At 68.8% G+C, this 56397-nt stretch carries 53 protein-coding genes (1 of these 53 running past the window's edge); 31 read left to right on the top strand and 22 right to left on the bottom strand.

Features of this window, described 5'->3' with window-relative positions:
- Window positions 1-101 precede the first annotated feature (101 nt).
- Window positions 102-830 (top strand): NYN domain-containing protein, encoded by a 729-nt coding sequence (locus AC3EO7_RS11335; protein WP_431968356.1) that lies wholly within the window; start codon window positions 102-104, stop codon window positions 828-830.
- A complete protein-coding gene (locus AC3EO7_RS11340) occupies window positions 830-3769 on the top strand; it encodes an MMPL family transporter (protein ID WP_435591148.1) in 2940 nt (979 codons plus the stop codon). The genes AC3EO7_RS11335 and AC3EO7_RS11340 overlap by 1 nt, the downstream gene beginning before the upstream one ends.
- Window positions 3770-3962: 193 nt before the next feature.
- Here AC3EO7_RS11340 and AC3EO7_RS11345 read toward each other — a convergent pair whose 3' ends face one another.
- Both AC3EO7_RS11345 and AC3EO7_RS11350 read right to left on the bottom strand, forming a co-directional pair.
- Window positions 3963-5651: a DUF2339 domain-containing protein gene (locus AC3EO7_RS11345; RefSeq protein ID WP_435591149.1), complete on the bottom strand. Its 1689-nt coding sequence runs from the start codon at window positions 5649-5651 to the stop codon at window positions 3963-3965.
- A 930-nt stretch (window positions 5652-6581) separates the two neighbouring features.
- Window positions 6582-7058: a hypothetical protein gene (locus tag AC3EO7_RS11350; protein ID WP_435591150.1), complete on the bottom strand. Its 477-nt coding sequence runs from the start codon at window positions 7056-7058 to the stop codon at window positions 6582-6584.
- 310 nt (window positions 7059-7368) lie between these two features.
- On the opposite strand from AC3EO7_RS11350, the gene AC3EO7_RS11355 reads away from it, so the two are divergent.
- On the top strand, window positions 7369-8559 hold the full coding sequence (locus AC3EO7_RS11355; protein ID WP_431968364.1) for a helix-turn-helix domain-containing protein: 1191 nt from the start codon (window positions 7369-7371) through the stop codon (window positions 8557-8559).
- Window positions 8560-8584: 25 nt separating this feature from the next.
- Here AC3EO7_RS11355 and AC3EO7_RS11360 read toward each other — a convergent pair whose 3' ends face one another.
- The 4 genes from AC3EO7_RS11360 to AC3EO7_RS11375 all read right to left on the bottom strand — a co-directional run bounded on the left by AC3EO7_RS11360 (window position 8585) and on the right by AC3EO7_RS11375 (window position 12500).
- A complete protein-coding gene (locus AC3EO7_RS11360) occupies window positions 8585-9271 on the bottom strand; it encodes a DUF1707 SHOCT-like domain-containing protein (protein WP_431968366.1) in 687 nt (228 codons plus the stop codon).
- Window positions 9272-9365: 94 nt separating this feature from the next.
- Window positions 9366-9998 (bottom strand): response regulator, encoded by a 633-nt coding sequence (locus tag AC3EO7_RS11365; protein WP_435591214.1) that lies wholly within the window; start codon window positions 9996-9998, stop codon window positions 9366-9368.
- Window positions 9999-10081: 83 nt separating this feature from the next.
- Window positions 10082-11257 (bottom strand): MacS family sensor histidine kinase, encoded by a 1176-nt coding sequence (macS, locus tag AC3EO7_RS11370; RefSeq protein WP_435591151.1) that lies wholly within the window; start codon window positions 11255-11257, stop codon window positions 10082-10084.
- Entirely contained in the window at window positions 11235-12500 is a 1266-nt protein-coding gene (locus AC3EO7_RS11375) for an AI-2E family transporter (RefSeq protein ID WP_435591152.1), read from the bottom strand. Before AC3EO7_RS11375 ends, macS begins: the two co-directional genes overlap by 23 nt.
- Before the next feature lie 113 nt (window positions 12501-12613).
- Between AC3EO7_RS11375 and AC3EO7_RS11380 the strand changes: the two genes are divergently transcribed.
- From AC3EO7_RS11380 to AC3EO7_RS11390, 3 genes are all read left to right on the top strand, one after another.
- Entirely contained in the window at window positions 12614-14134 is a 1521-nt protein-coding gene (locus AC3EO7_RS11380; protein ID WP_435591215.1) for an adenylate/guanylate cyclase domain-containing protein, read from the top strand.
- Window positions 14135-14138: 4 nt separating this feature from the next.
- A complete protein-coding gene (locus tag AC3EO7_RS11385) occupies window positions 14139-15233 on the top strand; it encodes a lysylphosphatidylglycerol synthase transmembrane domain-containing protein (RefSeq protein WP_431968372.1) in 1095 nt (364 codons plus the stop codon).
- 96 nt (window positions 15234-15329) lie between these two features.
- Window positions 15330-15689 carry a DUF3054 domain-containing protein gene (locus AC3EO7_RS11390; protein ID WP_431968374.1) on the top strand — a complete coding sequence of 120 codons (360 nt, stop codon included), beginning with the start codon at window positions 15330-15332 and terminating at the stop codon, window positions 15687-15689.
- Between the two features lie 73 nt (window positions 15690-15762).
- Here AC3EO7_RS11390 and AC3EO7_RS11395 read toward each other — a convergent pair whose 3' ends face one another.
- Window positions 15763-17376 carry an NTF2-like N-terminal transpeptidase domain-containing protein gene (locus AC3EO7_RS11395; protein WP_431968376.1) on the bottom strand — a complete coding sequence of 538 codons (1614 nt, stop codon included), beginning with the start codon at window positions 17374-17376 and terminating at the stop codon, window positions 15763-15765.
- A 475-nt stretch (window positions 17377-17851) separates the two neighbouring features.
- Between AC3EO7_RS11395 and AC3EO7_RS11400 the strand changes: the two genes are divergently transcribed.
- Together AC3EO7_RS11400 and aroQ are read left to right on the top strand one after the other, a co-directional pair.
- Complete coding sequence (locus tag AC3EO7_RS11400) at window positions 17852-18448, top strand: hypothetical protein (protein ID WP_435591153.1); 597 nt, start codon at window positions 17852-17854, stop codon at window positions 18446-18448.
- Window positions 18449-18526: 78 nt separating this feature from the next.
- On the top strand, window positions 18527-18964 hold the full coding sequence (gene aroQ / locus AC3EO7_RS11405) for a type II 3-dehydroquinate dehydratase (protein WP_431968380.1): 438 nt from the start codon (window positions 18527-18529) through the stop codon (window positions 18962-18964).
- 1 nt (window position 18965) lies between these two features.
- On the opposite strand, the gene AC3EO7_RS11410 is transcribed toward aroQ, so the two are convergent.
- Both AC3EO7_RS11410 and AC3EO7_RS11415 read right to left on the bottom strand, forming a co-directional pair.
- Window positions 18966-19412, bottom strand: coding sequence for a nitroreductase/quinone reductase family protein (locus AC3EO7_RS11410; RefSeq protein ID WP_431968382.1), 447 nt, complete (start codon window positions 19410-19412; stop codon window positions 18966-18968).
- 565 nt (window positions 19413-19977) lie between these two features.
- Window positions 19978-20178 carry a hypothetical protein gene (locus tag AC3EO7_RS11415; RefSeq protein WP_431968384.1) on the bottom strand — a complete coding sequence of 67 codons (201 nt, stop codon included), beginning with the start codon at window positions 20176-20178 and terminating at the stop codon, window positions 19978-19980.
- 436 nt (window positions 20179-20614) lie between these two features.
- Between AC3EO7_RS11415 and AC3EO7_RS11420 the strand changes: the two genes are divergently transcribed.
- The 3 genes from AC3EO7_RS11420 to AC3EO7_RS11430 are packed head-to-tail and all read left to right on the top strand — an operon-like array spanning window position 20615 to window position 22624.
- The gene (locus AC3EO7_RS11420) at window positions 20615-21544 is read left to right on the top strand and encodes an ABC transporter ATP-binding protein (RefSeq protein ID WP_431968386.1); all 930 of its coding nucleotides are present in this window, start codon (window positions 20615-20617) and stop codon (window positions 21542-21544) included.
- Window positions 21541-22392, top strand: coding sequence for an ABC transporter permease (locus tag AC3EO7_RS11425; protein WP_435591154.1), 852 nt, complete (start codon window positions 21541-21543; stop codon window positions 22390-22392). The genes AC3EO7_RS11420 and AC3EO7_RS11425 overlap by 4 nt, the downstream gene beginning before the upstream one ends.
- On the top strand, window positions 22382-22624 hold the full coding sequence (locus AC3EO7_RS11430; RefSeq protein WP_174555485.1) for a helix-turn-helix transcriptional regulator: 243 nt from the start codon (window positions 22382-22384) through the stop codon (window positions 22622-22624). Before AC3EO7_RS11425 ends, AC3EO7_RS11430 begins: the two co-directional genes overlap by 11 nt.
- A 47-nt stretch (window positions 22625-22671) precedes the next feature.
- On the opposite strand, the gene AC3EO7_RS11435 is transcribed toward AC3EO7_RS11430, so the two are convergent.
- Window positions 22672-23562, bottom strand: a complete 891-nt coding sequence (locus tag AC3EO7_RS11435; protein WP_431968390.1) for an NAD(P)-dependent oxidoreductase — start codon at window positions 23560-23562, stop codon at window positions 22672-22674.
- A 137-nt stretch (window positions 23563-23699) separates the two neighbouring features.
- Between AC3EO7_RS11435 and AC3EO7_RS11440 the strand changes: the two genes are divergently transcribed.
- Together AC3EO7_RS11440 and AC3EO7_RS11445 are read left to right on the top strand one after the other, a co-directional pair.
- On the top strand, window positions 23700-24053 hold the full coding sequence (locus AC3EO7_RS11440; protein ID WP_431968392.1) for a winged helix-turn-helix transcriptional regulator: 354 nt from the start codon (window positions 23700-23702) through the stop codon (window positions 24051-24053).
- A gap of 178 nt (window positions 24054-24231) precedes the next feature.
- Window positions 24232-25347: a glycerate kinase gene (locus AC3EO7_RS11445; protein WP_431968394.1), complete on the top strand. Its 1116-nt coding sequence runs from the start codon at window positions 24232-24234 to the stop codon at window positions 25345-25347.
- 193 nt (window positions 25348-25540) lie between these two features.
- Here AC3EO7_RS11445 and AC3EO7_RS11450 read toward each other — a convergent pair whose 3' ends face one another.
- On the bottom strand, window positions 25541-27127 hold the full coding sequence (locus AC3EO7_RS11450; protein ID WP_431968396.1) for an alpha/beta hydrolase: 1587 nt from the start codon (window positions 27125-27127) through the stop codon (window positions 25541-25543).
- A 160-nt stretch (window positions 27128-27287) separates the two neighbouring features.
- On the opposite strand from AC3EO7_RS11450, the gene AC3EO7_RS11455 reads away from it, so the two are divergent.
- Window positions 27288-27599, top strand: coding sequence for a GNAT family N-acetyltransferase (locus AC3EO7_RS11455; RefSeq protein WP_431968398.1), 312 nt, complete (start codon window positions 27288-27290; stop codon window positions 27597-27599).
- Window positions 27600-27601: 2 nt separating this feature from the next.
- Here the strand turns inward: AC3EO7_RS11455 and AC3EO7_RS11460 are convergent, their stop codons facing one another.
- The gene (locus AC3EO7_RS11460) at window positions 27602-28363 is read right to left on the bottom strand and encodes a lysophospholipid acyltransferase family protein (protein WP_435591155.1); all 762 of its coding nucleotides are present in this window, start codon (window positions 28361-28363) and stop codon (window positions 27602-27604) included.
- Between the two features lie 174 nt (window positions 28364-28537).
- On the opposite strand from AC3EO7_RS11460, the gene AC3EO7_RS11465 reads away from it, so the two are divergent.
- The 5 genes from AC3EO7_RS11465 (at window position 28538) to AC3EO7_RS11485 (ending at window position 31372) form a co-directional block, all read left to right on the top strand.
- Entirely contained in the window at window positions 28538-29182 is a 645-nt protein-coding gene (locus tag AC3EO7_RS11465) for a YqgE/AlgH family protein (protein ID WP_431968402.1), read from the top strand.
- A gap of 66 nt (window positions 29183-29248) precedes the next feature.
- A complete protein-coding gene (locus AC3EO7_RS11470) occupies window positions 29249-29833 on the top strand; it encodes a sigma-70 family RNA polymerase sigma factor (protein ID WP_431968404.1) in 585 nt (194 codons plus the stop codon).
- Window positions 29830-30540 (top strand): anti-sigma factor family protein, encoded by a 711-nt coding sequence (locus AC3EO7_RS11475; protein ID WP_431968406.1) that lies wholly within the window; start codon window positions 29830-29832, stop codon window positions 30538-30540. Before AC3EO7_RS11470 ends, AC3EO7_RS11475 begins: the two co-directional genes overlap by 4 nt.
- Before the next feature lie 264 nt (window positions 30541-30804).
- Complete coding sequence (locus tag AC3EO7_RS11480; RefSeq protein ID WP_435591156.1) at window positions 30805-31122, top strand: hypothetical protein; 318 nt, start codon at window positions 30805-30807, stop codon at window positions 31120-31122.
- A gap of 7 nt (window positions 31123-31129) precedes the next feature.
- Window positions 31130-31372, top strand: coding sequence for a hypothetical protein (locus AC3EO7_RS11485; RefSeq protein ID WP_431968410.1), 243 nt, complete (start codon window positions 31130-31132; stop codon window positions 31370-31372).
- Window positions 31373-31600: 228 nt separating this feature from the next.
- On the opposite strand, the gene AC3EO7_RS11490 is transcribed toward AC3EO7_RS11485, so the two are convergent.
- The 3 genes from AC3EO7_RS11490 to AC3EO7_RS11500 form a co-directional block, all read right to left on the bottom strand.
- Window positions 31601-32371 (bottom strand): ABC transporter permease, encoded by a 771-nt coding sequence (locus tag AC3EO7_RS11490; RefSeq protein WP_435591157.1) that lies wholly within the window; start codon window positions 32369-32371, stop codon window positions 31601-31603.
- 73 nt (window positions 32372-32444) lie between these two features.
- Complete coding sequence (locus AC3EO7_RS11495) at window positions 32445-33422, bottom strand: ATP-binding cassette domain-containing protein (RefSeq protein ID WP_435591158.1); 978 nt, start codon at window positions 33420-33422, stop codon at window positions 32445-32447.
- Window positions 33423-33588: 166 nt separating this feature from the next.
- Window positions 33589-34104 carry an EXLDI protein gene (locus AC3EO7_RS11500; RefSeq protein ID WP_435591159.1) on the bottom strand — a complete coding sequence of 172 codons (516 nt, stop codon included), beginning with the start codon at window positions 34102-34104 and terminating at the stop codon, window positions 33589-33591.
- 176 nt (window positions 34105-34280) lie between these two features.
- Between AC3EO7_RS11500 and AC3EO7_RS11505 the strand changes: the two genes are divergently transcribed.
- Genes AC3EO7_RS11505 through AC3EO7_RS11525 form a run of 5 tightly spaced genes read left to right on the top strand, consistent with a single transcriptional unit; the run spans window position 34281 to window position 39129 of the window.
- Window positions 34281-35960: a thiamine pyrophosphate-binding protein gene (locus AC3EO7_RS11505; protein WP_431968418.1), complete on the top strand. Its 1680-nt coding sequence runs from the start codon at window positions 34281-34283 to the stop codon at window positions 35958-35960.
- On the top strand, window positions 35957-36616 hold the full coding sequence (locus AC3EO7_RS11510; RefSeq protein ID WP_431968420.1) for an SRPBCC family protein: 660 nt from the start codon (window positions 35957-35959) through the stop codon (window positions 36614-36616). The genes AC3EO7_RS11505 and AC3EO7_RS11510 overlap by 4 nt, the downstream gene beginning before the upstream one ends.
- Window positions 36617-36654: 38 nt before the next feature.
- The gene (locus tag AC3EO7_RS11515; protein ID WP_431968553.1) at window positions 36655-37668 is read left to right on the top strand and encodes a 3-oxoacyl-ACP synthase III family protein; all 1014 of its coding nucleotides are present in this window, start codon (window positions 36655-36657) and stop codon (window positions 37666-37668) included.
- On the top strand, window positions 37665-38702 hold the full coding sequence (locus AC3EO7_RS11520; protein WP_435591160.1) for an aminotransferase class I/II-fold pyridoxal phosphate-dependent enzyme: 1038 nt from the start codon (window positions 37665-37667) through the stop codon (window positions 38700-38702). Before AC3EO7_RS11515 ends, AC3EO7_RS11520 begins: the two co-directional genes overlap by 4 nt.
- Before the next feature lie 40 nt (window positions 38703-38742).
- A complete protein-coding gene (locus tag AC3EO7_RS11525; RefSeq protein ID WP_435591161.1) occupies window positions 38743-39129 on the top strand; it encodes a cupin domain-containing protein in 387 nt (128 codons plus the stop codon).
- Between the two features lie 141 nt (window positions 39130-39270).
- Here the strand turns inward: AC3EO7_RS11525 and AC3EO7_RS11530 are convergent, their stop codons facing one another.
- The 3 genes from AC3EO7_RS11530 to AC3EO7_RS11540 all read right to left on the bottom strand — a co-directional run bounded on the left by AC3EO7_RS11530 (window position 39271) and on the right by AC3EO7_RS11540 (window position 41075).
- Window positions 39271-39588, bottom strand: a complete 318-nt coding sequence (locus tag AC3EO7_RS11530; RefSeq protein WP_435591162.1) for a hypothetical protein — start codon at window positions 39586-39588, stop codon at window positions 39271-39273.
- Window positions 39589-40335: 747 nt separating this feature from the next.
- A complete protein-coding gene (locus AC3EO7_RS11535; protein ID WP_435591163.1) occupies window positions 40336-40599 on the bottom strand; it encodes a hypothetical protein in 264 nt (87 codons plus the stop codon).
- A 68-nt stretch (window positions 40600-40667) separates the two neighbouring features.
- Window positions 40668-41075 carry an SdpI family protein gene (locus tag AC3EO7_RS11540; protein WP_435591164.1) on the bottom strand — a complete coding sequence of 136 codons (408 nt, stop codon included), beginning with the start codon at window positions 41073-41075 and terminating at the stop codon, window positions 40668-40670.
- A gap of 113 nt (window positions 41076-41188) precedes the next feature.
- Between AC3EO7_RS11540 and leuS the strand changes: the two genes are divergently transcribed.
- Window positions 41189-44035 carry a leucine--tRNA ligase gene (leuS, locus tag AC3EO7_RS11545; protein WP_435591165.1) on the top strand — a complete coding sequence of 949 codons (2847 nt, stop codon included), beginning with the start codon at window positions 41189-41191 and terminating at the stop codon, window positions 44033-44035.
- Between the two features lie 96 nt (window positions 44036-44131).
- Here leuS and AC3EO7_RS11550 read toward each other — a convergent pair whose 3' ends face one another.
- Window positions 44132-44833: an SDR family oxidoreductase gene (locus AC3EO7_RS11550; RefSeq protein WP_431968434.1), complete on the bottom strand. Its 702-nt coding sequence runs from the start codon at window positions 44831-44833 to the stop codon at window positions 44132-44134.
- Window positions 44834-45150: 317 nt separating this feature from the next.
- Here AC3EO7_RS11550 and ggh point away from each other — a divergent pair, with 317 nt between their 5' ends.
- Complete coding sequence (ggh, locus tag AC3EO7_RS11555; protein ID WP_435591166.1) at window positions 45151-46488, top strand: glucosylglycerate hydrolase; 1338 nt, start codon at window positions 45151-45153, stop codon at window positions 46486-46488.
- Between the two features lie 292 nt (window positions 46489-46780).
- Window positions 46781-47437, top strand: a complete 657-nt coding sequence (locus AC3EO7_RS11560) for a glycoside hydrolase family 25 protein (protein ID WP_435591216.1) — start codon at window positions 46781-46783, stop codon at window positions 47435-47437.
- 57 nt (window positions 47438-47494) lie between these two features.
- Here the strand turns inward: AC3EO7_RS11560 and AC3EO7_RS11565 are convergent, their stop codons facing one another.
- The 3 genes from AC3EO7_RS11565 to AC3EO7_RS11575 all read right to left on the bottom strand — a co-directional run bounded on the left by AC3EO7_RS11565 (window position 47495) and on the right by AC3EO7_RS11575 (window position 51127).
- Window positions 47495-49564: a PhoX family protein gene (locus tag AC3EO7_RS11565; RefSeq protein ID WP_435591167.1), complete on the bottom strand. Its 2070-nt coding sequence runs from the start codon at window positions 49562-49564 to the stop codon at window positions 47495-47497.
- Between the two features lie 86 nt (window positions 49565-49650).
- A complete protein-coding gene (locus AC3EO7_RS11570) occupies window positions 49651-50454 on the bottom strand; it encodes a hypothetical protein (protein WP_431968440.1) in 804 nt (267 codons plus the stop codon).
- Between the two features lie 133 nt (window positions 50455-50587).
- A complete protein-coding gene (locus AC3EO7_RS11575; RefSeq protein WP_435591168.1) occupies window positions 50588-51127 on the bottom strand; it encodes a lipoprotein LpqH in 540 nt (179 codons plus the stop codon).
- Window positions 51128-51279: 152 nt separating this feature from the next.
- Between AC3EO7_RS11575 and AC3EO7_RS11580 the strand changes: the two genes are divergently transcribed.
- From AC3EO7_RS11580 to AC3EO7_RS11595, 4 genes are all read left to right on the top strand, one after another.
- On the top strand, window positions 51280-52695 hold the full coding sequence (locus tag AC3EO7_RS11580) for a hypothetical protein (RefSeq protein WP_435591217.1): 1416 nt from the start codon (window positions 51280-51282) through the stop codon (window positions 52693-52695).
- On the top strand, window positions 52695-53684 hold the full coding sequence (locus AC3EO7_RS11585) for a hypothetical protein (RefSeq protein WP_435591169.1): 990 nt from the start codon (window positions 52695-52697) through the stop codon (window positions 53682-53684). The genes AC3EO7_RS11580 and AC3EO7_RS11585 overlap by 1 nt, the downstream gene beginning before the upstream one ends.
- Window positions 53684-55204, top strand: coding sequence for a tetratricopeptide repeat protein (locus AC3EO7_RS11590; RefSeq protein WP_435591170.1), 1521 nt, complete (start codon window positions 53684-53686; stop codon window positions 55202-55204). Before AC3EO7_RS11585 ends, AC3EO7_RS11590 begins: the two co-directional genes overlap by 1 nt.
- 256 nt (window positions 55205-55460) lie before the next feature.
- Window positions 55461-56397: the 5' portion of a CHAT domain-containing protein gene (locus AC3EO7_RS11595; RefSeq protein ID WP_435591171.1), read on the top strand. It continues 323 nt past the right edge of the window; only the first 937 of its 1260 coding nucleotides appear in the window; its start codon is at window positions 55461-55463; the stop codon falls past the right edge of the window.

The raw sequence follows: 56397 nt of genomic DNA on the forward strand, positions 1-56397 counted from the left end.
GCCGAGCGTCAGCGAGGCGCAGGGATGAGCGAACGCAGTGAGCGAATCATGTGCCAGCGTGCCTCGCGCATGCCGGAGCCGAGCGTCAGCGAGGCGCAGGCATGAGTGTCAGTGAGATGGCCCACGAGGTGGTGGACGTCACCACGGAGGGGCACGGCAGCGGGTCGGAAGGGCTGGGCGGCGCCGCGCCCGATGTGCGCCGGGTGCTGCTCGTCTGGGACGCGCCCAACCTCGATATGGGTCTCGGCGCCATCCTCGGCGGCCGCCCGACCGCCGCGTACCGTCCGCGGTTCGATGCGCTCGGCCGCTGGCTGCTCGCACGCACAGCCGAACTCTCGGTCGGTAGCGCGACCAGGGTCGAGCCGGAGGCCACCGTCTTCACCAACATCGCACCAGGCACCGCCGATGTGGTGCGCCCGTGGGTGGAGGCGCTGCGCAATGTCGGCTACGCCGTGTTCGCCAAGCCGAAGATCGACGACGACTCCGACGTCGACGCGGACATGCTCGCGCACATCGAATTGCGTAGCCGCGGCGCCGGACTCGCCGGAATCATGGTCGCCTCCGCCGACGGCCAAGCCTTTCGCGAACCATTGGAACGATTGGCCGCGCGCGGAGTTCCCGTTCAGGTGTTGGGCTTCCGCGAGCACGCGAGTTGGGCCGTAACATCCGATACGCTCGAATTCATCGACCTCGAGGACATCCCGGGCGTGTTCCGTGAACCGCTGCCCAGGGTCAGCCTCGACTCGCTGCCCGACGAGGGCGCCTGGCTGCAGCCGTTCCGGCCGCTGTCGGCGTTGCTCACCTCTCGCCCCGCCCAAGGAGTCGCTTAGTGTTCACACGCTGGGGCGATCTGGTCTACCGGCTGCGCTGGGCCGTCATCGGCATCGTCTGCGCGGCCCTCCTGGCATTGGGAGGCTACGGCCTCGGCCTGGAACACCACCTCAGCTCCAGCGGATGGGACGACCCGACCTCGGAATCGGCGGACGCCGCGCGGATCGCCGACGGTGCCTTCGGGCGCGATCACACCAGCGACGTGATCCTGCTCTACACCGCACCCCAGGGCAAGACGATCGACGACCCCCAGTTCCGGGACAAAGTCGTCGACAGCCTGAACCGCCTGCCGAAGGAACACCCGAACGAGATCGCCAAGGTCAACGGCGCCTACTGGCAGACCGAGACCGGCCCCGGCGTCCCGCTGACCTTCGGTTCGAAGGACAAGAAGTCCACCTTCGCCTCCATCGCCATCGTCGGCGACAACGACACCGAGATGGTGCGTAACTACCGGAAAGTGAAGGACGTCTTCTACATTCCGGACGTCGACGTGCAGGTGACCGGCCTGCAAGCGGTGTCGGGCACGCTCAACGACACCATGGCCGCCGACCAGAAGCGCATGGAGATGCTCGCCATCCCGGCGGTCGCCGTGTTGCTGTTCTTCATCTTCGGCGGTCTCGTCGCGGCGGGTCTGCCGCTGGTCGTCGGCGGTCTGACGGTGATCGGCGCCAACGGCATCATCATGTTCCTGACGAAGTTCACCGAGGTGAACTCGTTCGTCTCCGGCGTCGTCTCGATGATCGGCCTCGGTCTGGCCATCGACTACGGCCTGTTCATCGTCAGCCGTTTCCGCGAGGAGCTGGCCGAGGGGTACGACACTCGCGCGGCCGTCCGGCGCTCGGTGATGACGGCGGGCCGCACGGTCGTGTTCTCCGCGACCATGATCATCGCCAGCCTCGGCGGCATGCTGTTGTTCCCGCAGGGCTTCCTGAAATCCGTCGCCTACGGCACCATCGCGACGGTCTCGCTGGCCGCGCTCACCGCGATCACCATCCTGCCCGCGATGCTCGGCGTGCTCGGCAAGCGCGTGGACATGCTCGGCTTCAAGCGCTTCCGCAAGACCAAGACCGCGGAGGAGGTCGAGAACGGCTTCTGGGGCAAGACGACGCAGTGGGTGATGAAGCACCCGCTCAAGATCGCCGTGCCGATCTGCATCGGCCTGCTGCTGCTCATCATCCCGGTGAAGAACCTGGCCTTCGGCGGCATCAACGAGCGATACCTGCCGCCGGACAACAAGACCCGCGTCGCGCTGGAGAACTTCTACGAGGTCTTCCCGCTGCGGAAGACCGACCCGGTGCAGCTGGTGATGGTCTCCGACGACAGCGCCGCGGTCGGCAAGGTGTGGAAGGAAGCGAGCGAAGCGCCCGGCCTCACCGGCAAGTTCGAGGTGCCGAGCCGATCCACCACTGATCCCGACGTCTACCGGACGAGCGCGACGCTGGAGGATTCGGAGAACTACGACCCGACCATCGAGTACCTGCGCTCGATGGACGTGCCGGACAACGTCCAGCTCTATGTCGGCGGGCAGCCGACGATCCAGAAGGACAGCATCGACGCGCTGCTCGACCGCATGCCGTTGATGATCGCGCTGGTCATCTTCGTGACCACGCTGCTGATGTTCCTGACCTTCGGCTCGCTGGTGCTGCCGATCAAGGCCGCGCTCATGAGCGCGCTCGGCCTCGGCTCCACGCTGGGCATCCTGACCTGGATCTTCGTCGACGGTCACGGCGCGAGCCTGCTGAACTTCACGCCGCAGCCGATCATGTCGCCGGTGCTGGTGCTGATCATCGCGGTGATCTACGGCTTGTCCACCGACTACGAGGTCTTCCTGCTCTCGCGGATGGTCGAGGCGCGCACCCAGGGCGCGTCCACCACGGAGGCCGTGCGAGCGGGCACCGCGCACACCGGACGCATCATCACCGCCGCCGCGCTGATCCTGCTCGTGGTGGTCGGCGCGTTCGCTTTCTCCGACCTGGTGATGATGCAGTACATCGCCTACGGCCTGATCGCGGCGCTGTTCATCGACGCGACCATCCTGCGCATGCTGCTGGTGCCCGCCACCATGAAGCTGCTCGGCGACGACTGCTGGTGGGCGCCCGCCTGGATGAAGCGCATTCAGCAGAAGATCGGCCTCGGCGAACCCATCCTCGACGACGAGCGCCCCGGCGGCGGTGAGGTGGTCGACCTGGTCAAGACCACCCCCATCACCGACCCGGTGACGATGCAGATGCCCGCGGTGTCGGAGGGCAAGCAGCCGCGCACCCCACGTCGTCCGCGCACCATCGAGGAGATCGAGGCCGAAGCGCCCACGCAGAGCATCGATTCGGTTCCGCCGCCCGTGCCGCCGCGTCCGGCGACTCCGGGGGCGCACGCGGCGCCGCCCAGCCCGCCGCGCACGGTGGCTCCTGGACCGCACGACCCGACTGGGCCGCGCGCGACTTCGCTGTCGGGGCTGCCGGATCAGTACCCGGGCAGGTCGACGCAGCCGACTCCGGCGGAGCCGCCGCGGCCGCGTGCCGTGCCGTTCGCCGAACCGGCGCGGTCGCAGGAATCCGCGGGCTCGATGGACGATGCGACCCGGCCGCTCGAGTCGGGGGGGACCTCCCGACCGCGCGGCACCGCGCCCGACTCGGCCCCGCACGGGTCGAGCGCCTACGATCCGGCCGCAGGCGCAAGCCACCGCCCCTTGGCGCAGAGCCACCAACCCTCTTCCGCCGCACCGGGTTCCACACATCACCGCGCGCCCGCAGAGCACGCGGCCTCGGACGGCAGCGCCTCGGAGACGCCGGCAGACAACCGCACCAGCATCGAGAACTGGATGGCCGAACTCCGCTCCTCCCGCCGCCACATCGCGGATTCGGACGAAGGCAGGCACCACAGCGGCGACGGACGCTCGGTGAGCGTCAACGAACTCCTCCGCCGCCACGACGAGGACTGATTCCGCATCCATCGCGGGGCACCCATCGCGGGCAGGAAATCGACGGGAGAGAAATGGTGGCTCCGAGGCAGTCGGGGCCACCATTTCTCCATCGTCGAATCCATTCGACTACCGGCGGTAGAGAAATGGTGGTTGCGGCCGGTGTCGTGAGAATGGCCCCGCCCCTTGGCATTTCCCGGGCGGGGTGTTCAGGTCACTCGGCGGCCGGATCCGCACCCGAGCGGGCTTCGGTACCGCCCGGCGACGCGCCACCCGAGCCGCCTGCTTCGGCGAAAGCGCGCGCGTAGCGGGTTCCGGTGAGCAGCAGGAGGATTCCGACCACCAGGAAGGCGGCGACACGGATCAGGCCGTCCAGGGTGGCCAGGTCGAACAGGAAGAGCTTGGCCAGTGCGGCAGTGGTGACCAAAAGGCCGGAGCCGAGGGCGACCTTGGCGATGGCGGCGGAGCGTGCGAGGTTGCGCAGGCCGTAGAGCAGGGCCGCGGTGGCCGCCGCCATCCACACGATGGTGGCGATGCTGTGGCCGACGACGAAACCGTCCGCGGCGCCGGTGGCCGCGCCGACCGCGACGATCGCGGCGGTCACCAAGTACAGCGCCGCGCCGCTCGCGGCGATCCACAGGATCGATTCCTCCGCACCGCCCTTCGGCGTGCCCGCGAGTCTGCGGACGGTCCAGACCGCCACCGCGACGACGGCCAGGCCGATGACCGCCGCCAACGTGGTGGAGATGGACAGGTGCTGCTCGGCAAGGCGTGGCGACGCAAGCCTTTCCGGGGTCGCCGTGGCCGCGAACGCGAGGCCGCCGATCAGCGCGAAGGCGAGACCGAGGCCTGCGACGGCGCTGGAACGCAGCTGGCCGGCCACCCCGAGGAAGCCGAGCGCGACCAGCAGCGTCGCGATCGGAAGAGTCTGGGTGCTCGTCGCACCGACGCATGCTTCGAGCAGCGCGAAGGAACCCGCCACCGCAGCGGCGATGGCGGTGTGGCCCGGAATCTTAGTGAGCGCACGCATTTTCGGCGTCACTGCCGTCGCGGCGAGGGACAGGAGAACCACCGCGTGCGCGGCCGCGACGAGGGCGGCGATACGCCGATCGAACAGCGCCACCACCGCGAGCATCGGGGTCGTCGAGATCGCGAAGGCCAGCGTGGCGACGATGTCACCGGCACGCCTGCGCACCACCAGCACGGTGCCGGACGCACCGACCAGCGCGATCGCGATCGACGCGACCAGCAACCACAGCTCGCGCCCGTGATCGAGCGTCTCGATCAGCGCGATGGCGATGCTCACCAGGGTGGCCAGCACTGCGGGCACCGTGCGCACAATGTGCAGGAACGGCCAGTCCCGTCCGAATTGCACCGGGACGCAAGCCAATTGCAGCACGATCAGGAATCCGAGCAGCACCAACTCGGTGGTTACGAACGGTGCGAGCAGCGCGGCGCCGAGCACCACGAGCACCGCGAGCGGCTGCGACTTCCACCGCATCGCGAGTCCGACGCCACCCGCGGCGACGGCCAGCGCCACCGCCAGCCCGAGCACCGGGTGCAACCAGTGATACACGGCCGTCACTGCGACAACGTCGAGATAGACACCCGCGATACCGGTGGCCGCCAACGCGATTCCGCCGACCCGCCCGCCAGCCTTGCCGACGACCCGCACGCCAGCGCCGACCAGAACGGCCGAGAAAACCGCTCCGGACACAACTCTCGGGACCGGCCCGAAGAATCCGGCCTGCGCGGCGAGCACCAACAGCATCACCACACCGATCAATGTGACCGCCACCCCGGCCACCGCGAGCACCCGGCTGATCACCCCGTCCCGCTGCCACCACGGGACATGCGGCTCTCGCCGCGGCGGCGCGGGCGGCAGCATCCCGGGCGGCGCCATCCGCCTGCCCCTGTGCGGCAACGCGCCCGGTTGCGTGGGCCATCCCTGCGGCACACCCGGTGGCGGCACCGCACCCGGCGGAACCATCGCCCCCGATCCGGGACCCCAATACCGCTCCGCCGCAGCAGCGTAGGCGGACCCGTACACGGGCTGAGCCGCCGTCGGCGGCGGGTAGGGCGGAGGCGGAACCGGCGGAACAGCTGCCGCACTCGACCCGCCACCCACACCCGGCACCGCACCCGGCCAACCCGCCACACCCGAAGACGAGCCAGCACCAGCAGACGAGTCACTCTGAGCACCGGCCGCACTCGTGCCGCGCGCAGGATGCCCGACCGCAGCCGAAGACGTTCCCACACCAGCTGGTGAACCGCCCTCGGCACCAGAGGAGCCCCGGCGCCGGGCGAGGTCTTCGGGCGTACCCGACTCACTCTCCACGGCGACCGGAGTTCCCCCGCCAACAGCGGTGCTGCGCTCGAGGTCGGGGTTCCCGGCGACGGAACTGCTTTCGCTCGCGGCGGCGGAATCGGGGTCCGTCGAGGACGACCCGCGCCACCCTCCCGCGGGCACCGAAGCGGGGCTGCCCCGGAGCGCCGCCGGAATCCCCTCCGCTCCGCCGGGGGCAGCCCGGTCACCTGACGCACCCGCGGCCGAGTCGGCCGGGGCACGCTCGGCGGCGAGATCCGGCGCCACTTGTTCGCGAAGCAGCGCGAGATCCCGCCCGAGTGCACCCATCTGCGTCCCCAGCGCAGTGAACTCACCGGACAAGCGCGAGATCAGCGCCGGATCGATAGATGTAGTCATGACCCCATGCTCGGCCCCTCATCCGTGCCGAACATGAGTAGAAACCCCCGGCCGAGGACCGATATCTACCCGATTTCGCCCAGACCGACCCCCAACCGGCTACGGGTGGGGGCCGGTCGCGCCGGGCGGTCAGGAGGCGGGCGCGGCCCGCATGCCGGTCACCTGGTGGATGGCGCCGATGACCGCCGAACGCGGCGGCATGCGCAGCACGCCGGGTGCGGGTTCGGCCGCCCAATGCCAGCCGAGGCGGGAATCGGTGCTCGGCAGCAGCAGGTGGCGGCCGCCGGGAATCACGGTGACCTGATGTCCGGCCAGGCAGCGCCGGACGTGCACGTCGACCGGGGTGACGGGGCTGGGCGGGGTCACCAGGAACGTCCAGGTGCGGTCGCCGGGGTCGGCGACCACCGGGGCGGTCATCTGGCGGTCCAGGGTGGCGAGCACCTTCCTGCCGAGTTCCGGCGGCATGACGACGCCCCCGAGCAGACTGCCCGTGGTCACCACGGGACGCCCGGCGAGCAACTGGACCGGCAATCCGAACCGATGTCGGAGCAGGTGCGCCGCCTCGTTCGGGCTGTGACAGCGTTCGAACATTATGCTTCCCCTCACGCGATGACGTTGCTGTAGCAAGTGGTCGGCCGTCGGCGTAATAGTTCACGCAGGTCATGGCCCTGCAGGCGCAACTGTTCGGTTCGAGCGAGAAAAACTTGCGACGCGGTCGCGCGATCGGCGCGCCGGGCTCGCACAGTGGTGTTCGGCATCGTGGTCATTGCCGCCGCCCTTTGCATTCTCAAAGTTGCAGAAAGGCAACGGTATTCCAACCAGCGGCCAACGAGTCGTACGCAATGTCCCACTTCGGGTGAAGTCCATCCCGTAGCGTCGTACTCTGAAACCCAGATTTAACAAAGGACTTGGGTACATGGACGAATCGTCGATCGGGGTGCGGATCCGGCGCTTTCGCGGCAAAGCGCTCACACAGCGCCAGCTCGCCGACCAGGCCGGGGTGAGCGTGGATCTCGTGCGCAAGCTCGAGCAGGGTGGACGCCAAACCGCGTCCATCGCGAGCTTGCAGAAACTGGCGCGCGCGCTCGATGTCGACATCTCCGATCTGATCGGCAAGCGCCACGGGATACCGTCCGGCAACCCGGACGCGGGCATCGTCGCCATCCGGCGCGCGTTGACCCCCGTGGACGATTTGCTCGGCGAGGTGCCCGAGGAGGAGGCGGTGAGCCTCGACGACGGCCGCCGCGCGGTCGACTACGCCTGGGGCGCGTACTGGGCGGGCCGCTACGAGCTGCTCACCTCGATCCTGCCCGCCAGCCTCATCCAGCTGCGCGCGACCGTGCACTCCGCGCGCAACGGCGCGGTCGCACCCGCCAACGAACTGCTCGCCCGCATGTGCTGGGTCACCGGTTGCACTCTGGTGCATCTCGGGCACACCGATCCGGCATTCCTCGCCATCCGTCAGGCGCTGGCCGCCGCCGAGCGCGGCAACGATTCGCTGCTGCTGGCGACCATCCGCGGCTCGGTGGCCTGGCAGCTGCTGGTGCAGGGCCGGTACGACGAATCGCGCCGGGTCGCGCTGCGCGCCGCGACGGACCTGGAGCCGGAGGGCGAGGTGCCGCCCGCGCACCTGTCCGCCTACGGTTCCCTCGTGCTCCAAGGCGCGACCGCGGCGGGCCGAGCCCAGAACGTGCCAGAGGCGCTGTCGCTGATCGAGGCGGCAGGTGAGGTCGCGCTGCGCATCGGCGGCGACCGGCAGGACTACGAAACCTATTTCGGCCCATCCCAGGTCGTCATGCAGACGGTGGACGTCAACGTCTCCTCGGAGCGCTATCCCGAGGCGCTGGCCGCGGCGAAGGAGATGCCCGCGAACAGCGGCCTGCCGCAGGCCTCACGCGCCCGCCACCTCGCCGACACCGCGGTCGCGCTGACCCGCACCGGCCAGCACCAGCGCGCCCTGGACGCGCTGCTGAACGCCGAACGCGTCGGCGGCGTCGACTGGATCAAATACCAGTCCCTGCCCCGCCACATCGTGTCCGAACTCCTCGACCACGACCGCCGAGTCCCGCTGCGCGCCTTCGCCCGCCGCATCGGCGTCAACACCTGACCGGCCGAACGACCGAAGGCACGGGTCAGTGCCCGAGCAGTTTGCGCCAATGGGCGATGAACGGATGCTTGGCGGTGACCGAGCCGAGGCGGACGCGGCCGTGGACGACCAGGTGGAGCGGGCCGAGCGGAGGACCGGTGCGGACCTTGTTGTTGAGGCTCGCGCCGATGAGGTCGAGACCGTTCATGTCGACGGTGGCCTCGGCGGGCACCACCAGGGTGAGCGAACTGCAGTAGTCGTCGATGTTCAACTCGACCACCTGGGTGGACATGACCGCCTCGGTGAAATCGAGGGTGACGCCCGCGAACCAGTTGTTCAGGTGCAGCGAAGGCGCGACCTGCCACGGCCCGCGCCTGTTCACGCTCGACATGCGGCCGCGAATCACGTTTCCCGCCGGGGCGGGCGGCATCGGCGGCCGATTCGCGAACGAGGGCGTGGAGTTCACGAACGTCGTGGGCCGTGCGGCGGGCTGACCGATGAGGCGGACGCCGGGCAGATCGATGAGCACGGCGTTCAGTTCGCCGCGGGTCTTGGCGGCCAGGGCGGTGTCCATCCGCTCGGTGAACTCGCCGAGCGAGAGCATCCCGAGCCCGACGGCCCGCTGCAGCAGCTGACCGACGTGCTCGCGTTCGGCGTCGGAGACGCGCAGATCCCGATCGCCGACCGCACCATCGGAGCCGACACCATTGGATACCGATTCGGGGCCGCCCATGGCTTCGAGGCTACCGAGGGGCGACGGTCTCGGCATCAGGGCGATCCCGGATTCCGGCGCGCGTGCGGATCCTCCGCCGGTCGGATGTCCCGGCCTACTCGAGCCCCTGTTCGATCGCGTACCTGGTGAGTTCGACCCGGTTGGCCAGCTGCAACTTCCGCAGCGTCGCCTGCACGTGGTTCTCCACCGTCCGGTGACTCAACCCGAGCCGGGACGCGATCTGCTTGGCGGACAACCCTTTCGCCACCATCCGCAGCACCTCGGTCTCCCGTTCGGTGAGTGCGGGCCGGTGGGGTTCGTCGGGCTCGGCGGGCGCGGTCGCCATCCGGCGGTACTCGCCGAGCACCAGCCCGGCCAGCCCCGGCGTGAACACCGGCTGACCGGCGGCGGTCGCGCGCACCGCGTCGATCAGTTCGGCCGCCGACGCGCTCTTGACCAGATAACCGGAGGCGCCCGCCTTGATGGCGTCCAGCACGTCGTCGCGCTCGGCCGAGGCCGAAAGCACCAGCACCCGGCTCCGCGGCGAGACGCGCAGCACCTCGGCCGTGGCGACAGCGCCGTTCCCGTCCGGTAGCTGCATGTCCATCAGGACGACGGCGGGGCGTACGGCCGCGGCGCGCCTGGTGGCCGAACCGACACCGTCCGCGGTCGCGACGACCTCGAACCCGGCCTCGGCGAGATCGCGGGAGACCCCGTCGCGCCACATCGGGTGATCGTCCACCACCATCACCGAAATGGTCCCGGCCGCACCGTCATCGGTCACCGCACCGCTCCTCTCGCCGTACCGTTCATCGTGCCAGAATCCCCAGGTCAGCGTGCGTCGCGCGGGACACGGAATTCCCATTCGACGCCCTCGCCCGCGCTGCCCTCGGTGAGCAGCTCCGCGGTACCGCCCAGCGCGCCGATTCGCCCGACGATCGACCGCGAAACTCCCATCCGCCCTTCGGCTTCCGCCTCGGCCAATCTGCCCGCGGCGATGCCGATACCGTCGTCGCGCACGCTGACGATCAGCTCGGTGCCGGTGTCCTCCAGCAGCACATAGGCTTTCGCGTCCACTCCGGCGTGCAGCTCGACGTTGACCAGGGCGGTCGCGACGGCGGCGGCGATTTCCCCTGCCGCCCAACGTCCCACCCGCACCGGCTCGCCCGGCGTCGAGACGAACACCTTCGGCGTCGCGTGCACGGTCAGCAGCGGACGCAGATCCAGCTCGGCGCCGCCCGCGTCCTCGCGCACGCCCTGCTCGGAGATCAGCACCCGAAGCGCCACCTCCTGCTCACCAGCACGCAACGCCAATTCCTCGGTGGGTCCGCCGATTTCGCTGCCGCGCCGCTTGATGTAGCTGAGCACCTGGAGCACGCCGTCGTGCACTTCGCGGGCGAGCCGCTCGCGCTCCTCGGCCGCGGCGGTCAGGCGCACCGCGCGCTGCAACTGCTCCTGCGCGCGCCGGGCGGTGTTGGCGGCCAGCCCGAGCGCCAAGCCCACCGAGACGAGCACCGGCGCGGTCGCGTCCGCCCAGACGTCCTGTCCCCACTGGTCGCGCACGGTGATGATCACCGCCGCGATCAGCAGCCCGGACGCGATGCCCGCGACCGGCCCGCGCAGGATCGCCGCCGAGATCACCGCGTTGGCCGCCCACATGGTCGTCGGCAGGGTCTGGTGCCCGTGGTACCAGTCGTAGTCGGCGACCAGCCGGGTGGCGGCGATCAATCCGATCACCACGATGTGGTCGCCGATCACCACCCAGACCCGCACCTTGACCACGTCGGCATGCCACTGCGAGAGCATCAGCGCGGACAGCCCGGACCAGACCACCATCAATGCGATGAACACCCAGCTCAGACGCTGGTTCTGGTAGTAGGGCACGGACGCGACCTGCTGGCCGACGGCGTACAGCAGCGTGACGAGCCGGAACGCCTGCACGGCCCGCCACAGCGGCGCGGTCGCCGCGTCGGCCGGACTGAGCTCAGTCGGCGCGGCCGGGCTCATCGGCGTTCTGTCGTCCGGTGCCTGCGTCGCCCCCGCGCACCTTGCTCAGCAGCGCGACCTCCTCGGCGAGCGTCGCCTCGACATCGAACCTTCCCGGATCCGGCCGGTCCGGTTCCGCCGAATACAGCCGATGCTCGGCGGTCCGCAATTCGCCGAACGTCTCCTCCGGGCTGTCGGCGAGCAGCGATCGAATCGCCGTGTTCATCACCGCGACGAACGGCACCGCGAGCAGGCCGCCCGCGATCCCGCCGAGCACCACGCCCGCCGCGATCGCCAGCACCACCGCCAGCGGATGGATGCTCACCGCGCGGCCGAGCAGCAGCGGTTGCAGCACATGACTTTCCAGCTGCATCACCGCGATGATGATGCCGAGCACGATCAGCGCCGTCACCAGTCCCTTGGTGACCAGCGCGATGAACACCGCGATGGATCCGGCGAGGAACGCGCCGATGATCGGGATGAACGCACTGATGAACACCAGCGAGGCCAGCGGCAGCGCCAACGGCACCCCGAGAATCGCCAGCCCCGCCCCGATGCCGATGGCGTCGACCGCCGCGACCGCGACGGTCGCCCGCACGAAGCCGACCAGCGATCCGAAGCCGAGCTGCCCGGCCAGCCGGACCCGTTCCCGGTGCGCGGTCGGCACGATCCGGGTGACGAACTGCCAGACCTGATCGCCGCTGTAGAGGAAGAAGATCAGGATGAACAGGGTGAGGAAAGTCCCGGTCAGTATGTGCCCGATCACCGTGGCCGTGGTGAGCGCGCCGGAGGTGAGACTGTCCTGATTGGACTGGATCGTCTTGACGATGGTGTCGCCCGCGTTGCGGATCTGATCGTCGCTCATGTGCGGCGGGCCGTTGATCAACCAGTCCTGGATCTTGTGGATGCTGCCGGTGAACTCGTCGGACAGCTGCGGCACACCATCGACGAACTGCTCGACGACGAAGGTCATGATGCCCGCGACCAGCCCGAGCGAGCCGACCATCGAGACGAACACCCCGACCCACCTCGGTATGCCGAGGCGCTGCATCCAGTCCACCAAAGGCGCGAGCAGCGCGGCAGCCAGCAGCGCGATGGCCGTGGGAATGACGACGGTCGCCAGCCGCTGCACGATCATCACCAGGGCGAGCACCGCGGCGAAGATGACCAGCAGGCGCCATGCCCACTCCGCGGTCTGCCGGACGATCGGGTGCACCGCGTCCGCGGCGGAGTCCCGGCGTGGACGTTCCTCGAGCTCGGTCACCTCGTTGAGGGTAGCGCTCCGAGCCGGGCGGTCCGGACAGCCGCACGTGGACGAATGATCGAAACGCTAGATTAGGGGGCGTGTCAGCGCCCTTGGAAGCGGTCAAGCAGACCATGCATACGCGCTGGCCGCTTTACCTGACATCGATGCTGCTGGCCAATGCCTTCGGCGCGGTGCTGGTGTGGGCGTTCATCCAGTACGGACTCCCCGTTCCGGAAGGCGAGGCGGCCGGTACCCGACGCACCGGTCTGCTCATCCCCGCACTCGTCTTCATCACCGGCGGATTGCTCAGCCTCGCCGCTTCGGCGCTGATGCTGCGCCCTGTCATGCGCTGGCAGATGCGCGGCGGTCCGCCGAGCCGCCAGGAACAGATGGCCGCACTGCACGCGCCGCTGCGCCAGGCGATCCTGCATCTGGCGCTGTGGCTGATCGGCGGCGCGGTGCTGGCCGGACTCATCATCTCCGACACGCCCGCGCTGGCCGGTGCGGTGATCGTCACCGAGTGCATGGCGGCCACCATCGTGTTCGGCTTCACCTACATGCTCGGCGAGCGCATCCTGCGTCCGGTCGCGGCGCAGGCCCTGACCGAGGGCACCTTCGATCACACCCTGACGCCGGGCGTCGGCACCAGGATGGGGATGACCTGGGGCATGGGCACCTTCGCGCCCACCATCGCCATCGTGCTGCTGTGCGTCACCCAGATCTCCTCGGACGTGAAGTTCTCCGCCCAGTCGCTGGCGATCTCGATCCTGCTGCTCTGCGGCGTGGTGATCTTGCAGGCGCTCGCGCTGTCGATGCTCACCGGTTCGAGCATCTCCGACCCGGTGCGTCAGCTCAGCCAGGCCATCGACCGGGTGCAGGAGGGCGCCCGGGATGTGCAGGTCGAGGTGTTCGACGGCAGCGAGATCGGCCTGCTCCAGGTCGGCTTCAACCGCATGATGGAGGAGGCGGCCAAGCGCCGCCAGCTCCAGGAGCTGTTCGGTCAGCACGTCGGCGAGGAAGTCGCGCAGCGCGCCCTCGACTACGGCACCGAGCTGGGCGGCGAGACCAGATTCGTCGCGGTGTTGTTCGTCGACATGGTCGGCTCCACCGCCACCGCCGCCGAACGGCCGCCCACCGAGGTGGTGAGCCTGCTCAACGAGTTCTTCCGCATCGTGGTCGACGTGATCGACCGGCACCACGGGTTCGTCAACAAGTTCGTCGGCGATGCCGCGCTCGCCATCTTCGGCGCGCCGCTGGACCGGCCGGACGCGCCCACCGCGGCGCTCGCGGCGGGCCGCGAACTCCGCGAGGCGCTGCGCGAGGTGCCCGGCCTCGACATCGGCATCGGCGTGTCCGCGGGTTTGGCTGTCGCCGGAAATATCGGCGCCGCCAACCGTTTCGAATACACGGTGATCGGCGATCCGGTCAACGAGGCTTCCCGATTGACCGAATTGGCCAAAGATCAACCCGGCCGAGTGCTCGCCTCCGGTAGCGCATTGTATTTCGCGGAGGAAAGCGAGCAGGAGTTCTGGGTGGAAGGCGAAGAGGTGCAGCTGCGCGGTCGCCGCAGGAAAACCCGATTGGCGTGGCCGAAAGAAGGCGCCGACCCGCGCACCGATGCCGACGTTCGAACAGCAGATTCGTTAGGCTGACGGCGTGACGGCCAACGGGGATACAGCGGGCGAGCCTGCACCGCGAACGTCCACCGTCGAGCAAGGCCGGAGCAAATTCTGGTGGGCCAAATGGTTGCTGGGCGCCGCGCTGTTGGCTTTGTTGATCGGCGAAGGCGTCTATCTGTGGCCGCGGCTACACGAATCGTGGCAGAAACTCACCGAAATTCATTGGGGTTGGGTCGCGGCCTGTATCTGGTTCCAAGCGCTTGCCATGAGCGGATTCGGCCGGGTGCAGAAACAACTGCTGCGCGCCGGCGGCGTCGACGTGAGTCAGAGCAAATCCGTGGCGGTCGTGTACGGCGCGACCGCGATGTCGGTGACGTTGCCCGCGGGGCAAGTGTTCTCCACCGCGTTCACCTACCGGCAGACCCGGCGCTGGGGCGCGAGTCCTATCGTCGCGTCCTGGCAGCTGGTCATCTCCGGCGTGATCGCGACGGCCGGGCTCGCGCTGCTCGGCGTCGGCGGCGCGCTGCTGGTCGGCAATCAGGTGGGACCGCTGAAGCTCGTGCTCTCGCTCGCCGCGGTGGCCGCCCTGATCTGGGCGGGCAACTACATCTCGAGCAATCCCGGCTCGCTGGAGAAGGTGCTGCGTCGGCTGCTCGCGCTGGTCAACCGGGTACGCAAGCGTTCTGCCGACCACGGCATGAGCAAGGTCGCCGAGATCCTGACCCAGCTCGAGTCGGTGGATCTCGGCAAACGCGATGGCGTCTGGGTGGCGGGCTGGGCGCTGGTGCACCGATTCGGCGACGTCGCCTGTCTCGGCGCGGCCTGCTACGCCGTCGGCGCCGATCCGAAACTCGCGGGCCTGCTCATCGCCTTCACCGCGGGCAAGGCCGTCGGCTCCATCCCGTTCGCCCCCGGCGGCATCGTCTACGTCGACGCGACCCTGATCTACGGCCTCACCGCGGGCGCGGGCCTGCCCGCCGCCCAAGCGGTCGCCGCCGCCTTCGTCTACCGCCTGGTCAGCTTCATCCTGGTCGCCATCGTCGGCTGGATCGTCTTCGCCTTCCTCTTCCGTACACCTCAAGCCGACGACGCCGACTACGAGAAGGAATTCGAGACGCGCCGCACGCTCTGAACGCCTGACGACGTCCCGGCGAAGTGACTGGACAGGGCCAGTATCGGATCGGTGTCAAGATCGAGATCGAAACGATGCCGCACTACGCTTGCGCCCGTGAAGAGACTGGTTCCGGTGGCGGTGGACGCATTGTTGGTGATCTTGTTCTGCGTCATCGGCCGGCGCAGTCACGACGAGGCGGTGATCGCGGGCCTGCTGAAGACGCTGTGGCCGTTTGCCATCGGACTGGCGATCGGGTGGGCCGCCGCGCTCGCCGTGGAGCGCCGCACCGGACGCCTCGACGGAACCCTGGTGTGGCCAACGGGAGTCCTGGTGTGGCTCGGCACCCTCGGTGGCGGAATGGCGCTGCGCGCGATCAGCGGACAGGGGATCGCGTTCAGCTTCGTACTGGTCGCGGCCACGGTGCTCGCGCTGTTCCTGCTGGGTTGGCGCGCGGCGATCCGAGCGCTGAACTGATCCGCCGCGCGGATGGATCGCAGGCACCGGATCGGCGTGCGAACCGATCAGCGCGCGAACCCGAGCGCGGCGATCACGACGGCTCCGGCGCGGCCAGCGACTGCAACATCCTGGCGGCCATCCGCGCGGTGGCGTTCCCGCTGTCCACGTCGTTGATGTGCACCGCGAACGCCAGATCGCCCATGTTCGCGATGAGCCAGCCGTCGTCGCCCGCTTTCGCCGCGTAGGCGATCACCGGGTACGGCCGCAGCGGCGACAGATCGGGAGCTCCGGTCGCGTCGCGCAGCATGGTGCGCAGCCGTTCGGTCAGCTCGCCGCCCAGCGGCGTGAGCTGCGCGTCGGTGCCACCCGTCTTGGTGACCTCGATCTTCGGCGCGGGCACCTCGCCGCGCGCGATCGACGCCGCCGCGATCGCCATCCCGAAGGGGCTGGCCAGCACCGCGTCCGACCCGCCGCCCTGGCGCACCTGCTCGGCGCTGCGTCCGGCGATGGCCAGCCGTCCGGTCACCTCGTCCAGCCCGGCCACCTGGAAATCGATGCCGATGCCGAGCCTGCTCGCGGCCTCCGCCGCCTCCTGCACCGAAACGTCCTGCGGAGCCTTGCCGTTACCGGCCGCCGCGACGGCGCGGAACAGCTCGATATTGCCGCCCACCGGGTACAGGCCGGTGAACGCGATCGGTCCGTGCTCGCTGGCCTGACTGTTCTGCGCGACCGCGACCACCGCTCCGCTGGACGGCTGGATCGCCACGATCGTGGCGGGCGTGCCGACGCTCACCACCGCGTCCTCGGCGGCGCGCTGCAACCGCTGGTCCATGGTGGCGATGATGTCCGGCCCCGGCGGCCCCTGGTAGCCGGCGACCTGGCTGATGAATCGCCCGTCCGGCTCGAAGATCTGCACGCCCCAGCCGGAGTGCTCGTCCTGGCTGGTCTCCCAGACCTTGCGCAGCGCGTCCAGCTGCGGCGACCAGACCCGGCGGTCCGAGGAGATCAGCCGCGGGTGCTTCTCCATCACCACGCCGGGAATCGGCGCCATCCGCGGTTCCAGGATCGCGAAATCGCCATCGCGCAGGTTGACCGCCACGATCGGCTTGCCCTGAGAGGAGGCCAGCTGCTGCATCAGCGCGGGGCCGGTGATCAGCGGCGCGACGGGCTCGATGGCCTTGGCCAGCGCGTCGGTGGAGGCGACCGGATCCGGCATTCGCGTCGGGTCGAGCTTGATCACGTTGATGACCTGCTCGTGCATCAGCGGCGCGCCGACCATGTCGAGGACCCGCGGGGGCGGGGTCGGCGTGGTGCGCACCAGCTTCACGGTGCGGTTGCCTTGCAACTGCGGCAGCACGACAGACGGTTCCCAGGAGATCCGCCAGCCGATCGCGAGCTTGCGGACCGTGCCCTGGAGGCTGTAGCTCCAGTTCTTGTTCGCGCCGAAGCTCCAGTCGACGTCCATGCTGAAGATCGCCGACTGCGAGTCGAGGCCGATGAATTGGGTCTTCTGGTAGTCGACCTTGCCTGGATGCAGACCCTCGAACATTTGCTTCAGCGTTGCCGAAGCGGCGTTCGGATAGGAGGTGAGCTCCGATGCCTTCTTGTAATCCTGGTTGTCGAGGAGTTCGGTGAAGCGCTCGACGACGGCCGCGGGCTCGCTGGGCTCCTCGCGAAACCCGCAGGAACCCATGGTGACTGCCACAGCCGCCGCTCCCGCGAGTGCTAGTGCGCCCCTAACGCGAAAGCGGCGAGATCCCCTCACATCCATGTCGCCCACTCTTCACTCTTGTCACTCCAGCAACAAGACCACCGTACCTGAAATGAACCTGTTTGCGACGTCCCGGTGATCGGGCCGTTACCCATGCTCAGCATTGTCAATTGTGCCCGAAAACGCCTGTCCGAAGGTCCCGATCGGTAACGGTGTCCAGTCACAAGGCGATAACCGGCGCCGCTACCGTACCTGCCGAAACGCGAACGCGGGCGAGAACCCCTGCGGTCAGTCATCCGTCCCGAACAGAGCGCGTCCGGCACAGTACGACCTCCCTGGAGTACCCCTTCCCCACCCTGTTCACGCAGAGCGGAACCACCGCGCTGACTTGCGGCGTAATCTTGTAATCATTGCAACACCGCACCACAGTAAGTAGGCATACACGCCTTGCTCCTGAAGGAGAATCGCCATGAGGCACGAACACCGCGGACGAGGTTTCGGACGCCCCGGCGGCTGGCAACAGGCCGATCTTCCCGACCCCGCCGATGTGCCCGACTGGTTCGCCGGAAGATTGCCCAGCGACTGGTTCGTCGGCAAACCGGTCATCGAGGTGGACCGCGACGAGATCGTGGTCATCGGCGAGCTGCCGCTGCCCAAGCCCGAGCCCACCGACACCGAGGACGCCGAAGCGCCCACCGAGAAGATCCCGGCCGCGACGAAAGAGGGCGCCATCGCCCGCTTCCGCGAATCCACCCGCCCGGCGCGCATGCAGATCGCGGGCGAGGCCCAGCACCGCTACGGCCGCAACGTGGCGTGGGGCGTCTCCGTGGACGGGGAACGAATCATGTTCACCCAGCTCGCCGTTCCGGTGATGACGCGGTTGCGCCAGCCGGAGCGCAAAGTGCTCGACACCCTGGTCGATTCCGGCGTCGCCCGCTCTCGCTCCGACGCGCTGGCCTGGACGGTGAAACTGGCGGGCAAGCACGCCGAGGCGTGGCTCGAGGAACTGCGCACGGCGATGCGCAAGGTCGACGACCTGCGGTCGGAGGGCCCGAAAGGTTTGTGAGCCGGGGTTCGTGAGCCGGGCGTTCCTGCTCGGCCGGGCGCGGTTCGCTCTGTGGCCGCGCCCATTAGGGTTGGCCCCATGGCCGACACCGCCCCGATCCTGGTCCTCAACGGGCCGAACCTGAACATGCTCGGCACCCGCCAGCCCGAGGTGTACGGTTCGGCCACCCTCGACGACGTGGTCGAACTATGCGAACGGACTGCGGCGAAGTTCGACAGGAAGATCGTCGCGTTCCAGTCCAATCACGAAGGCGCGCTGATCGATCGGATCCATGAGGCGCGCGGCGCGGAGTCGGCGATCGTCATCAATCCCGGCGGGCTCACCCACACCTCGGTCGCGCTGCGCGACGCGCTGGTGATCCCCGAGGTGCCGATCGTGGAGGTGCACATCAGCAATGTGCACGCCCGCGAGGAATTCCGGCACCACTCCTTCATCTCCCCCATCGCCACCGCGGTGATCGCGGGCATGGGAATTCAGGGCTACGCCGCCGCCATCGAATTCCTCGCCACCCGCTGATTCACGCGATACGGAAAACCGGGAAACCCGATGCGATGGCGGCGAGTTCGTCGTCGGTCGAGTTCTTGGTGATGCCGTCGAAGAAGCGGTTGACCTCCCAGCCCCACTTCTCCAGGTAGAGCCGCAGCACCGGCGTCTTGTCCGCGTCGGCCACCTCGGTGGCCGTGAACGCCTCGGCCTTGCGCCCGAGCCGCAATTCGCCCGCGCCGGCGACCCGCAGATTCCGCACCCACTGCGTGTGCCCGCGCGGCGCGACCAGGTAGCGCGCGCCGGTCTCGTCCACCAGCAGGTTCACCATCGTGGTCCGCCACTCCCCGCTCTTGCGGCCACGCACGGCGAGCAGCCGCGATCCCGCGATGCTGATTCCCAGCCGGGGCAGCCAGTTGACGATGCGGTTCACGATGGGATCGAAGCCGGTGGGGCCGATGTAGCGGGTGGTGGCGTCCATGATGTCTCCTCATTCTGTGAGCACTGCTCTCTGTTGAGAACAATGATCCACCCCTGTGCGCACAAAGTCAAGAGCAGTGCTCTCTTTTCTGTGGACGCGCGGTCCCTCCCGGATGCCACCCGAGCTCGGCGCATGTCACGGGCACGGGCAACGCGCATGGAGATGGACATGGACATGGACATGGACATGGGCATGGACAACGAGGCAACGAGGCAACGAGGCAACGAGGCAACGAGGCAACGAGGCAACGAGGCAACGAGGCAACGAGGCAACGAGGCAACGAGGCAACGAGGCAACGAGGCAACGAGGCAACGAGGCAACGCTTACCGAGGAACCAGACGAACCAACAAGTAAGCGTCGAACCCACGAGCACGAAAACGGCCGCGATCCGCCAGAAGTGCTCGACCGTCGGCACTTCCAGCTTCGACAGAGCCGAAGTGATCGCGACCCGACTCGCTCGGCCGGACTACGAAATAGTCTTCGTGCGCAGAACGCCGGCGCTACCGGAATCGCCGATATCCCGAAAGGGAAAGCACGCGAACCGAATCGCGCGCCGAATCAACGCTCACCCCTCGGGAAGCGGAATCAGTTCGAGGTGTTCGGCCGCCTGCGGCTCGGCGGCAATACCGCGTTCGGCGACCAGATCCACCCCACCACCGTGCGAGACCAGCCATCTACCGCACACGCAGCGCAAATAGCGGACGGAGCGATGCGAGGACACGAGCATCGGCGAGGACCACGAGCAGGTGGGGCAGGTGTCGGGCATAGCTAAGGCTGAATAACGAACAGCCGGAAGGCAACGACCAGCGCGGCGTGGCGTCGAACTGGATTCGAAAAGCGGCCCGCTACCGGCGAGCGGGCGACCGCATCACCGACAGGCTCGAGATGCTTTGCCCTTCATAAACTTCTGGAAAGCGCGGCGACGAACGCTGTTGGCATGTCGAATTTCGCCTTGCGCTCCAGCAGATTTCTCATTCGATGCGGTGTGGTCGCCGCCGCCATCGACTGGTGCAACAAAGGCGCACTGGTGCAACACTTCCCCGCTTCCGGCTCGCCCGGCCCCTACACCACCGGCGGCGATGGCGACTGGTCCTCCATCGGCGAGCCGGTGCGCCAATCGGTTTCGGCCGAGCAAAGCATTGTTCCCTCGGAATGTAGTAGGTATGCTACGAACCATCCGGTCCGCATAACGGGAGGATGCCATGACTGTGGGCGATGGCGTCGTGATCGACGTCGAGGGTCTGCGAATGCGCTACGGCGCGAAGGACGTCCTGCACGGGGTCGGCTTCCAGGCTCGGCACGGTGAGGTCCTGGCCCTGCTCGGCCCCAACGGCGCGGGCAAGACCACCACGATCGAGATACTCGAAGGCTTCCGCATCCGTTCGGCGGGCCGGGTCGATGTCCTCGGCGCCGATCCCGCGCACGGCGGCGAGGACTGGCGGGCCCGCATCGGCGTCGTCCTGCAATCCTGGCGCGATCACGGGAAATGGCGTGTGCGCGAACTGCTGTCGAATCTCGGCGGGTACTACGCGCCGTACGGCACCGAGCGAATCAGCCGGCCGTGGGACACCGACGAACTCATCGAGGCCGTCGGCCTGACCGAACAGGCGGGCACGAAGGTGATGTCCCTGTCCGGCGGTCAGCGGCGCAGGCTCGACGTCGCCATCGGCATCGTCGGCCGCCCGGAACTGCTGTTCCTCGACGAGCCGACCGCCGGTTTCGATCCCCAGGCCCGGCGCGAATTCCACGACCTGATCCACCGTTTGGCCGACGACCTGCACACCACCATCCTGCTCACCACGCACGACCTGGACGAGGCCGAGAAGCTGGCCGATCGCATCCTGATCCTGGCGGGCGGGCGGATCATCGCGGACGGTTCGGCCGACGAGTTGTCCCGCCGCATCGCGGGCGAGGCCGAGGTGCGCTGGACTCGCGACGGCCAGCGCTTCGTGCACACCACCACCGAGTCGACCAAGTTCGTCTACGAGCTGTTCAAGCAGTACGGCGAGGACATCGGCGAGCTCGAGGTGCGCCGCGCGTCCCTCGAAGACACGTACATGACACTGGTGCGGCAGTTCGAATCCGGTCAGCTGGAGAACGAAGTCCACGCCTTGGAGGAGGTGGCGCGATGAACCCGATCAGGAACGCGGTCCGCGCAGGCTTGTCGCGCGGCGTGATCGAGCTGCGGCAGACGGTGACCAACGGCCAGGACCTTTTCGGCTTGCTGTTCTGGCCGGTCATCATGGTGGTCGTGCTGATCTTCATGCGCAACACGACGTTCGGGTCGAGCGGCTTCGCGCTCGGGACGCTCGCGCTGCCGAGCATTCTCGGCATGCTGGTCTCGTTCAACGGCATCTTCGGCATCGCCCAGCTGCTCAGCTTGGAGCGCGAGGACGGAACCCTGCTGCGCGCCAAGGCGACTCCGAACGGGATGGTGGGCTACCTGGTCGGCAAGGTGGTCACGGTGTCGGGCTGGGTGCTCGTGCCGTTCGGCATCGTGCTCGTCCCCGGATTGTTCGTGGTCGGCGACGTCGCGCTGGACACCCCGGCCGCGTGGCTGTCGCTGATCGGCATCGTGCTGCTCGGCATGCTGGCCACCCTGCCCATCGGCGCGTGCATCGGTGCGCTGTTCGACAGCCCGCGCGGGGTCGGGTTCGCGTCCATGCCCATCATGGGTCTGGTCGCGGTGTCGGGCATCTTCTACCCGATCACCTCGATACCGGGCTGGGTGCAGGGAATTGCCCAGTGCTTCCCGATCTACTGGCTCGGCCTCGGCATGCGCGCGGCGATGTTGCCGGACGAGGCGGCGGCCGTCGAGCTCGGCGGCTCCTGGCGGCATGTGGAAACCATTGCGGTGCTCGGCATCTGGGCGGCGGCGGGATTCGTTCTCGCGCCGATCCTTTTGCGCAGGATGGCACGGCGGGAATCGGGTTCCAGCGTCGCCGCCCGACGCGAGAAGGCCATGCAGCGTGCCTACTGAGGTCATCTACAACCGGATCGCCATGCTGCGCGCCGAGCGTGGCATCTCCCGGCGCGAGCTGGCGGAGGCGCTCGGCGTGCACTACCAGACGATCGGTTACCTCGAGCGCGGCGAATACAGCCCGAGCCTGCACCTGGCGCTGCGCATCGCGGAGTACTTCGAGGTGGCGGTGGAGGTCGTCTTCTCCACCGCCCCGTTCCCCCGGCTCGGATCGGGAAGCGAAACCGCCTGAGGACGAACTGGCCGATGACGGTCACCGAGCGGGCTCGTCCGGACGGCTCACACCGCGTCCGACTCGCGCTCACCCAGCATCAGGTTGTAGGTGGAGACCGCCCTGCCGCGCTCCTCGCTGGCGGCGATGGCCTTGCGCCAGAACGACTGAGCGGTGTGCGAGAAGGTGGCGTCGACGCCGACCTCTTCGCTGGCGTCGATGATGTGCTGCGCGCCGGCCTCCATCATCTTCAAGCTGGCCAGGTCGGCCCAGCCGCCCGCCTGGTTGGCGACGGAGAACTCCTGCATGAAGTAGGGGAACGCCTCGCTGGACCGCACCGCGAACGGTACGAACTGGGCGATGTCGTGGCCCGACTTCGCGATCACGGCGGTGGCCTGGTCGAAGGCCAGCAGCCACGGGTGGAAGATGACGAGCAGCGCCTGGTAGAAGATCTGGGCCAGACCGTCGTCCGCGCCGAGGTACTCCTGCGGGCTCAGCGGGCGCAGCAGCTCGGCGTGCGCGTCGAACACCTCGCGCGGACCGCTGTAGAAGATGTAGGACGCGGGATGGGTGATGTTGTCCCCCGCCGACATGACGCCGCCGGAAATGAACTGGGCGCCGCGCTCGCGCACCCACGCCGCGCCCAGGCGGGTCTTCTCCGGCGAATCCGACGACAGATTCGCGATCACCTTGCCCGCCAGCCGGTCCTCGGCCTGGCCGAGCACGTCGTACATGGCGGCGTAGTGAGTCAGGCTGACCACGGTCACCTCGTTGGCGTCGAGCGCGTCGGCGACCGTCGCGGCCCGCTTGGCGCCGAGTTCGACCATCGCGTCGACCTTGGCGGTGCTGCGATTCCAGACGGTCACCTCGACGCCCGCGTCGAGGAAGGCCCGGACCATCGCCTGCCCCATCGGACCGAGGCCGATCACGGAAACGGAACGGGTGGACTGCTCGGACATTGTGTGCCCCTTCGGTTCTGGATTGCTGGTTCGCGGCGCCGGAACCGATAGTCGTCTGTGCAGGTAGAGTCGACAAGACCGCACGTCGAGGTGGGGATACTTACCTCGAGGTCCGAAATATGGTCAGGAGGTCGGCGATGAACGGCAAGAGTGACATGGATCACGATGTGTGCGGTATGTCGGTCGCGATCGACGTCGTCGGCGGCAAATGGAAACTGCACCTGATGTGGGTGCTCGGTGCGGGCCCCCAGCGCTTCGGCGAAATCCGGCGCCTCCTGGAAGGCGTCAGCGAGAAGGTCCTCGCCGAGAATCTGCGCCAGCTGGAGTCCAGCGGAGTCGTACACCGCGAGGTGTTTCCGGAGATCCCGCCGCGCGTCGAGTACTCGCTGACCCCGATCGGCCACGAACTCGCGGCGGCGCTGCGCCCGCTCGAAGAGTGGGGCGACAAGCATCGGGTGGAACTGCTCGGGAATCTGGCGTCGGTCGGCTGAGCGCGACCGGCGGGAGAGCAATGGTTGCTCCACGGGCCTCTCGGACCACCCCGTCGGAACCATCCGACTGCCGTCGATAGAACGAGCTCGGTCGCTCGGGCAAATGTCGCTGATCTGCGCGGCGATGTGGGGCGTGCCGTGGCGTGCGGGGGTTCGGGGCTGCGCCGACAATGTGGGCATGACCTCCGCGCCCCGGGTGCTGCTCGCCCCCGACAAGTTCAAGGGTTCGCTGTCCGCGTCAGCGGTGGCCGCCGCGCTGGCGGCCGGAATCGCCGCGGCGCGGCCCGACGCCGAGCTCGTGCGCGTTCCGGTCGCCGACGGTGGTGACGGCACCGTGGACGCGTTCGTCGCCGCGGGGTGGGAGCGGGTCGAGTCGATCGCGCCGGGGCCGACGGGCGTTCCGGCGCCCGCTGCCTACGCACTGCGCGGGGACACCGCGGTCGTGGAGTTGGCCGAGGTCGCCGGACTGGTGAAACTGCCTGGCGGACAGTTCGATCCACTCGGCGCGGGGACGGAAGGGCTCGGCGTCGTCATCGCGGACGCGCTGGAGCGCGGCGCGACGCACATAGTGCTCGGCCTGGGCGGCAGCGCGTCCACCGACGGCGGCGCGGGTCTGTTGCGCGCGCTCGGTGTTCACGTCCTCGACGCCGAAGGTCGTGAATTGCCGTCGGGCGGAGGTGCTTTGGCACGCGCGGCACACCTCGATCGCACCGGCTTGCACCCGAGAGCCGCCGCGGCCCGGTTCACCCTCGCCTGCGACGTGGACAATCCGCTGCTCGGGCCGAAGGGCGCGGTCGCGGTCTACGCACCGCAGAAGGGCGCCGACCCGGCGCAACGAGCGATTCTCGAAGCGGCGCTGACGAATTGGGCGAAGCTGGTCGGCCCGGAATTCGCCGAGCGGCCGGGAGCGGGCGCGGCGGGCGGCACAGGCTTCGGCGCGCTCGCGGTACTCGACGCAGAAGTACGCAGCGGCATCGAGGTGCTGCTCGATCTCCTCGACTTCCCGGCCCTGCTGCGCGAGGCGACCCTCGTGGTGACGGGCGAGGGCTCGCTCGATGCCCAGAGTCTGCACGGCAAGGCCCCCGTCGGCGTCTGCGCGGCGGCGCGCGCCGCGGGCGTCCCGGTCGTCGCGGTGGCGGGCCGCGTTCAGCTCGATCCGGACGCACTGCGCGCCGCGGGCTTCACCGCCTGCTACCCACTGAGCGACCTCGAACCGGACCCGGCTCGCTCCATGGCGAACGCCGCACGACTCCTCGAGCGAATCGGCGACGGCATTGCCCAGCACGAGCTCTGAACGGCAACCGTCACCACGCCTTATCGCCCCCATACATCAGCGCCACGCCGCCCCGATCGCGGTAGCAGCCGACCGCCGTCAGCTCGTCCCGGGCATCGGTGCGGAAGGCCGCTTTCGCTAGGGCATCCGGCCGCCGAACCGCCATCTCTCTCCGCATGCGAGCCGGATATCCGCACGTGGGAGAGCAGGCGCATCAGCGGGTCGGGAGTGGGGCCTGCTCGGCGTGGGTGATGGTGACCTGGCCGGTGCGCAGGTAGGTGAGCACCGCGTCGTCGACCGCGGGGTTGCCGCGCCCGAAGGTGCCGTGGTCGCCGCCTTCGACGGTGATCAAAGAACCCTGGAGCGCCCGCGCCATCGCCGGGCCGCCTTCGTATTGCGTGAGTGCGTCGTACCTGCTTTGCAGCAGTAGCGGTTTCGTGCGCAGGGCGGCGCCGCTCAACGGAACCGGTTCGGCGACCGGCCGCCAGGATCCGCAGCTGAGGCCCGCGCGGACCAGGTCGGCACGGGCGTCCATGGCGTTGCCGCCGGAGGCGATGGTGCCGATCGCGGCGCCGATCAGTTCCGGGCGACTCTGCACCGCGTTCTCGTTGCAGGTGATGGCCGAGAAGACGAAGCGGCCGGTGGGGTCGGTGGCGGTGGCGCCCTCGATGGCGAGCAGCCGCTGCACGTTGGCGGGATCGGCGTTGGCATCGGACATCGCCCGCGCGAAAGTCGGCCAGAACGAACGGGTGTAGGTCGCCACCGCGGTCGCGCCGACCAGCGGCACCTGCGCCGAGCCGCCGCCGGAGATCAAGGTGCGCACCAGGTTCTGGAGTTTGCCGCCCTGCTCGATGGTGCCGTTGAAGCCGTCGCGGGCGAACTCGGCCAACGGCTCGGGCAGTTCACCCGGCAGATCGGCCACGCTCGCGGGCGGCGGCGTCAGGTTGGCGTACCAGCCGCCGCCCTGCGCGGAGACCAGCCGCACCCAGTTCTGGTAGACGCGCAATGCCGTTTCGCCGAGCCGGTATTCGCCGTTGTGCTCGGCGATCCAGGCGAACAGGTCGTCGAGGCGCTGCTTGCCCGCGGCCTGTTGCTGAGCGAACTCCTCGGTCCACACCCAGTCCGGGTGCACGTTGGAGTCGAGCACCATGCGCTCGACCCGGTCGGGGAACAGCGAGGCGTACACCGCACCGAGGTAGGTGCCGTACGAGGTGCCGAGATAGCTGATCCGCTCGATGCCGAGAGCGGCGCGCACCGCATCCATGTCGCGGGCGGTGTTCTCGGTGGTGATGGTGTCCAGGTAGCCGGGCTGCGCCGCGTCACAGGCCTTCTCGATCTCGTCGCGACTGCCGCCGCCGATCGAAACCTGTTGTCCCTCCGCCTCTTCCGTGCCGCCAGCACAGCGCAGTGGAGTGGCCCAGCGCAGCCCGCGCGGCTGCACCGCGACGCGGTCGTAGTGGGCGTTCAATGCGGCGGGCACGACCTCGACGCGCTGCGCCCAGAACCCGAGCGCGTCGGCGCCGGGGCCGCCTGGGTTGGTGAAGATGACACCGTGCCGTTCGCCGGTGGCGGCGATCCGGCTGACGGTGAGATCGATACGCGGGCCGTCGGGATCGGAGTGATTCATCGGCACGCTGATCACGGCGCACTGCGCGCCCGAGTTCTCGGGCACCGCGCCCTCCGGACAAGATCCGAAAACCGTTGCGGGAGCGGCGTCGGCGAGTCCCGTCACCACCGATCCGGCGAGCAGACCCGCTGCGGCAAGGGTGGCGGCCACCCGTGAAATACGCGTCCTCATCATGTTTTCGCACCTCCGCCGAGCCACCGCCCTCGGCAGAGCGCACGGCGCGACCAAGAGCATTCTGATCGGGCCGCGGCCGGGTAGACAAGTCGAACCGACGATTTCACACCGGATGCGCTGCGATGTCTCGCCGACGGGCATACCGGAGTAGCGTCGAGCCATGTCGACCGAGATCCGCAACAATGTCGCCCTGGAACGCTTCGAGATCTACGTCGACGGTGCCATCGCCGGATACGCGGAATACCAGGACACCGCGTCCGAGCGCGCGTTCGTGCACACCGAGATCTACCCGAGCTACGAGCGCCAGGGCTACGCGACGCAGCTGGTCGGCACGGCGCTGGCGGGCACTCGCCGGGAGGGATTCGGCGTGCTGCCGATGTGCCCCTTGGTTCACCACTTCGTGCAGACGCACCCCGAGTACATCGCCGCGGTGCCACAGTGGGCTAGACAACGCCTCGGTCTGCCGCAGTGATCTCAGTAGTTCGCGACGGCGCCGTCGAGCGCGAGCTGTAGATCCGCGTGCACCAGTCGTGCGATCTCCGCGGGCTTGCCAGGCAGGTCGGCGATCGGCGACTGGAAGTAGAAGCTGGCCGACTTGGCCTCTTCCTTGGTCGGCTCGATGGTCGGGTCGGGGCGCGGGCCGTAGCTCAGACCGAGGCTGACCAGCGTGGGCTGCACGCCGAGCTTCATGGCGCGGAACGCGATGTGCCCGATGCCGCTGCCGACGGCCTGCACCTTGGTCGGGTCGACGTCGTTGCACGTGCCTTCGGGGAACACCGCGATGTGATCACCGCGCGCCAGCCGTTCTGCGCAGATGTCCATCATGCGCTGCCCCGCCGCGTTCACCGCTCTGATGCCGTGATCCCTGCCACGGAAGACCGGGATGCCGCCCATCATGTCGACCTTGCGCCGCTGGTCGGGATCGAGGAACAGCTCGTCCTTGGCCAGTACACGCACCCGGCCGATGAGCGTGCGCAGCGGGCTGCGCCAGGCCGCCGCGGCGACCGTGTACGGATCGTTCTGCGAGAGGTGGTTGATCGCGAAGATGATCGGCTTGCCCGACCTGGTCAGCGCCCGCACCGCTTCCTTGGCGCGCTCGGCGTAGCTGATCCGGGGGTGGTAGCGGCGTCCCAGAAGGGCATACGCGGCCTTCGCCTTCAGCCGGTTCTGCCGGTGATCGCGGTAGTAGTCGTAGACGGCGTCACTGTTCTCGAGGACGACCTCGGGCGCTTCCATACCGCCGACTCTACGACGTCGCCGTGTATGTGCCACATCGGGCAGCTGGCCGCCGAACAGGGCCGGAAAATTGGCTCAGACAGTTGTCGCCCCTTTTGTCCCGCGGTGAACTCGCGACGAAATCCAGGGGCCTGGAAACGAGCACTGAGGCGCACAAACTGCGATGATGTGCGAGTGGCACGCGGAGACGACCCGGATGATCGGAAAACTCACGGCGGGCACGGTGACCGTCGCCGTCGCGATTTCCGGCGCGGCGAGCAGGCGGTACGGGCGGGCACCCTGCTGCTGGCGGCGACGGATCTGGTCGAGCCGACCTTCCGAAGAACTGTGGTGTACATCATCGAGCACAACGACTCCGGCAGTCTCGGCGTCGTACTCAACCGCCCGACCGACACCGCGGTCCACGACGTGCTGCCGCGCTGGGCCGATCTGGCCACTACACCGCGCACCCTGTTCAGCGGCGGGCCGGTGAAACGGGACGCCGCCCTCTGTCTCGGCACCTTGAAGGCCGGCGCCACCACCGCGGGCGCGCCCGGCCTGCGCCGGGTCGACGGCCGCGTGGTTCTCGTCGACCTCGACGCCGATCCCGATCGGATCGCCCCGCTCGTCGAGGGCGTCCGGATCTTCGCGGGCTACTCCGGCTGGACCTTCGGTCAACTGGAGGGCGAGCTGGAGAACGACGACTGGATCGTGCTCTCGGCGCTCTCCTCCGACCCGATCAGCACCGGCCGCTCCGATCTCTGGGCGCACGTGCTGCGCCGCCAGCCTCTGCCGCTCTCGCTGCTGGCCACCCACCCGATTGAACTGGAACGCAACTGAGCCCGTGTACTCCTCAGACGAGAAGGAGTCCACATCGTGAAGCGCAAGAACTGACCCGGTGAGTGCATGGACAACTCACCGGGGACGCCGGACCAACCCCGGCCGACCGACGCGGCCGCGGCTCATCGTGAGACCGCCGGGGCGTCGGCCGACCAAGCCGAATTGATGCGCGTGCTGTACCAGGAGCACGCGCCCGCGCTGTGGCGCTACACCCTAGGCCTGGTGCACGACGCCGGACGCGCCGAGGACATCGTGCAGGAAACGCTTTTGCGGGCGTGGCAGCGCCCGAACGTGCTCGATCAGCAGACGATGTCGGCGCGCGCGTGGTTGTTCACGGTGGCCCGCAACCTGGTCGTCGACGAGCACCGCAGCGCCCGCAACCGCAGGGAGTTCCGCACCGACAACCCGCCCGAACAACCCGCGCCGGATCAGGCCGATCGGACGCTGGACGGCTGGCTGGTAGCCGATGCGCTGGCCCGGCTCAGCGCCGACCACCGTGAGGTGATCGTGCGCGCCTACTATCGCGGCCTGTCGACCCATCAGATCGCGGCTGAACTGGAGATTCCGCCCGGCACCGTGAAATCGCGCATGCATTACGGTATGCGGGCGCTACGGCTGGCCTTGCACGAAATGGGGGTGACGAACCGATGACGGACATCGCCGACGACTACACGACGTGGGACGCGCCCTACGTTCTCGGCTCGCTCACCGGAAACGAGCGCCGCGAATACGAGGAGCATCTGGCTCGTTGCCCCGGCTGCCGCGCCGCCGTCGCCGAACTCGCCGGGCTGCCCGGCATGCTCGCGCTGGTGCCGACGGAGACCGCGCTCGGCATGATCGGGACGCCCGACGGCTCCGCGCCCGAAGCGTCGCCTCCGGTGCCCGACCTGCTGCCCAAGCTCGCCGCGGCCGAACGGCGGCGCAGGCGGCGCGGTCGATGGGCGGCGATCGGCGGTGCGGTGGCGGCGGCCGCGGCGGCCGTTGCCATCGCGGTCCCGATGATCGACACGACGCCCCAGCAGGAACCGCCGGTGGCGGAGCAAGTGATCGCGGAACGGTCGATGAGCCCGCTCGAGCCGACCCCGATCTCGGCCAGTTTCAAGCTGATGGCCGACGGCGATCGCGCGCGCGTCGTGATGACCTGCACCTACGGGGCGAGCGACCTGCCATACACCTACAAGTACAGGCTGCTGGTGACCGGCGCCGACGGCAGCCGGCTCGAGCTGGACGAGTGGCCCGCGGGCCCCGGCACCGTACTGACCGTCGACCGCACCATCGACATGCGGCCCGATCAGGTGCAGACAGTGGAGATCAAGTCGTCGGCGACCAACAAGGTCGTTCTCACCGGAACGGTGTAAGAGCGCATCCGAGAACTCAGACGCTGGCCCGCTGTCGCGGGCCAGCCGTCGGGTGAAGGTGCGGATGGCGGCGATGCAGACCATCGGTTCGCGGTGGTCGGGGCGGGTCTCGTAGTTACGGACGGCCGCTACAGCGTCCGCGGGGGCCATGCAGTGGGTTCAAGGGCATGGTAAGGATGTCGGAACCGAAATCTGTTGAGATACATCCTGTTACATGAAGGGGAGTGAACAGCCAAGAGTTCACCCACGTCAGGGGGGCGTCGAATGGACGTGCGTAGATTGGTTGCCGCTGTACTGGTTCCGGCTGCGGCGGTGATCGTGTTGGCTGCGCCGAGCGCGGCTTCACCGGATATGGCCGTTGCCGGGTCGGCAGGTTCCACGCCCGCTGGGCAGGTGGAGTTCGTGGCGCGGTTCACCGTCACGGTCAAATGCCAGCTGGTCGAGAACGGGGGCGGTACCGTCGGATACATCACCGGCACCGGCAGCGGCAAGACGAAGCCGGATGCGGTCAAGGCCGCCAAGAAGGACGCCGACAAGTCCGTGCCGCAAGCGCACTACAAGCGCCACTGCAAGGAGATCTGAACCGCGCATGTCGAACGAGAAGACGCTGTGGGAGGTCAAGGTGGGCATCCTGGCCACCGAGGCTGAGGCGAAGAAACTGGTGGAGCAGATCGCACATCTGCTGTGCCCGGACCCCGACCACCAGCCGCCATGTCCCGTGCCGTGGGCGATCGGGCTGGACTCGGAAACCGACATGGACCCCGAGCGCCGCGAACAGTACGAGGACATCCGAGAGCAGTACCGGATCGAATCGGAGAACTCGACGCCTTGACGACCATTCGCTGCGCGCGCTGACAACGAGCACCGAAGTTCATCGAACGGGACGAATGCTCGGGATACGTGCACTCGGGACGTACGGTAGGCCCCGGTTTCCCTTACCTAGGCGGAGCCGGGGCCTTACTTCGAGGCGTCGGCCTGCATCGAACTCGGACGTGCCCTGCACGACGGATTCCCCCGCCGGATGCTTCCGACGGGGGAATTCAGCTGCACCGCAGCGTGATCAGGCGACCTGCTTGCGGAACCGCGACATCGACCACACGTAGCCGACCAGGCCGAGGCCCGCGCACCAGGCGATCGAGAGGATGCCGTTGGCGCCGATCTCGGTGCCCATCAGCAGCCCGCGCAGCGTCTCGGTGAGCGGCGTGAACGGCTGGTACTCGGCGAACTGGCGCATGCCGACCGGCATGGTGTCGGTGGCGACCAGGCCGCTGCCGAGGAACGGGAGCATCACCAGGGGGAACGGCATGTTGCTCGCGGCCTCCGGGGTGGGCGCGACCAGACCGATCGCCACTCCCAGCCAGGAGAACGCGAACATCACCAGGCCGATGAGACCGAACACCGCGAGCCATTCGACCGGGTTGGCGTTCGGGCGGAACCCGACCAGCAGCGCCACCGCGACCATGAGTACGACGCCGATCAGCGCCTGGATCAGCGCGCCGACGACCTGCCCGGCCAGCATCGAGGACTGCGAGATCGCCATGGTGCGAAAGCGATTCACGATGCCCTTGGTCTTGTCGGTGGTGATGGAGACCGCCACCGAGACCGTCAGGTAGGCCGGGAGCATCAGCATCATGCCCGGGGTCAGGTAGTCGATGTAGTTGCCGCCGGAGGATTTCTCCAGCGCGCCGCCGAACACGAAGGTGAACACCAGCATCAGCACGACCGGCATTACCAGAATGCCGAAGGTCATCGAGGGATAGCGCTTGACGTGCAACAGGTTTCGGCGCAGCATCGTCGCCGAATCGGCGAGCGCAAGGGAAGGGGTGCTCATGCCTGCACCTCGCTGGCGCTCGGCTCCGGCATGCGCACGGCGCGCTGGCACATGATTCGCTCACTACGTTCGCTCATCGCACGGTCTCCTTCTCGGCAGTGGGGTGTCCGGTGAGGGTCAGGAATACGTCGTCCAGGTTGGGGGTGTGCACGGAGAGGCCTTCGACCTCGATACGCGCCTCGTCGAGCCGATCGAGCACGGCGCGCAGCGATTTCACGCCGCCGTCGCTGGGCACGGCGAGGGTCAGCTCGTCGTCGCCCTCTTGATCGAGCACACGGGCGGTCTCGCCGAGCACCTGCGCCGCGGCGGACAGCGCTGCGGCCGTGGCGAATTCGAGGCGGATGTGACCGCCGGGCACCAGCCTCTTCAGCTCGGCGGCGGTGCCCTCGGCGACGATGCGTCCGCCGTCGAGTACGGCGATCCGGTCGGCGAGTTGGTCGGCCTCCTCCAGGTACTGGGTGGTGAGGAAGACGGTCACGCTGTAGTCGTCGACGAGGGCCCTGATGATCTCCCACATCGATCGCCTGCTGCGCGGGTCGAGGCCGGTGGTCGGTTCGTCGAGGAAGATGACGCGCGGGTCGCCGACCAGGGTCATCGCCAGATCGAGACGCCGGGTCATGCCGCCGGAGTAGGTCGCCGCCGTCTTGTCGGCGGCTTCCACCAGGTCGAAGCGCGCGAGCAGATCCTCAGCGAGGCGTTTGCCGTCGCGCCGCGGCAGGTGGTGCAGGTCCGACATGAGCAGCAGGTTCTCCCGGCCGGTGAGCAGTTCGTCGACCGCGGAGAACTGGCCGGTCACCCCGATGGCCGATCGCACCGCGTTGGGTTCGGCGGCGAGATCGTGTCCGCCGATGCGGATTTCGCCCGCGTCCGCGCCGATCAGCGAGGTGAGGATCTGCACGGTGGTGGTCTTGCCTGCGCCGTTCGGCCCGAGCAGCGAGAAGATGGTTCCTTCCGGCACGGTGAGGTCGATGCCGTCGAGCACCACGTGCTCGCCGAACGCCTTGCGCAGGCCGAGCGCCGAGATCGCCGGTGCGCGATGCCCGTTGATCATGGTGGTCCTTTCGTAAAATTCATTACTGAATGCGAATAAATGCATGTTTCACCCACACCGCCGCCCAATGGCGGTGCGGTGTTGCTTTTCGAACGTGCTGTTCGGTTGTTGCGGTGCGCTTTCGCGCCGGCGGCGCGTACCTCCGGCCGCGTCGGCCCCGGCTGCCTCAGATGTCGAGGTCCTCGATCTGCGGATGGTCGGCGATATCGGTGACGCGCTCGTAGAGCTTGGCGGGCATCTTGTCCTTCAGTTCGGCGAGCGTGTCGGCGATCTCCAAGACGAAGTCGCCCCAGTCCTGATCACCTACACCGAGGAAGCGTCGCCACTGCCGCCAGTCCTTGAAAACGTTGGTATCGGTGGGGAACTCGGACCAGTTCGAATACTGCGCGTGCAGCGCGAACTTGCCTTTGCGGGTCCGATACACCCGCACGAGCTCCATGCGCTTGTCGTTGACGTCGCGCCATTCGCCGAGCAGGCTCCCCGAGAACCGCACCTGCCGAGCTCCGTTGTGGCCGACCCGCAGGACCAGCTCCTCGTACCCTTCCTGGCGTCCCTCCTCCAGCTCGATGAAACGGCGCAGCGCCGTGGTCACCGCGCCGGAGAGATTGCCGCCGACCAGCTCTTGCGCACGCTGGAAGAGCGGCAGATCGTCGTCGGCTACGTAGATGGTCTTGTTGGGCACGAACCCACTATACGTAGATGTATACGTACACGCAAGCGTTCTCGTCGAACGGGTTTGTCGAGAACAGATCGTTCGACGCTGAACCGCCTGCCGGGCTGCGTCGTATTCCTCGTGAACGAGGTATGTGGTCGGCCGGTACGCACGCGATCGGCCGACCTCTGCGGAAGGGAGCGTCCATGCCGAGCAGGGTCGTGGATTATCTGGTTCGGGCGGTGTCGACCCTCGGTGTGCGGCAAATCTTCGGCGTCGACGGCGCGAATATCGAAGACCTCTACGACGCGCTGTTCGACTCCGAGGTCACCGGAGTGGTGGCCAAGCACGAATTCTCCGCGGCGACCATGGCCGACGGCTATGCGAGGGTCACCGGCGGACTCGGCGTCGTCGCGGCGACCTCCGGCGGCGGGGCGATGAATCTCGTTGCCGGACTTGCCGAATCGTATGCGTCCCGGGTGCCGGTGCTGGCGCTCGTCGGCCAGCCGCCGACGGCGCTGGAGGGCCGAGGGGCGTTCCAGGACTCCAGCGGGCGCGCGGGCGCGATCGATGCGGTCCGCCTGTTCGGCTCCATCAGCCGGTACTGCGCCCGTGTGGAGACGGCGGATCAACTGCCGGACAGCGTGGTCAGGGCAGTCGCCGCCGCCCGGAGCGGTGGGCCTGCGGTCCTGCTGCTACCCAAGGACGTGCAGCAGTCCGGACTCGACGCGGTCCCGCCGTTCCGGCTACCGCCGCGAGCGCACCGCCGCGACGTGAGCGGACTCGCCGCGGTGCGCGCCGCGCTGACCGAAGCGCGGAGCACAGGGAAGGTCGTGATCATCGCGGGCGATCAGGTCGCACGCGACGACGCACGGGACGAATTGGCCCGTCTCGCAACGGCTCTGGATGCCGCAGTGGGCGTGACCCCGGACGCCAAGGACACCTACGACAACTTCGACCCCGGATTCTGCGGCGTCGCGGGCAGTATGGGTCATCCGGAACTCACCGCCGACCTCCGATCCGCCGCGCTCTGCCTGTTGGTCGGCACCCAGCTGCCCGTCACCGCGCGCGCCGGGCTCGACGAGCTGCTCGCCGATCTCACGGTGGTCAGCATCGGCGTCGCACCGCCGTACCTGACCTCGATCCACACGACCAGCACCGATCTGTCGATCACACTCGGCGAACTCGCCGACGAATTCGCCTCCCCCGCAGGCACACCGCATGCCGAACCGAAGGCGGGCGCGCTGACGCCGCTCCAGGTGCCGCCGTCGAACGGGCCGGGGCTGCGGTATCGGGAACTCGTCGAGACCATCAGCGCGGCACTGCCCGACGGCACCGACGTTTTCGCCGACGCGGGCAATACCGGCGCCGCGGCGGTGCATCACCTGCGGGTGCCGCGCGGCGGGCGCTTCGTCGTCGCCCTCGGCATGGGCGGGATGGGCTACGCCTTCGGCGCGGCCATCGGCGCCGCGTTCGCCCGACGCAAGCCGGGGCGCACCGTAGTGATCGCGGGCGACGGCGCGTTCTACATGCACGGCATGGAGGTGCACACCGCCGTCGAACACCAGCTGCCGATCACCTTCATCGTGCTGAACAACAACGCGCACGCCATGTGCGTCACCCGTGAACAGCTCTATTACCGAGACCGCTACAGCTTCAACCGATTCCGACCAGCGCTCCTCGGCCATGGCATCGGCGCCATGTTCCCCGACCTGCCCGCCCACACCGTCCGTACCCCGGCCGAACTCGCCGAAGCGCTCGGCCCTTGCCTCGACACACCGGGCCCGTCGTTCCTCGCGATCGACTGCGACCCCGACGAGATCCCCCCGTTCACCCCGTTTCTCAACACACTCGAGACACTCGAGAACCCCAGGAGGACCCCGTGACGACCAGCGCCCTGCCCGCACTCAGCGACATCCCGGAAGACGTCGTACCCGGCGTACTGCGGATCGAGAACTCCGACAAGGACGCCACCACCCCGATCATCATGGACATGCTGCGGTCGGTGTACCCGCACGACCAGATCTTCGGTGACTTCTGCCCGGTCCAGGGCTACATCGACGCGCCGCCGCGCGAGGTGTACGACTACCTGGCCGACACCAGGTCGCTGGAGGAATGGACCTACAGCCTGCGCGGTTTCACCGAGACCGAGGAGCAGGGCCTGTGGCTCGCCTACGACCGGCTCGGCGACGCGACCCGGATATTCACCCGCACGGTGGCCAATCCGGACGCGATGACCGTCGACTATCACTGCGCGTGGGATCAGGGCGAACACCTGTGGATGGTCTATCTGATGCGGGTGGTCGACGCGCAGGTGGTGCTGCACAAGCCGGGTTCGGTTGTGCTGTGGACGAATTGCCGTCACCCGTTCTACGACGAAAACCCCTATCCCGAGTCCGCGCCCGCCGGGCGGCCGGTCTGGGTCGGCGACTTCTGGGAGATGTTCTCCGCCGGGCACCAGCTCGAGCTGGACAACCTCAAGGCGATCTGTGAATACCGGGCCTCGCACGGACTGCCGGTCAAGCCCGAGTGGATGAAGTGAGGACACCTGTGTACACCACCGATCCCACTACTTCGCCGCTGCCGACCGTCAGCCTGGCCGATGTGGCCTCCTACCTGCCCGGTGAGCCCGTCGACACCGAATACTTCACCCAGTTCGCCCGCTCGGACCGGATGGCCAAGAACGTGATGTTCCGCTCGCCGCGCGCTCGCCACCACGTGGGCAGGGACGAGACGGCGGTCGACATGATCGAACGCGCCGTCGAGCCGATGCGGCAACGCCATGGGACGCAACTGCTTTCGAGCGTCGATGTGCTGCTCACGCACACCCAGCTGCCGGACAATCCGGTGCTCGGCTGCGGCCCCGAGGTCGCGCGGCGACTGGGCATGCGGCCGCGCGTCGTCTACGACATCCACAACGGCGGCTGCGCGGCCTTCGTGAACATGATGGCGTTGGCTCGAATGATCTTGCAGACCACCGACGCTCGCACCGCGCTCATCGCGGTCGCGCAGAATTGCGCGGGCCCGGTGTTCACCCAGACCGAGATCCGCAAACTCGCGCAGGCGCCCGTGCCGGGTGACGGGTGCGGCGTCGGTCTGCTGGTCAAGGACGACAGCGCACCTGTCTTGGACGTCGAATGCCGCACCTACCCGGAATTCGCCGGGGACATGGAGTTCTCGACCAACGGTGAGCGCAAGTACTGGGAGCCCGGCACGGGCCAGGGCTGCGTCAGCTTCACCGAATCCAAGGTCACCAAGGTGTTCGCGCGGGGCAACCGGCTGGTGCCGGAGGTGGCGCTCGCGGTGTGCGACCGGATCGGTGTGAAGGGCCGCGACATCGACACTTTCGTCACCAACCAGCCGAACCGGCTGTTCCTGCGCAACTGGCACGATGCGCTCGAACTGCCCGCCGAGCGGCACCCGGACACCTTCGATCGGTGCGGAAACCTGTTCGCCGCCGGCATTCCCGTCACGCTGGATGTCGAGAACCGGGCCGGTCGGCTGCGCAACGGGTCGGTGGTGCTGCTGTCCGCGTTCGCGCACGCGGGTGATTTCGCCGCCGCCGCGGCGGTGCGCTGGGGTGCGGCGGCATGACCATCGGGTTCACCGAGGACACCCGCTCCTCGCGACACCACCGTCGGCGGACCCGGCCGCCGGCGCGGTTCGATCTCTCGTTGAGCGAGAATCCGTTCCCGCCTTTGCCTTCCGTGCTCCGCGCGGTGAATCAGGCACTGGCGCGGGCGAATCGGTATCCGGAGTTCCTGCCGCGGGAGCTGCCCGAGATCATCGCGCGGCACATCGGTGTGCGGGGCGACCAGGTGGTGGTCGGCTCCGGCGCGACCGGGGTGGCCATGCAGATCATGCAGTCCCTCACCTTCGACGGCGCGGAGATCGTCGCCGGGACGCCGACGTTCGACGGGTACCCGATCATGGCCGAGATGGTCGGGATGACTCTCGTGGCGGTGCCCTTGGACGCGGCGGGCAATCAGGATCTGTCCGCGACGAGGCGGGCCATCGACAAGCGGACGGCGATAGTCGTCGTGTGCCGTCCGCACAATCCGACCGGCACCGTCGTGTCCTCGGGCGAGCTGAAGTCGTTCTTGAGCGCCGTGCCGGACCGGGTGACGGTGATCCTCGACGAGGCGTACGCCGAATTCCTCGGCCCCGAGGACCGGGTGGACACGCTCGCGCTGCTGCGCAAGCACTCGAATCTTCTCGTGCTGCGCACCTTCTCGAAGGCGTATGGACTCGCGGGTCTGCGCATCGGGTACGCGTACGGGCGGCGCGAGCTCGTCGAGCGGGTCCGTCGGCTGCAACTTCCCTTCGGCGTCTCCGCCGGCGCCGTCGCCGCCGTGTCCGCGTCCTACGCGGCCCAGCCCGAACTCGCGGCCAGGATCCGGCACATCACGGAGGAACGCGAGGCGTTGCGCAACGCACTGCTCGCCTGCGGCCACCCCGTCCCGCGCAGCCACGCCAACTTCCTGTACCTCCCCGGGCCCGGGGTGGCGACGGTGTTGCGGCGGGCGCGGATCGCGGCGAAGGCGTATCCGGACGGCAGCGCTCGCATCGCCGTCGGTGATCGAGAGGCCGGGCGCGCGGTGCTGGAGGCGGTCGCGGGGTTGCGCTGAGCGGAGCTGCCGCGCGGGATCGGGGTGGTTCGATGGAGTGGTGAGGATCCCGCGTCTGCCCGGTCTGCGACCGAACGCCGCGCCCGCGTCCGGCACCGCGAGCCGGGTGCTGGCGCAGTTCACCGTAGGCGGGCGTGACATCTTGCTGCGGCAGACGGTGATCGATCCCGGCGGCAGCAGCGGCTGGCACTACCACGACGGGACGCTCCTGGTGCTGGTCGCTCGCGGCACCCTCGACCACCCCGGCGCCGACGGCGCGCCCGTCACCTACCGTCGCGGGCGCGTGTTCCGCGAGCCGAGCGGACCGGAGTATCCGCACGTCGCCCGCAACCTCGGCGCCACCGCGGTCACGCTGTTCGTTCTCTACCTCAACCCGAAGGGCAGCCCGCTCTCACGCCACATCACCCCACCCCCGGGCGTCGACTGACGCCGAATCGGCGGGAGAGAAATGGCGGTCGGCGGCTTTCGATGGTCAGCCGCCGCGTGCTCGAATGGTCCGGCAGGACCCCGCGCTGCCCGGGATCGAGGCCGCGCACGGCCCGGTGACCTGCTGGCCGAGGCGACCAGGTCAGCCGCCGCCGCAACCTCCGCCGCCGCAGCCACCGCCGCCACCACAGCTGCTGCCGCCACCGCAGCCACCGCCATCACTGCCACCGTCGCCGCCGCCGAAGAACGCCACTCCACCGGCCCCGGCCGCACCCCAACCGGCCCCGCGCCCGCGATGCCGCGGCGAGGTGGGCAATGGCGCACGGCGCCGCAGCTTGACCACCCCCACGACAACGAAAATGGCGGCCACGGCGAAGAACGCGACACCGGCGCCGAACCCGAACGGCCCGGCCACGGCCATCCCCGCGACAAAGATCACCAAAGCGAACCCGAAATCCATCCGAACCTCCCCCGGACCGAGTCGCCGCGCGGCGAACTCCAATCCAGCCTACAGACGACCACCGACAGCAACCTGCGAATTTCGGGTGGTCGCACGGGGGAGCAGAACGGCACCGAGCAACCCGAATCGACGGGAGAGAAATGGGTGGTTGGCGGGCTTGCGAGGGTCATCCCCGACAGCCCGCGTGCTCGAAGGTGACGAGGTCAGCCACCGCCACCTCCACCGCAGCCACCCCCACCGCCACCTCCTCCGCAGCCGCCGCCACCGCAGCCGCCGCCACTAGTGCAGCCGCTGCCGCTGTCACCGCCATTGTCTCCGCCGCCACTGCTACCGCTATTGCCACCACCACCACCGCCGGCCGCGCCCCAATCGCCACCACCGCTACCGCTACTGCCGCCACCACCGCCGTCGGCCGCACTCCAACCGGCATCCCTGCGCCCGCGATGCCGCCGCGAGATGGGCAACTGCGAATGGTGCACCAGCAATCGAACAGACCCAACGGCAACGAGAACTGCGGCCAAGGCGAAGAACGCAGCGCCCACGCCGAACCCGAACGCCTGCATCCAAGACAACCCGATCAGAACGGTCGCGAACGCGAACGCGAAATACATCCGAACCTCCCCCGGCCAGTCGCTGGTCGATCGCCTCTGCCGCGCACCACCACAGCAGCCGCTGCTGTCTGCACGGCCAATGCTGTAGTAGCCGCAGCGGCCGCACTCCGAAGCACTCCTCGGGCAGGCGGCGCGGTCAATCGCCTCCGCCGCCGCAGCCGGAACCGCCACCGCAGCTGCCGTCGGAACCGCCTCCGCAGCCGCCGCCGTCATCGGAACCGCCGCCGTTGCCCCCCGCCCACCAGCGCCCCCTGGGGCGGGCGCGGTTGCGTTTGGTTCGGATGACGCCGATCGCGACGAAGCCCGCGGCGAGGGCGAAGAAGACGGCGGCCGTGAGACCGGAGGAGTCGATGACGGCAGCGCCGAGGACGGCGACGATCGTCGCCAGGATGAAGTACACGATTCCCTCCCGAGGCGGGTAGCCCGCTGGTGAGGGTCAGGGTACGCCTCCGTGCGGCGTCGGGAGGGTCAGTTCGCGGGCTGGCAGGCGTCGCGCAGGGAGCACGCGCCGCAGGACTGGCCGCAGCCGCCCACGTCCTCGGCGGGCACCAAGCTCGCGATGGCCTCGCCTGCCGCGTTCGCGCCCGCACCCAGGGTGAACAGGGCGATGACGGCGGCGGCGCCCGCGACGATCAGGGCGACGACGCCACCCGCGGCGTAGGCGACCAGACCACCGGCGAAGAGCAGCGCGCCCGCCGCGACCGAGGTGGGGGCGGCGACGCGGTTCGCGATACGGAAGGTCTCTTCGGAGGTGAGAGCGGCTTCGGTGTGCACACCGACGAAGCGGTTGCGCGGGAGCCTGCCGGTCAGTCCGAGCAATCCGGTTGCGATGGCCACGGCGGCCAGCACGAACAGGACGAGGGCTACGACGAACACCTATGCAGGCTAGCGCATGGGCGCACGGCCCGATTTTCGGTCCCTCGGACCGCACGTTCTACCCTGTAATACGAAGTTTGTCCAGGATCGGCGAGAAACAAGAAGGCAGGACCGTGCAGGACAGTCGTGCAACCGAAAGCGATGTACCCCAGCACCGGTACAACGCTGACCTCGCGGGCCGCATCGAGCGCCGGTGGCAGCAGAACTGGGCGGAGCGTGGAACCTTCCACGCGCCGAACCCGACCGGCCCGCTCGCCGGGGACATCCCCGCGGACAAGCTGTTCGTCCAGGACATGTTCCCGTACCCGTCGGGCGCGGGCCTGCACGTAGGCCATCCGCTCGGCTACATCGCGACCGACGTGTTCGCGCGCTACCACCGCATGCACGGCCGCAACGTGCTGCACGCGCTCGGCTACGACGCCTTCGGCCTGCCCGCCGAGCAGTACGCGGTGCAGACCGGCGCGCACCCGCGCGACACCACCGAGTCGAACATCGCCACCATGCAGCGCCAGCTGGACCGGCTGGGCCTCGGCCACGACCGGCGCCGCTCGTTCGCGACCACCGACCCGGAGTACTACCGCTGGACGCAGTGGATCTTCCTGCGCATCTACAACGCCTGGTACGACCTGGAGACCGGTCGCGCCCGCCCCATCGCCGACCTGGAGGAGCAGTTCGCCTCCGGCGCGCGGCCGGCGCCCGAAGGCAAGAACTGGGCCACCATGTCCGCCGCCGAGCGCGCCGCGGTGATCGACTCGTATCGCCTGGTCTACCAGACCGATTCGGTGGTCAACTGGTGCCCGGGACTCGGCACCGTGCTGTCCAACGAGGAGGTCACCGCCGAGGGCCGCAGCGAGCGCGGCAACTTCCCGGTGTTTCGCAAGCGCCTGTGGCAGTGGATGATGCGCATCACCGCCTACTCGGACCGGCTGGTCGACGACCTGGACACGCTGGACTGGCCGGAGAACGTGAAGGCCATGCAGCGCAACTGGATCGGCCGTTCGCGCGGCGCCCAGGTGAAGTTCGATTCCGACGCGGGCCGGATCGAGGTGTTCACCACCCGCCCCGACACCCTGTTCGGCGCGACGTACATGGTGCTGGCCCCCGAGCACGAACTGGTCGACCGCCTGGCCGCGGCGCAGTGGCCGGAGGGCACCGATGCGCGCTGGACCAACGAGGGCGCGGCCACACCCGCCGACGCCGTCGCCGCCTACCGCAAGACCATCGCGGCCAAGTCGGATCTGGAGCGCCAGGAGTACAAGGAGAAGACCGGCGTCTTCCTCGGCTCCTACGCCACCAATCCGGTGAACGGACAGCGGATTCCGATCTTCATCGCCGACTACGTGCTGATCGGCTACGGCACCGGCGCGATCATGGCGGTGCCCGGCCACGATCACCGCGACCACGAGTTCGCGACCGCTTTCGGCCTGCCGATCATCGAGGTCATCTCCGGCGGCGACGTCGCCAACGGCGCCCACGCCGGCGAGGGCGAGTTGGTGAATTCCGACTACCTGAACGGTCTTTCGGTCGAGGAGGCCAAGGCCACCGTCATCGGCAGGCTGGAGGCCGACGGGCACGGCACCGGCACCATCCAGTACAAGCTGCGCGACTGGCTGTTCGCCCGCCAGCGCTACTGGGGCGAGCCGTTCCCGATCGTCTACGACGAGCAGGGCGCACCGCACGCGCTGCCGGAATCCATGCTGCCCGTGCGGCTTCCCGAGCTGGACGACTTCGCCCCGGTGACCTTCGATCCGGACGACGCGAACTCCGAGCCGTCGCCGCCGCTGGCCAAGGCGACCGACTGGGTGCACGTCGAGCTGGACCTGGGCGACGGGCCGAAGAAGTACCGGCGCGATACCAACGTCATGCCGAACTGGGCGGGCAGCTCCTGGTACCAGCTGCGCTACGCCGATCCGACCAACACCGAGGCGTTCTGCGCCAAGGAGAACGAGCAGTACTGGCTCGGCCCGCGCACCGGGGAGCACGGTCCGAACGATCCGGGCGGCGTCGACCTGTACATCGGCGGCGTCGAGCACGCGGTGCTGCACCTGCTGTACGCGCGCTTCTGGCAGAAGGTGCTGTTCGACCTGGGTGATGTGAGCAGCAGCGAGCCGTACCGGCGACTGTTCAACCAGGGCTACATCCAGGCGCACGCTTACACCGACGAGCGCGGCGCGTACGTGCCGGCCGCCGAGATCGTCGAGCGGGACGGCAAGTTCTTCTGGACCACCGCGACCGGCGGCGAGATCGAGGTGTTCCAGGAGTACGGCAAGATCGGAAAGTCGTTGAAGAACGCCATCTCTCCGGACGAGATGTGCGATCTGTACGGCGCCGACACCTTCCGCTTCTACGAGATGTCGATGGGTCCGCTGGACACCTCGCGCCCGTGGGCGACCAAGGACGTCGTCGGCGCGCACCGGTTCCTGCAGCGGGTCTGGCGTCTGGTGGTGGACGAGGAAACGGGCGCGCTGCGCGTCACCGACGCCGCGCCGTCGGATGAGACGCTGCGCCTGACGCACAAGACGATCGCGGGTGTGGACGAGGATCTCGCCGCGCTGCGCGACAACACGGCGGGCGCGAAGCTCATCGAGCTGACCAACCACCTGACCAAGAACTACCCCGACGGCGCCCCGCGCTCAGTGGTGGAGCCGCTGGTGCTGATGCTGGCCCCGCTCTCCCCGCACGTCGCCGAGGAGCTGTGGGAACGGCTCGGCCACAGCGTTTCCCTGGCGCACGGCCCGTTCCCGGTCGCCGATCCCGCGCTGCTCGTCGAGGAGTCGGTGGAGTACCCGATCCAGGTGAACGGCAAGGTGCGCAGCCGGATTCAGGTCCCGGCCGACGCCGACAACGCGGCCATCGAGGCGGCCGCGCTCGCCGACGAGAAGATCGCGGCGCTGCTGAACGGCGCCGCGCCGCGCAAGCTGATCGTGGTGCCGGGCCGCTTGGTCAATATCGTCGCCTGACTCCCACGGGCGCGCCTCCGTTCGCGGGGGCGCGTCAGGCGGGCGGCGACAGCACACGATCCGGAGATCGCGGTGAGGTCGACCGAGGACCTCGGATCAGCGGGCGATAGGACGCAGCACGATCTCGGTCGGGTGCGCGTCGCGCGGGGTCTCCACGGCGTGCCGCACCGCGGTCGCGACCGTCTCGGCGGTGAGGAACTCCTCCGGCCGGTACTCGCGTCCCTCGCCCGCGGTGATCTCACGCTGCATGTCGGTATCGATCCGGCCGGGATGGATGGACGTCACCCGCAGCGCGGGCTCCTCGAGCCGCAGCACGTCGGCGAAGGCGCGCAACCCGAACTTGCTCGCCGCGTAGGAGGCCCAGCCCGCGTTGGCCCGCAGACCGGCGCCCGAATTGATCAGCACCACATGACCGTTCGCCGCGCGCAACGCGGGCAGCAGCAACCTGGTCAGCTCCGCGACGGCGATGAGGTTCGCCTCCAAGGTGTTTCGCCACTGCGCCACCGAGGATTCGGCGATGGTGCCGAGATCGGCCACGCCCGCGTTGTGCACGAGCACGTCCAGCCGCTCCACCTGCGAGACCGCCGCGGCGACCGCGTCGTAATCGGTGAGCTCCACCGGCCACGGCGTCGCCTCGGGCAGCTCGGTGAGGATGTCGCGCAGCGCGTCTCGCGAGCGCGCGCCGAGCAGCAGCTCGTGCCCCGGCGCGAGTTCGCGGGCGATGGCTGCGCCCAGCCCTCGGCTGGCTCCGGTGATCAACGCGGTCGGCTTCGGGGTGCTGGTGACGGCAGCGTTCATGCGCCCCACCGTAGTGGTACCCGAAATCCGTAGCACTGCGCGGACTCGTAGCGATGCACGCGTACGTCGGTAACAATCTCCACGGACGGGGGCATGCGAGAGTGAGATCCGCCGAACACCTGAGGGGCGACCGGGAAGAACCCAGCGCTGCGACAGAACCCAGTGCCACCGTAGAACCCAGCGCCGCGGCAGAACACAGCGCCGCGGCAGAACACAGCGCCGCGGCAGAACACAGCGCCGCGGCAGAACACAGCGCCACGACAGGACTCGACGCCGCTGAGCGGGCATATCTCCGCGTGGGATCGCAGAATAGGGGGATGGCACATCCGGGTTTCACCCCCACTCAGCTCGCGGCCCGCGCCGCCTACCTGCTGCGGGGCAACGACCTGGGCACTATGACCAGCGCGGCGCCGCGGCTGTACCCGCACATGTGGAGCTGGGACGCGGCCTTCGTCGCGGTCGGTCTGGCTCCGCTCAGCGTGGAACGCGCTGTCGTCGAGCTGGACACGTTGCTCTCGGCGCAGTGGAAGAACGGCATGATCCCGCACATCGTGTTCGCCAACGGCGTGGACGGTTACTTTCCCGGACCGGCCCGCTGGGAGTGCCGCAAGCTGGCCGCCAACGCGCCCGACGGACCGGACACCTCCGGCATCACCCAGCCGCCGGTGCACGCCATCGCCGTGCAGCGCATTCTCGATCACTCCCGCCGCCACGGCCGCAGCACCCGCGCGATCGCCGAGGAGTTCCTCAACCGCCGATGGCCGGACCTGGTGCGCTGGCATCGCTGGCTCGCGCACGCCCGAGACCCGAAGGAGAACGGGCGGATCACGCTCTACCACGGCTGGGAATCCGGCATGGACAACTCGCCGCGCTGGGACCGCGCCTACGAGAACGTGGTCCCCGGCGACCTGCCCGCGTATCGCCGCGAGGACGTGCTGGTCGTCGCCGATCCGTCACAGCGCCCCACCGACCGCGAGTACGACAGGTACCTGTGGCTGGTCGAGCAGATGCGCCGGGCGGGCTACGACGACTACGTGCTGGCCTCGACCATGAGCTTCGCCGTGCAGGACGTGTTCGTCACCGCGATCTTCGCGCTCGCCTGCGAGGTGCTCGCCAACATCGGCGAGGAGTACAAGCAGCCGAACGCCGACGTGCGCGAGCTGTACAGCTGGGCGGATCGGTTCCGCGCAGGCGTCGTCGCCACCGCGGACGCCCGCACCGGCGCGGCTCGCGACTTCGACGTGCGCGCGCAGCGCTGGATCAACACCGAGACTCTCTCGGTCTTCGCCCCGTTGCTGTGCGGCGGCTTGCCGCGCGACACCGAACGCAGCCTGCTTCGCCTGTTCGAGGGTCCGCGCTACTGCGGCCATCCGGACCTGCGCTACGCACTGCCGCCCTCGACCTCTCCCGTCGCCAAGGATTTCCGGCCGCGCGAATACTGGCGCGGCCCGGTGTGGCCGGTGATGAGCTGGCTTTTCTCCTGGGTCTTCGCCCGCCGCGGCTGGGCCGAACGGGCGTTCATGCTCCGCGCCGAAGGGCTGCGGCAGGCCAGCGACGGCGCCTTCGCCGAGTACTACGAGCCGTTCACCGGCGAGCCGCTCGGCAGCATGCAGCAGTCGTGGACCGCCGCGTCCGTGCTGGACTGGCTCGGGTGATCGCCGCCGTGACAGTTTGCTGGTAAATATTCAGCAAACGTCTCATCGGTAACGCCGGCCACGCTGAACACGGCCCCTAAGGTCGAAGGGCATGGATAGCACGCGCTGGAGAGCGACCCGCATTTTTGCGTTGTCCGCGATCACCGTGGGCAGCATCCTTTCGGCGAACGGCCAGGCCGCAGCCACACCGACCGAGCCCGACATCTCGGCGAACGGCCAGGCCGCAGCCACACCGACCGAGCCCGACATCTCGGCGAACGGCCAGGCCGCAGCCACACCGACCGAGCCCGACATCTCGGCGAACGGCCAGGCCGCAGCCACACCGACCGGGCCGGACGTCTCGTCCTGGCAGCACATCGACGGACGGTTCATCGACTGGTTCGCGGTCAAACGAGCCGGACACGATTTCGCCATGGTCAAGGCCACCGAGGGCATGAGCTACATCAACCCCTACTTCGTCGCGGACAGCCTGCTGATGCGGGCGGCGGGCATCGCCCGCGGCACGTACCACTACGCCAGGCCACAGCTGCCGCCGGAACCACAAGCAGCGCTCTACGCCACGATCGTGCTGGGTCAGAACGGTCCGCTCGATCTGCCTCCGGTGCTGGATCTCGAGCATTCCGGCGGCCTGGCTCCCGGGGCGCTGATCAATTGGACGCACCGCTACCTGAACACGGTGCGGGCACTGACCGGCCGAGTGCCGATCATCTACACCTATCCGAACTTCTGGAAGACCGCGATGGCCGATACCAGCGAATTCACCCACTATCCGCTGTGGATCGCCGACTACCGCGACAACGAGCAACCCGAGGTGCCCGGCGGCTGGCCGGCCTGGACGTTCTGGCAGACCACCGACAGCGGCAGCATCCCAGGCATCGCGGGCCGCACCGATCTCAACGTGTACAGCGGCGCCCAAGGCGATTTCGCCCGCTTCGCCAACATGGGCTGACGCACCGGAAACCGGCGATCGTCCCCCGCGTGGCGAAACTACCTGGGGGACAACCGGTTACACGCCGATCCGGCCGCCGTCCTTCTTCCATACCACCGCCACCGAGGGCCGCGGCTGCGCGGAACCGCCGTCGGGCCAGTGCGACAGCGGGTTCTCCGGAGTGGCGTCGTCGGCCTCGCCCGGGTGCTGCACGCACACGATGACCCGCGATTCGGTGACGATCGGACCGCAGGTCTCCGCGCCGCGCGGCACCGTCAGGAACTGTTTGGTCTCACCGCGATTCGCGCCGTCGAGCACCACCGAGAAGAGGCCGTCGTTGGACTTCAGCGCGTTGCCGTCGGTGGAGATCCACAGGTTGCCGTACGGGTCGAAGGCCAGGTTGTCCGGGCAGGAGATCGGGCTCACCTTGGTCTTGTCGAACCCGGCGTAGTAGGTGTCCGCCGCGGCCGGATCGCCACAGACCAGCAGCAGCGACCAGGTGAACTTGGTGCCGGTGTGGTCGTCGTCGATCTCGAGGATCTGACCGTTCTTGTTGAGGTTGCGCGGGTTCGCCTCGTCCGGACCGGCCTTGCCCTCCTTGCCGCGGTTGTCGTTGTTGGTCAGCGCGACGTACACCTTGCCGGTGTAGGGGTTGGCCTCGAAGTCCTCCGGGCGGTCCATCTTCGTGGCGCCGACCTTGTCGGCCGCCAGCCGGGTGAACACCGCGACCTCTTCGGCGGTCATGCCGTCGACCAGCGATTTGCCCTTGCCCTGCGCGTCGGTCTCCAGCAGCGGAATCCACTGCCCCTTACCGGTGAAGCCCTGGTCCGACGGCTTGGCGCCGGTGCCGTCGATCTTGTCCGCGTGATCGCCGGTGAGCTTCGCGACGTACAGGGTGCCCGCGTCGAGGATGGTCATGTTGTTCCGCCTGCTCGCCGCGCCAGAGCCGGACTGCACCTTGCGAGACGACACGAATTTGTACATGTAGTCGAACTTTTCGTCGTCACCGGTGTAGGAGACGACGTCGCCGCCCTTGGTGACGTAGATGTTCGCGCCCTCGTGCTTGAGCCTGCCCATGGCCGAGTGCTTGACCGGCGTCGAGTTCGGATCCCACGGGTCGATCTCGACGACGTAGCCGAAACGGTTCGCCTCGTTGGGTTCCTGCGCCAGGTCGAAGCGCTTGTCGGCGCGCTCCCAGAGGTTGGCCGTCGCGCCGGCGGTGAAGCCGTAGCGCTTGGCGCGCGCCACCGCGGCGTCGCCGCCCGCGGGCTTGTCGCCGTTGGCGAAGTAACCGTGGAAGTTCTCCTCGCCGGAAAGTACTGTGCCCCAAGGGGTCACGCCGCCCGCGCAGTTGGCGAAGGTGCCGAGGACCTTGGCGCCGGTCGGGTCGGCGGAGGTCTTGGTGAATTCGCTGCCCGCGGCGGGTCCGGTCAGGGTGAATTCGGTGGTCGCGGTGATGCGGCGGTTGTACTTGCCGAAGACGGGAGTCAGCTTGCCGGTGCCGGATTCGCCCTTCACCTCGACGACGGTCAGGCCGTGCGCCGCCATGGTGACGGCGAGCTGCTCGGGCGTCGGGTTGGCCTTGTCGTAGCCGCGAAACATGTGCGGCGCGGTGGTGTACTCGTGGTTGACCACCAGCAGGTAGCTGTTGGCCTGGCCCTCGATGGGCAGCAGGGCCGCGAAGTCGTTGTTGTAGCCGAACTGCTTGGCCTGCGCCGCGGCGGTCTGCCGGTCGAAGTCGAACGCGGGGGCATCGGCGAAAAGCGGATCGCCCCAGCGGATCACGACCGACTGGTCGTAGCCCTGCGGGACGACGATCGCGTCTTCCTTGTTGGGGGCGACCGCGACGAAGTTGGTTCCGGTGCCGGGCGGGCCCGCCGGGGTGGCGCCGGTGGAGCCGGCCTCGGCCGTGTCGTCACCGCAGGCCGCCAGCGCGGAGGCGGCGCCGACGGCGAGCATCGCCGCCGCGCCGCCCCTGATCAGACCGCGCCGGTTCAGTGAGCTGACGATGTCGCCGAAGTACTCGCCGCCCGAGGTGTTGGGCGTCTCGTGGAAGCACGCGTTGGCACATTTGTATTCGCAGGTCACGGCGGCGCGCGCGGAGCGGCCGTCGTGCTGCACGAAGAGGGCGAGTGGTTTCAAGGTCACGATCACTCCTGACTCGGGCTGTCGGCCGCACGCTAAACGCCCCAGGCTATTACCGGGAAACACCCAGGTGAACAGCCGACCAAGTCTCAGGCGTTCACCGGTACCGCGATCACGACCTCTTGCTCGTTCTCCGGCAAGTAGTGCACCTGCACGATCCTGCCCACCTGCACGTTGCCGACACTGGCCGGCGGCAGGAACTTCTCGGCGCGGGTGCGGAAGGTGCTGCCGTCGGGCCTGGTGACGGCGAGCCCGATCTCCACTTTGGAGTAGCCGTTGCGGATTTCGCCGGGCACCGACAGCGACTGCACCACCGCCTGGGCCGCGATGCCGCGCGCCGCGATGTCGAGCTTGGCCTTGGTGGTGAAGCCCTTGCGAATCATGGATTCGTTCATCACCCGCTGCGCCTCGACGCTGTCGCCGGTCAGATCGACCTCCACCTTCTCGGTGCGATCGGGCAGGTACCGCACCGGAAGCACCACTCCGGGACGCAGCAGCGCCAGCTCGGTGAGCGGCACGATCATCTTGGCCGCGGACTCGAAAACCTTGCCGTCCACGCCCTCGACGCTGAACTCGATGCGAATCTGCGGCTGGTCGTTGACCGTCAGCCCGGTCTGCCGGAACGACTTCACGGTGCCGATGCCGAGCAGGCCGCCGCGGAATTCCGTCGAGTTGAGCCCGGTGAACGCGGACATGATGCCCTCGCCGGTGAAGGCGAAGACCATCACCACCGCGGTGAACGCGATGATCGGCAGTGCCATGAAGCCGTTCACCCAGGCGAGGAAGTCGGGCTCGTAAGGGCTGCTCGGCTCGTAGGTGAGGCCGTGCACGAGGTAGAGGCCGATCGCGGCGATGCCGAAGACGATCGCGGCGACGCGCAGTTTGGTTGCCATGGTGTACTCCCTGAATTCTTGGTTGTCGGACGGACATTCCGTGTTCCGGGCCACCCCGTCGTCCCGTCCTGGCGCACCCCTCGGTGGCGCCGGGCTCGCGGGACGACGGGGAGCCGAGCACACGGACCGTCCGTCAGGCGCCGACGATGGTCGAGCAGGCGAAGGTGATGTCGAAGGTGGAGGTGGACGGCCCCGCGAGCGGGTTGGTCAGGTCCGGCGCGCCGACGCCCTCGCCGGTGACCTTGTAGGTGTTGCCGTCCTTCACGACCTTCGCCGAACCGCCCGGCTGGCCGTTGCCGTAGCCCACCGCGTAAGGCAGGCCCGAGGAGCCGCCCTTGCTGCCCGCGATGCCGACGGCCTGCACGGTGTCGGAGTCGGTGACGGTGGCGCTGGCCGTCAGCTGGCCGTAGGTGGCGTTGTTGTTGTCGGTCAGGGCCAGGGCCAGCGTGTTGCCCTGCTTCACGCAGGTGGTCTCGAAGGTGCCTGCCAGCGCCTTGCCGTCGACCAGCGCCGCGGACTTGCCCGCCGCGGGACCGGCGGGCGCGGCGGCGGTGGTCTGCTTCGAGGTCGCGGGCGAGCTGCTCCCGGAGTCGTCACCGCAGGCGGTGAGGAAGCCGGTCAGCGCGAGGGCGGCGAGGGCGGCGGTGCCGGTGCGGAAGTACTTGGTGTTCATGGTGATCCGTTCCTGTCTCTCCGTTGGTCCGGCCCGGTGGTCGGGCCGTTGAGAGAAAGGTAGGAATCGCGCGCCGCCTACCGATCCCAGGTTTCGGCGGCCCGAACCGGCCACAGGTCCGTTAACCTGGTCGAATGCGACGACCGCGCGCCATGGTGCTCGACGAGGTGTGGCGCAGGCTCGACGGCGTCGAAGCACTCAGCGGCCCGCACGGCGGACCGCTGCGCCGGACCGTCAAACTCCTGCTCGACCCCTTGGTGATCCGTCCCGTGCAGCATCCGAGCTGTGCAGGGGCGATTCTCAGCGCGGACGGCGCGACGCTGCTCGCATCGCGCCTCTTCGCCGCCGCCGACGTGCTGCGGGCCACCGCGGCCTGGTTCACGCTGCTCAAACAGGTCCGCCGCGCGCTGCGTATCACCGAGGGCAATCCCCAGGATCTCTACTTCCAGCGCTGTTTCGAGCTCGCGACCACGGCGGGTCATCCGGATCCGGTGCGCGACAGGCAAACCGCGGAGGCCGCGCTGCGCGATATCCACGAGTTCGCCGCGGGCCGGACCACGCAGGCGCTCAAGCAGCACCTCACGGACGCCGAGGTGGCGCGGCAGCTTGGCGGGTTGATCGACATCGCCTGGCGGCGGCGACCGGCGACGGTGAGCGCCGATCACACCGCGGCGTTCGAGGAACTGCTCGACGCGTGCGCGAACAGCAGGGTGACCGGCGACGGACAGCCCGAACTGGACCGTCTCGTGGCGGCGCGCGCGGGCACCCACTCCGGAATCGACCTCTGGCACCGGGCATCCGGCAGCAGCGCGAACGAACTCGGGCTCACCGCGCATCCGCTGCCGCACTCGCCCGCGCTCGGCGCGTCGGCGTCCAAGGCGGACCTCGGTCTTCCGTTCGACCGCACGATCTACGAACGAGTCTTCACGGTGTTGCAGGCCTCGAGCGAACGCGCCGAACTGCCGCCGATCCCGGAACTCGTCACCGACGAAATCGCCCGCAGCTGTTCGCCGTGGGCACTGCTGGACGAGACGCTGCGGGTCGCGGCCGCTACCGGAGCCGCCCTGGCCGTTGGCCTTTCGCCGTTCGGAGCGACGTCGGGCGAGGGCGCCGGCGGGGCGGGAAGGGTGCGCCACTTGGCCGGTGCAGCGTCGTCGGGGCGCGCCGGGGCGGACGTCGCATGGACGACCGGGCGGGTTGCGGCGCCGGACGGCATGGCGCGCGGAACCGCGGCACACCAGGCGATCAACAATCGCTGGCGGCGCGAAGCCTATGTGCTGCAAGCACGGCGGCTCGCGGTGCACGACTGCGATCGTGCGAGCGGGCCGCTCACGCAGATCGCCGCGGAACTCCGCACGCCGTGGCGACCCTACCTACGACGGCTGTGGGTTCGGTTGCACGGTCGAGATGTTCGCGCAGCCGCGGTGGTCGAACCCGACGAGCTGTGGGACCTGCTGGACGGCGTGGCCCGCTCGGTCATCCTCGATCACCGCACCAAGGTGAAGAATGCGCTCAGCGCGAGTGCTGTGGCGAGCGAAGTCGATTCGACGGAATCGAGGGCGAGCTGATGAATGCGGTGCTCGTGCGCGAAGACGCCGAAGGATTCTGGACCATCGCACCCGCAGGCGCGCCGACGGTCTGGGCGGACGCTCCCCCACTGGACACCATGGTGCTGGAGGTCGTCGGCGGTCACCTCGCCTGGAGTCTGCTGGCCGGAGAACCGGTCCCGGCCACCGTGCTGCACGACCTCGACGAAGCGCAGGAATGGTTGTGGGCCGTCTACGGCGAGCATGTCGCACTGGCTGTCGCCGACCGGCAGGCCGTCGAACTTCCGGCAGAACCCGCGCTGCCGACCCTGGTCGCTCAGGCCAGGAAGTTGGCTTACGCGCACTGGGCGGCACGCTGGTGGCCCGCCTCCACCATCGACGGCATCCCGGCGCTGGACCAGCAATTGCTCGACACCGAGATCGCCACGCTCACCGAGGCGTGCGAGTTGATCGTCGACGGTGCCGACGCGGACCTCGAGCCGCTGCCCGCCGCACCCGTCGCGCTCGGCCGCGCGGAGGACTACGCGCTGGCCGCCGGTTCCGGTGCGCGACAAGGTGAACTGGTCTTCGGGCGTGGCAGCGGCGGCTGGGACTGGCGGCGCTGCCCGCCCGGCCTGGTCGACGCGTCCGAACACGCCGTGTCCTGGGAGTTGACCAGGGCGGAGGGGGCGACGCTAGTACGGGTGAGGGCGGTGGCCGCACCGCAACTCGATGCCCCGCCCGCGCATCTGCACCCGCGCGCGCTGCTCGACACCAGCGTCGGCGCGATCGACACGGAACTCCATCTGGTCGGCGACACTTGGCAGGGCACGGCGTCCACTGCCGCGGAAGCCGTTGCGGGAGTGCATGTCTATGTGCCCGGCGTGGGTCCGGATGCGCTCCCCGCCGACCACGACGAGCGCGCGCGGATTCGGGATCTGGTCGCCGCCCGGATGCGCGGCGCCACGGCGGACGACGACACCTTGCTCCTGGCCGAGATCGCGGCCGCCGCATCGGATTCGGACTTCTGATGACACAGGACGAAGCAGCGCCGCCCGGCCTGGAACTGCTCTACGAAGGCGCTGCGGCGTATCAGCGCGGCGAGGTCGCGGAGGCGCTGCGCATCTTCGAACACGCGGTCCTCACCACCTCCGGCGGTGTGCGGGTCAGCGCGCTGGTGAACGCCGCGAGCATGTGCGACGAACTCGGCGACCACGCGGGGGCGGCCGTCCGGTTCCGGTCGGCGCTGGCGGAGATCCCCGACGACGCCGTCGAGAAGCGCGCGTCCACGCTCGTCAACTACTCGCAAGCGCTCCAGCACCTCGGCGAACTCGACGCGGCGCAGGACGCGCTCGAGCAAGCCAGGACGCTGCTGGCCGACCATCCCGAATTCGCCTCGCTGCGGGTGCCCTGCCTGCTCTCACTGACGGCGGTGGCGTTCCACCGCGCCCAGTGGGTGCGAGTGGTCGAACTGGCCACCGAAACCCTCGACGTCGCACAACGTTTCGCGCCGCACCTCACCGGCCATCCACTGATGAACCTGGCGGGCGCGTACTTCGAGACCGGGCGCAGGGAACTCGGCATCGACTTCGCCGAACAAGCGCTGGCCGCCTTCGAGGCGGCGGGCGACCGCAACGCGGTGGCGGAAACCCAGCAGAATCTGGCCACGCTGTACACGAGAGTGAACCGGTTCGACGACGCGGAAGAGCCGCTGCGAGCGAGCCAGCGGTATTTCGAACAGGCCGGACTCGAGTACCGCGCCGGAGTCGGGCTCAGGATCATGGGGTACGTCGCCGAACATCGCGACGACGACGAACAAGCCGAGGCGCTGTACCGGCGCTCCCTCGCCTGCTTCGAGGCGTCCGGCGCGATGCTGGACGTGGCCGCCGTCCAGACCCGTCTCGCGACGGTGGCGTTCAAAGGCTTTCGCGTCGACGAGGGACAGGAGTTGCTCGCCGCCGCGTTCGAGGCGTACGCGGCGCGCGGTCTCGGATTGCACTGCGCGCAGGTCGATTTCTGGCACGCCGTGCTGCTGGAGGCGGTGATCGACAGCATCGACGCGCCGACTCCCGAGCTGCTGGCGCTGGCTCGCGATGTAGCGGTGCCCGCGGCCATCGCCATCGATGCCGTGCGATACACGCTGCCGAACGGCAATCAACGGGCCCAGTGGAATCGCGAGATCGCCGACCCCGCGATGCGCTTGGCGTTCCGATTCGCCTACCTCTGCGGGGACGGTCCCCTCATCGCGGACCTCATCGAAACACAATGCGCGGGAACCACAGTGGACGTCGACGGGACCGACCACCAGCCCCGCCCGCAGCTGCCGCTCGAACCGCTCTCGCCGATCGAGGCACCCGCGCAGGCCGAGGGCTCCGCGCTCCACCTCGGTTCGGCGTTGGCCAAGGTCGCCGCGGCCGCCGGCCTGCGGGTGGCCCCGCCGCCACGGCTCGCGATCGCGCCGGACGGGCACATCGCGCTGGCGGAGTACATCACTGCCGCCGAGCAGCGCTATGGGCGCGCGGTGCGGGAGGAACGGGTGCTGACGGTATGAGTGAACTTCGCGGCGATGTGAGATCGGCGGGGGCTGCATCCCGCGCTGCGACCGCGTGGCCCGGGTGGGCAACACCACGCGCAGCAAACACGCGGCCCGAGTCGACAACACCACGCGCAGCAAACACGCGGCCCGAGTCGACAACAGCATGCTCGGCAGGGCACAGTGCGCGCCTGGGCTTACCTAGGCGGCGAGCCCGCGGCGCTGCTGATCGGCGGTCCGCGTCAGCACGTCGCGCGAGCCCCAGGATTCGAGCATGACGACACCCGAGCAGCCGACGGTAGTCGTGCGGATGGCCGACGCCGGTGACCTCTACATGTCCTGGCGGTGGGACGACGATGCCGCGCCGCGCGGGGCCGCGATGCTGCCGGGTGATCCGATCGCGGAGGCGGTGTCGGCGCTTGCCGATGCGCTACCGAAGCCCGACGCTCCGGGCGGACTCGAGCGCGCGCTGACGACCGGCGCGTTCGCGTCCCCGGACGCGGAATACAGATTGGCACAGTCACTTTCCCGCGCGTTGTTGCCGTACGGGCTGGCTGTGCAATTGCACGAGCTGTACACGCGGGGAGTTCGGCCGCATATCCGCCTACAACCCTCGCCACGGGTGGCGCAGGTGCCGTGGGAGATCATCGCGCCCGACCCGGCTCTGCGGCTCATCGACATCGCCGACGTCAGCCTGCTCGCTCCAGCGGGCGTCGTGCACGCGCCGGGACGGTGCGCGCGCAGCTGGTCAGCCGATCGCGAGTTGCCGGTGGTCGCCGTGCTCGATCCGCGGGTGCCGGGATTTCGCGCCGACTCCGCACTGGGCTCGGTGCTGGGACGGATGAACGGTTCGGGCGCACTCTCCGAGCGGGTCGCCGAACATGTAGCACGCCAACGCCTCCGACCCAGCGTGACCGATACCGTCGAGGTCTTCCGCCGAACCGACCTGGATCGCGGGTGGCTCTCCGAGACGCTCCGTGCGGGGGCATCGCGACTGATCTACGTCGGACACGTCACGGCCGCCGCACCGGAGTCCGGTCAGAGCGAGAGCGCCGAACTCCACCTGGCGTGCACGGCCGAATCCACCGGTTTCGCCGAACCGCTGCGCACGCACCGCCCCCTGTCGGCCAAGGACCTCCTGCTCGGCACCCACACCCTTGATCCCGAACCCGTTGCGGGCCCCGACCTTTGGCCCATGCCGAGCCGTGTCG

This window comes from Nocardia sp. bgisy118 (genome assembly GCF_057708605.1).

Bases quoted from the DNA above. Each gene is read 5' to 3' on its own strand.
- AC3EO7_RS11365 (WP_435591214.1), bottom strand. From the start codon at position 9,998: ATGGTGGTGGACGATCACCCGATGTGGCGCGACGGGGTCTCCCGCGAT.
- AC3EO7_RS11445 (WP_431968394.1), top strand. From the start codon at position 24,232: ATGACCTCCGCGCCCCGGGTGCTGCTCGCCCCCGACAAGTTCAAGGGT.
- AC3EO7_RS11435 (WP_431968390.1), bottom strand. From the start codon at position 23,562: ATGTCCGAGCAGTCCACCCGTTCCGTTTCCGTGATCGGCCTCGGTCCG.
- AC3EO7_RS11490 (WP_435591157.1), bottom strand. From the start codon at position 32,371: ATGAGCACCCCTTCCCTTGCGCTCGCCGATTCGGCGACGATGCTGCGC.
- AC3EO7_RS11360 (WP_431968366.1), bottom strand. From the start codon at position 9,271: ATGGGCGGCCCCGAATCGGTATCCAATGGTGTCGGCTCCGATGGTGCG.
- AC3EO7_RS11530 (WP_435591162.1), bottom strand. From the start codon at position 39,588: ATGGATTTCGGGTTCGCTTTGGTGATCTTTGTCGCGGGGATGGCCGTG.
- AC3EO7_RS11520 (WP_435591160.1), top strand. From the start codon at position 37,665: ATGACCATCGGGTTCACCGAGGACACCCGCTCCTCGCGACACCACCGT.
- AC3EO7_RS11355 (WP_431968364.1), top strand. From the start codon at position 7,369: ATGGACGAATCGTCGATCGGGGTGCGGATCCGGCGCTTTCGCGGCAAA.
- macS (WP_435591151.1), bottom strand. From the start codon at position 11,257: ATGAGCCCGGCCGCGCCGACTGAGCTCAGTCCGGCCGACGCGGCGACC.
- AC3EO7_RS11345 (WP_435591149.1), bottom strand. From the start codon at position 5,651: ATGGCGCCGCCCGGGATGCTGCCGCCCGCGCCGCCGCGGCGAGAGCCG.
- AC3EO7_RS11335 (WP_431968356.1), top strand. From the start codon at position 102: ATGAGTGTCAGTGAGATGGCCCACGAGGTGGTGGACGTCACCACGGAG.
- ggh (WP_435591166.1), top strand. From the start codon at position 45,151: ATGGCACATCCGGGTTTCACCCCCACTCAGCTCGCGGCCCGCGCCGCC.
- aroQ (WP_431968380.1), top strand. From the start codon at position 18,527: ATGGCCGACACCGCCCCGATCCTGGTCCTCAACGGGCCGAACCTGAAC.
- AC3EO7_RS11575 (WP_435591168.1), bottom strand. From the start codon at position 51,127: ATGAACACCAAGTACTTCCGCACCGGCACCGCCGCCCTCGCCGCCCTC.
- AC3EO7_RS11460 (WP_435591155.1), bottom strand. From the start codon at position 28,363: ATGGAAGCGCCCGAGGTCGTCCTCGAGAACAGTGACGCCGTCTACGAC.
- AC3EO7_RS11470 (WP_431968404.1), top strand. From the start codon at position 29,249: ATGGACAACTCACCGGGGACGCCGGACCAACCCCGGCCGACCGACGCG.
- AC3EO7_RS11580 (WP_435591217.1), top strand. From the start codon at position 51,280: ATGGTGCTCGACGAGGTGTGGCGCAGGCTCGACGGCGTCGAAGCACTC.
- AC3EO7_RS11570 (WP_431968440.1), bottom strand. From the start codon at position 50,454: ATGGCAACCAAACTGCGCGTCGCCGCGATCGTCTTCGGCATCGCCGCG.
- AC3EO7_RS11550 (WP_431968434.1), bottom strand. From the start codon at position 44,833: ATGAACGCTGCCGTCACCAGCACCCCGAAGCCGACCGCGTTGATCACC.
- AC3EO7_RS11380 (WP_435591215.1), top strand. From the start codon at position 12,614: ATGCATACGCGCTGGCCGCTTTACCTGACATCGATGCTGCTGGCCAAT.
- AC3EO7_RS11485 (WP_431968410.1), top strand. From the start codon at position 31,130: ATGTCGAACGAGAAGACGCTGTGGGAGGTCAAGGTGGGCATCCTGGCC.
- AC3EO7_RS11400 (WP_435591153.1), top strand. From the start codon at position 17,852: ATGAGGCACGAACACCGCGGACGAGGTTTCGGACGCCCCGGCGGCTGG.
- AC3EO7_RS11425 (WP_435591154.1), top strand. From the start codon at position 21,541: ATGAACCCGATCAGGAACGCGGTCCGCGCAGGCTTGTCGCGCGGCGTG.
- AC3EO7_RS11410 (WP_431968382.1), bottom strand. From the start codon at position 19,412: ATGGACGCCACCACCCGCTACATCGGCCCCACCGGCTTCGATCCCATC.
- AC3EO7_RS11415 (WP_431968384.1), bottom strand. From the start codon at position 20,178: ATGCCCGACACCTGCCCCACCTGCTCGTGGTCCTCGCCGATGCTCGTG.
- AC3EO7_RS11480 (WP_435591156.1), top strand. From the start codon at position 30,805: ATGGACGTGCGTAGATTGGTTGCCGCTGTACTGGTTCCGGCTGCGGCG.
- AC3EO7_RS11505 (WP_431968418.1), top strand. From the start codon at position 34,281: ATGCCGAGCAGGGTCGTGGATTATCTGGTTCGGGCGGTGTCGACCCTC.
- AC3EO7_RS11440 (WP_431968392.1), top strand. From the start codon at position 23,700: ATGAACGGCAAGAGTGACATGGATCACGATGTGTGCGGTATGTCGGTC.
- AC3EO7_RS11450 (WP_431968396.1), bottom strand. From the start codon at position 27,127: ATGATGAGGACGCGTATTTCACGGGTGGCCGCCACCCTTGCCGCAGCG.
- AC3EO7_RS11585 (WP_435591169.1), top strand. From the start codon at position 52,695: ATGAATGCGGTGCTCGTGCGCGAAGACGCCGAAGGATTCTGGACCATC.
- AC3EO7_RS11590 (WP_435591170.1), top strand. From the start codon at position 53,684: ATGACACAGGACGAAGCAGCGCCGCCCGGCCTGGAACTGCTCTACGAA.
- AC3EO7_RS11455 (WP_431968398.1), top strand. From the start codon at position 27,288: ATGTCGACCGAGATCCGCAACAATGTCGCCCTGGAACGCTTCGAGATC.
- AC3EO7_RS11495 (WP_435591158.1), bottom strand. From the start codon at position 33,422: ATGATCAACGGGCATCGCGCACCGGCGATCTCGGCGCTCGGCCTGCGC.
- AC3EO7_RS11475 (WP_431968406.1), top strand. From the start codon at position 29,830: ATGACGGACATCGCCGACGACTACACGACGTGGGACGCGCCCTACGTT.
- AC3EO7_RS11420 (WP_431968386.1), top strand. From the start codon at position 20,615: ATGACTGTGGGCGATGGCGTCGTGATCGACGTCGAGGGTCTGCGAATG.